This is a genomic window from Arthrobacter sp. YAF34, from assembly GCF_052113245.1.
Lineage (GTDB): Bacteria > Actinomycetota > Actinomycetes > Actinomycetales > Micrococcaceae > Arthrobacter.
The window spans coordinates 115344-171063 of the sequence record NZ_JBFRCV010000013.1; the positions used below are offsets into that span (position 1 = coordinate 115344).

At 68.7% G+C, this 55720-nt stretch carries 54 protein-coding genes, 1 pseudogene and 1 riboswitch (2 of these 56 only partly in view); of the genes and pseudogenes, 35 read left to right on the forward strand and 20 right to left on the reverse strand.

Translation table 11 applies throughout. From position 1 onward, the window contains the following. The 3 genes in view from AB4Y72_RS16160 to rsmD are tightly spaced (at most 39 nt apart) and all read left to right on the forward strand, a layout consistent with a single transcriptional unit that may run on beyond the window. Window positions 1-611, forward strand: partial view of a DAK2 domain-containing protein gene (locus tag AB4Y72_RS16160; protein WP_441427215.1) — the 3' portion only. The gene continues 466 nt to the left of window position 1, outside the view; the window shows 611 of its 1077 coding nt (coding positions 467-1077); the start codon falls outside the window, past its left edge; it ends in the stop codon at window positions 609-611. After that, window positions 601-2850 carry an ATP-dependent DNA helicase RecG gene (locus AB4Y72_RS16165; protein ID WP_441427161.1) on the forward strand — a complete coding sequence of 750 codons (2250 nt, stop codon included), beginning with the start codon at window positions 601-603 and terminating at the stop codon, window positions 2848-2850. Before AB4Y72_RS16160 ends, AB4Y72_RS16165 begins: the two co-directional genes overlap by 11 nt. 39 nt (window positions 2851-2889) lie before the next feature. Next, window positions 2890-3471: a 16S rRNA (guanine(966)-N(2))-methyltransferase RsmD gene (gene rsmD / locus AB4Y72_RS16170; protein ID WP_441427162.1), complete on the forward strand. Its 582-nt coding sequence runs from the start codon at window positions 2890-2892 to the stop codon at window positions 3469-3471. On the opposite strand, the gene AB4Y72_RS16175 is transcribed toward rsmD, so the two are convergent. The 3 genes from AB4Y72_RS16175 to AB4Y72_RS16185 are packed head-to-tail and all read right to left on the reverse strand — an operon-like array spanning window position 3468 to window position 6279. After that, on the reverse strand, window positions 3468-4253 hold the full coding sequence (locus tag AB4Y72_RS16175) for a spermidine synthase (protein ID WP_441427163.1): 786 nt from the start codon (window positions 4251-4253) through the stop codon (window positions 3468-3470). The genes rsmD and AB4Y72_RS16175 overlap by 4 nt on opposite strands. 2 nt (window positions 4254-4255) lie before the next feature. Then, on the reverse strand, window positions 4256-5464 hold the full coding sequence (locus AB4Y72_RS16180; protein WP_441427164.1) for an aminotransferase class I/II-fold pyridoxal phosphate-dependent enzyme: 1209 nt from the start codon (window positions 5462-5464) through the stop codon (window positions 4256-4258). Next, window positions 5461-6279 carry an SDR family NAD(P)-dependent oxidoreductase gene (locus AB4Y72_RS16185; protein ID WP_441427216.1) on the reverse strand — a complete coding sequence of 273 codons (819 nt, stop codon included), beginning with the start codon at window positions 6277-6279 and terminating at the stop codon, window positions 5461-5463. Before AB4Y72_RS16185 ends, AB4Y72_RS16180 begins: the two co-directional genes overlap by 4 nt. A gap of 159 nt (window positions 6280-6438) precedes the next feature. Between AB4Y72_RS16185 and coaD the strand changes: the two genes are divergently transcribed. From coaD to mutM, 5 genes are all read left to right on the forward strand, one after another. After that, complete coding sequence (gene coaD / locus AB4Y72_RS16190; RefSeq protein ID WP_441427165.1) at window positions 6439-6939, forward strand: pantetheine-phosphate adenylyltransferase; 501 nt, start codon at window positions 6439-6441, stop codon at window positions 6937-6939. Window positions 6940-7115: 176 nt separating this feature from the next. Beyond that, window positions 7116-7640, forward strand: coding sequence for a YceD family protein (locus AB4Y72_RS16195; RefSeq protein ID WP_377985057.1), 525 nt, complete (start codon window positions 7116-7118; stop codon window positions 7638-7640). A gap of 36 nt (window positions 7641-7676) precedes the next feature. Beyond that, on the forward strand, window positions 7677-7880 hold the full coding sequence (gene rpmF, locus AB4Y72_RS16200) for a 50S ribosomal protein L32 (protein WP_009356569.1): 204 nt from the start codon (window positions 7677-7679) through the stop codon (window positions 7878-7880). Window positions 7881-7901: 21 nt separating this feature from the next. Next, a complete protein-coding gene (rnc, locus tag AB4Y72_RS16205; RefSeq protein WP_441427166.1) occupies window positions 7902-8624 on the forward strand; it encodes a ribonuclease III in 723 nt (240 codons plus the stop codon). Between the two features lie 9 nt (window positions 8625-8633). Further along, window positions 8634-9623 (forward strand): bifunctional DNA-formamidopyrimidine glycosylase/DNA-(apurinic or apyrimidinic site) lyase, encoded by a 990-nt coding sequence (mutM, locus tag AB4Y72_RS16210; protein WP_441427167.1) that lies wholly within the window; start codon window positions 8634-8636, stop codon window positions 9621-9623. Window positions 9624-9649: 26 nt separating this feature from the next. Here mutM and AB4Y72_RS16215 read toward each other — a convergent pair whose 3' ends face one another. Genes AB4Y72_RS16215 through AB4Y72_RS16225 form a run of 3 tightly spaced genes read right to left on the reverse strand, consistent with a single transcriptional unit; the run spans window position 9650 to window position 14318 of the window. Then, window positions 9650-10639 carry an NAD-dependent epimerase/dehydratase family protein gene (locus tag AB4Y72_RS16215; protein WP_441427168.1) on the reverse strand — a complete coding sequence of 330 codons (990 nt, stop codon included), beginning with the start codon at window positions 10637-10639 and terminating at the stop codon, window positions 9650-9652. After that, window positions 10636-13302: an alpha/beta fold hydrolase gene (locus tag AB4Y72_RS16220; protein ID WP_441427169.1), complete on the reverse strand. Its 2667-nt coding sequence runs from the start codon at window positions 13300-13302 to the stop codon at window positions 10636-10638. The genes AB4Y72_RS16215 and AB4Y72_RS16220 overlap by 4 nt, the downstream gene beginning before the upstream one ends. Further along, window positions 13296-14318 (reverse strand): 3-oxoacyl-ACP synthase III, encoded by a 1023-nt coding sequence (locus tag AB4Y72_RS16225; RefSeq protein WP_441427170.1) that lies wholly within the window; start codon window positions 14316-14318, stop codon window positions 13296-13298. Before AB4Y72_RS16225 ends, AB4Y72_RS16220 begins: the two co-directional genes overlap by 7 nt. A 275-nt stretch (window positions 14319-14593) precedes the next feature. Between AB4Y72_RS16225 and smc the strand changes: the two genes are divergently transcribed. Both smc and ftsY read left to right on the forward strand, forming a co-directional pair. After that, window positions 14594-18238: a chromosome segregation protein SMC gene (gene smc / locus AB4Y72_RS16230; protein WP_441427171.1), complete on the forward strand. Its 3645-nt coding sequence runs from the start codon at window positions 14594-14596 to the stop codon at window positions 18236-18238. Between the two features lie 104 nt (window positions 18239-18342). Beyond that, the gene (gene ftsY / locus AB4Y72_RS16235) at window positions 18343-19551 is read left to right on the forward strand and encodes a signal recognition particle-docking protein FtsY (RefSeq protein WP_441427172.1); all 1209 of its coding nucleotides are present in this window, start codon (window positions 18343-18345) and stop codon (window positions 19549-19551) included. Between the two features lie 86 nt (window positions 19552-19637). Here the strand turns inward: ftsY and AB4Y72_RS16240 are convergent, their stop codons facing one another. Then, the gene (locus AB4Y72_RS16240) at window positions 19638-21239 is read right to left on the reverse strand and encodes a hypothetical protein (RefSeq protein WP_441427173.1); all 1602 of its coding nucleotides are present in this window, start codon (window positions 21237-21239) and stop codon (window positions 19638-19640) included. 150 nt (window positions 21240-21389) lie between these two features. Then, entirely contained in the window at window positions 21390-22538 is a 1149-nt protein-coding gene (locus tag AB4Y72_RS16245) for an MFS transporter (protein ID WP_441427217.1), read from the reverse strand. 353 nt (window positions 22539-22891) lie between these two features. Between AB4Y72_RS16245 and AB4Y72_RS16250 the strand changes: the two genes are divergently transcribed. Both AB4Y72_RS16250 and AB4Y72_RS16255 read left to right on the forward strand, forming a co-directional pair. After that, window positions 22892-24274 (forward strand): ammonium transporter, encoded by a 1383-nt coding sequence (locus AB4Y72_RS16250; protein WP_441427174.1) that lies wholly within the window; start codon window positions 22892-22894, stop codon window positions 24272-24274. Next, the gene (locus AB4Y72_RS16255) at window positions 24271-24609 is read left to right on the forward strand and encodes a P-II family nitrogen regulator (RefSeq protein ID WP_028276847.1); all 339 of its coding nucleotides are present in this window, start codon (window positions 24271-24273) and stop codon (window positions 24607-24609) included. The genes AB4Y72_RS16250 and AB4Y72_RS16255 overlap by 4 nt, the downstream gene beginning before the upstream one ends. Before the next feature lie 288 nt (window positions 24610-24897). Here AB4Y72_RS16255 and AB4Y72_RS16260 read toward each other — a convergent pair. Further along, window positions 24898-26181, reverse strand: a pseudogene (locus tag AB4Y72_RS16260) (glucose-6-phosphate dehydrogenase); the annotation flags it as partial. Between the two features lie 152 nt (window positions 26182-26333). On the opposite strand from AB4Y72_RS16260, the gene ffh reads away from it, so the two are divergent. Further along, on the forward strand, window positions 26334-27920 hold the full coding sequence (ffh, locus tag AB4Y72_RS16265) for a signal recognition particle protein (protein WP_441427175.1): 1587 nt from the start codon (window positions 26334-26336) through the stop codon (window positions 27918-27920). 85 nt (window positions 27921-28005) lie between these two features. Next, window positions 28006-28740 (forward strand): alpha/beta fold hydrolase, encoded by a 735-nt coding sequence (locus AB4Y72_RS16270; protein ID WP_441427176.1) that lies wholly within the window; start codon window positions 28006-28008, stop codon window positions 28738-28740. A gap of 9 nt (window positions 28741-28749) precedes the next feature. Here AB4Y72_RS16270 and thiC read toward each other — a convergent pair whose 3' ends face one another. Beyond that, a complete protein-coding gene (gene thiC, locus AB4Y72_RS16275; RefSeq protein ID WP_441427177.1) occupies window positions 28750-30585 on the reverse strand; it encodes a phosphomethylpyrimidine synthase ThiC in 1836 nt (611 codons plus the stop codon). Next, window positions 30580-30687: riboswitch (TPP riboswitch) on the reverse strand. (Overlaps the previous gene by 6 nt.) Window positions 30688-30761: 74 nt before the next feature. Here thiC and AB4Y72_RS16280 point away from each other — a divergent pair. The 13 genes from AB4Y72_RS16280 to AB4Y72_RS16340 all read left to right on the forward strand — a co-directional run bounded on the left by AB4Y72_RS16280 (window position 30762) and on the right by AB4Y72_RS16340 (window position 40281). Next, window positions 30762-31262: a GNAT family N-acetyltransferase gene (locus tag AB4Y72_RS16280; protein ID WP_441427178.1), complete on the forward strand. Its 501-nt coding sequence runs from the start codon at window positions 30762-30764 to the stop codon at window positions 31260-31262. A 3-nt stretch (window positions 31263-31265) separates the two neighbouring features. Continuing rightward, window positions 31266-32354: an amidohydrolase family protein gene (locus AB4Y72_RS16285; RefSeq protein WP_441427179.1), complete on the forward strand. Its 1089-nt coding sequence runs from the start codon at window positions 31266-31268 to the stop codon at window positions 32352-32354. Between the two features lie 92 nt (window positions 32355-32446). Then, a complete protein-coding gene (locus AB4Y72_RS16290) occupies window positions 32447-33322 on the forward strand; it encodes a VOC family protein (protein WP_441427180.1) in 876 nt (291 codons plus the stop codon). Window positions 33323-33736: 414 nt separating this feature from the next. Continuing rightward, window positions 33737-34174, forward strand: a complete 438-nt coding sequence (locus tag AB4Y72_RS16295; protein WP_441427181.1) for a hypothetical protein — start codon at window positions 33737-33739, stop codon at window positions 34172-34174. Window positions 34175-34408: 234 nt separating this feature from the next. Beyond that, window positions 34409-34834, forward strand: a complete 426-nt coding sequence (gene rpsP, locus AB4Y72_RS16300; protein WP_441427182.1) for a 30S ribosomal protein S16 — start codon at window positions 34409-34411, stop codon at window positions 34832-34834. Window position 34835: 1 nt separating this feature from the next. Next, complete coding sequence (locus AB4Y72_RS16305) at window positions 34836-35078, forward strand: RNA-binding protein (protein ID WP_441427183.1); 243 nt, start codon at window positions 34836-34838, stop codon at window positions 35076-35078. 111 nt (window positions 35079-35189) lie between these two features. Next, entirely contained in the window at window positions 35190-35828 is a 639-nt protein-coding gene (rimM, locus tag AB4Y72_RS16310) for a ribosome maturation factor RimM (RefSeq protein WP_441427184.1), read from the forward strand. Next, window positions 35829-36668, forward strand: coding sequence for a tRNA (guanosine(37)-N1)-methyltransferase TrmD (trmD, locus tag AB4Y72_RS16315; protein WP_441427185.1), 840 nt, complete (start codon window positions 35829-35831; stop codon window positions 36666-36668). 235 nt (window positions 36669-36903) lie between these two features. Next, window positions 36904-37263, forward strand: a complete 360-nt coding sequence (gene rplS / locus AB4Y72_RS16320; protein ID WP_441427186.1) for a 50S ribosomal protein L19 — start codon at window positions 36904-36906, stop codon at window positions 37261-37263. 106 nt (window positions 37264-37369) lie between these two features. Continuing rightward, on the forward strand, window positions 37370-38050 hold the full coding sequence (lepB, locus tag AB4Y72_RS16325; RefSeq protein WP_441427187.1) for a signal peptidase I: 681 nt from the start codon (window positions 37370-37372) through the stop codon (window positions 38048-38050). Next, entirely contained in the window at window positions 38051-39160 is a 1110-nt protein-coding gene (gene lepB, locus AB4Y72_RS16330; protein ID WP_441427188.1) for a signal peptidase I, read from the forward strand. 10 nt (window positions 39161-39170) lie between these two features. Continuing rightward, on the forward strand, window positions 39171-39836 hold the full coding sequence (locus AB4Y72_RS16335) for a ribonuclease HII (RefSeq protein ID WP_441427189.1): 666 nt from the start codon (window positions 39171-39173) through the stop codon (window positions 39834-39836). A 118-nt stretch (window positions 39837-39954) separates the two neighbouring features. Next, window positions 39955-40281, forward strand: a complete 327-nt coding sequence (locus AB4Y72_RS16340; RefSeq protein ID WP_018773443.1) for a DUF2469 domain-containing protein — start codon at window positions 39955-39957, stop codon at window positions 40279-40281. 9 nt (window positions 40282-40290) lie between these two features. Here AB4Y72_RS16340 and AB4Y72_RS16345 read toward each other — a convergent pair whose 3' ends face one another. After that, on the reverse strand, window positions 40291-40719 hold the full coding sequence (locus AB4Y72_RS16345) for an HAD domain-containing protein (RefSeq protein ID WP_441427190.1): 429 nt from the start codon (window positions 40717-40719) through the stop codon (window positions 40291-40293). A gap of 184 nt (window positions 40720-40903) precedes the next feature. Here AB4Y72_RS16345 and AB4Y72_RS16350 point away from each other — a divergent pair, with 184 nt between their 5' ends. From AB4Y72_RS16350 to AB4Y72_RS16365, 4 genes are all read left to right on the forward strand, one after another. Next, window positions 40904-41260, forward strand: a complete 357-nt coding sequence (locus AB4Y72_RS16350; protein WP_441427191.1) for a YraN family protein — start codon at window positions 40904-40906, stop codon at window positions 41258-41260. A 230-nt stretch (window positions 41261-41490) separates the two neighbouring features. After that, entirely contained in the window at window positions 41491-42786 is a 1296-nt protein-coding gene (locus AB4Y72_RS16355) for a hypothetical protein (RefSeq protein WP_441427192.1), read from the forward strand. A gap of 48 nt (window positions 42787-42834) precedes the next feature. After that, entirely contained in the window at window positions 42835-43425 is a 591-nt protein-coding gene (locus tag AB4Y72_RS16360; protein WP_441427193.1) for an HIRAN domain-containing protein, read from the forward strand. 209 nt (window positions 43426-43634) lie between these two features. After that, a complete protein-coding gene (locus AB4Y72_RS16365) occupies window positions 43635-44039 on the forward strand; it encodes an HNH endonuclease (RefSeq protein WP_441427194.1) in 405 nt (134 codons plus the stop codon). A gap of 288 nt (window positions 44040-44327) precedes the next feature. On the opposite strand, the gene AB4Y72_RS16370 is transcribed toward AB4Y72_RS16365, so the two are convergent. From AB4Y72_RS16370 to AB4Y72_RS16410, 9 genes are all read right to left on the reverse strand, one after another. Further along, a complete protein-coding gene (locus AB4Y72_RS16370; RefSeq protein ID WP_441427195.1) occupies window positions 44328-44633 on the reverse strand; it encodes a hypothetical protein in 306 nt (101 codons plus the stop codon). Continuing rightward, window positions 44630-45040 (reverse strand): hypothetical protein, encoded by a 411-nt coding sequence (locus AB4Y72_RS16375; protein WP_441427196.1) that lies wholly within the window; start codon window positions 45038-45040, stop codon window positions 44630-44632. Before AB4Y72_RS16375 ends, AB4Y72_RS16370 begins: the two co-directional genes overlap by 4 nt. A gap of 724 nt (window positions 45041-45764) precedes the next feature. Continuing rightward, window positions 45765-45995, reverse strand: coding sequence for a hypothetical protein (locus AB4Y72_RS16380; protein ID WP_441427197.1), 231 nt, complete (start codon window positions 45993-45995; stop codon window positions 45765-45767). Next, entirely contained in the window at window positions 45988-46158 is a 171-nt protein-coding gene (locus AB4Y72_RS16385; RefSeq protein ID WP_441427198.1) for a hypothetical protein, read from the reverse strand. The genes AB4Y72_RS16380 and AB4Y72_RS16385 overlap by 8 nt, the downstream gene beginning before the upstream one ends. Beyond that, the gene (locus AB4Y72_RS16390) at window positions 46158-46910 is read right to left on the reverse strand and encodes a hypothetical protein (RefSeq protein WP_441427199.1); all 753 of its coding nucleotides are present in this window, start codon (window positions 46908-46910) and stop codon (window positions 46158-46160) included. The genes AB4Y72_RS16385 and AB4Y72_RS16390 overlap by 1 nt, the downstream gene beginning before the upstream one ends. Before the next feature lie 69 nt (window positions 46911-46979). Next, window positions 46980-47789 (reverse strand): hypothetical protein, encoded by an 810-nt coding sequence (locus AB4Y72_RS16395; RefSeq protein WP_441427200.1) that lies wholly within the window; start codon window positions 47787-47789, stop codon window positions 46980-46982. A gap of 297 nt (window positions 47790-48086) precedes the next feature. Continuing rightward, a complete protein-coding gene (locus tag AB4Y72_RS16400; RefSeq protein WP_441427201.1) occupies window positions 48087-48305 on the reverse strand; it encodes a hypothetical protein in 219 nt (72 codons plus the stop codon). Window positions 48306-48638: 333 nt separating this feature from the next. Further along, entirely contained in the window at window positions 48639-49139 is a 501-nt protein-coding gene (locus tag AB4Y72_RS16405) for a hypothetical protein (RefSeq protein ID WP_441427202.1), read from the reverse strand. Between the two features lie 629 nt (window positions 49140-49768). Beyond that, complete coding sequence (locus AB4Y72_RS16410; RefSeq protein ID WP_441427203.1) at window positions 49769-51277, reverse strand: recombinase family protein; 1509 nt, start codon at window positions 51275-51277, stop codon at window positions 49769-49771. Between AB4Y72_RS16410 and AB4Y72_RS16415 the strand changes: the two genes are divergently transcribed. The 4 genes from AB4Y72_RS16415 to AB4Y72_RS16430 form a co-directional block, all read left to right on the forward strand. Then, window positions 51276-52766 carry a YifB family Mg chelatase-like AAA ATPase gene (locus tag AB4Y72_RS16415; RefSeq protein WP_441427218.1) on the forward strand — a complete coding sequence of 497 codons (1491 nt, stop codon included), beginning with the start codon at window positions 51276-51278 and terminating at the stop codon, window positions 52764-52766. The two genes, AB4Y72_RS16410 and AB4Y72_RS16415, sit on opposite strands and share 2 nt — an antisense overlap. Window positions 52767-52813: 47 nt before the next feature. Next, window positions 52814-53998, forward strand: a complete 1185-nt coding sequence (gene dprA / locus AB4Y72_RS16420; RefSeq protein WP_441427204.1) for a DNA-processing protein DprA — start codon at window positions 52814-52816, stop codon at window positions 53996-53998. Between the two features lie 72 nt (window positions 53999-54070). Then, window positions 54071-55039, forward strand: a complete 969-nt coding sequence (locus AB4Y72_RS16425) for a tyrosine recombinase XerC (protein WP_441427205.1) — start codon at window positions 54071-54073, stop codon at window positions 55037-55039. 459 nt (window positions 55040-55498) lie between these two features. Continuing rightward, window positions 55499-55720: the 5' portion of a DUF3145 domain-containing protein gene (locus AB4Y72_RS16430; RefSeq protein ID WP_026266435.1), read on the forward strand. It continues 282 nt past the right edge of the window; only the first 222 of its 504 coding nucleotides appear in the window; its start codon is at window positions 55499-55501; its stop codon lies beyond the right edge, outside the window.

Genomic DNA, 55720 nt, shown 5'->3' on the forward strand with positions numbered 1-55720 from the left:
GCGCCGCGGCCGCCGTGGACTCCGCGCACGACGGCGACGACAGCAACCACACCCTGGGCCTGGCCCTGGATGCCGCCGTCGAGGCCGCCCTGGCCGCCGTGGTGCGCACCGAGGACCAGCTCGACGCCCTGCATGCCGCCCACGTGGTGGACGCCGGCGGCGTGGGCATGCTCCTGATCCTGGACTGCCTGCGTTCCGCCGTGCTGGGCGAGGAACTCCAGAGCGAACTCCTGGACGGACTGCACGGCTACGACGTCCAGGATCCGCACATCCACGCCGACATGCCGCGCGATGACGGCGTCGAACTCATGTGCACCATCTCCCTGTCTCCGCTGGACGCCGCCATGCTGCGGCAGCGGCTCGACGAAATGGGCGACTCGGTGATCATGAGCCAGGTGGGCGGCGCCGCCGACGCCGCCGGAAACTACCGCTGGCGCGTCCACGTCCATGTCCCGGACGCCACACCCGCCGTCGAGCTGATCCGTTCCCTGGGCGAACCCACGGACATATCCGTGAGCGAACTCGCAGTGCCGCGCGATCCGGACGCGGAAGCCGCCGTCGCGCCCGTACTGGCCACCGAAACCCGAACCCCCGACGGACATGCACGCTGAACTTGAACTGGACCTGGACCGCCGCATCGGCAAGCGGTCCGCTGCCGTCATCGAAAAACACCTCGGCATCACCACAGTTGGCGGGCTGCTGAACTACTTTCCCCGCCGCTACCTCAGCCGGGGCGAACTCACGCCCATCAGCGAGGTCCCGCTGGACGAGGAAGTGACCCTGATCGCCCGGGTGGTCTCCAACAGCACCCGGTCCATGCGCGCCCGGCGGGGGTCCATCACCGACGTCGTAATTTCCGACGACGCCGGTGCCGGGTCCGCACGGACCGGCGGCGCCCTCCCGGGCACGCTCAAGGTCAGCTTCTTCAACGGGTTCCGGGCCAAAGCCGAACTCCAGCCGGGCCGGCGCGCCATGTTCTCCGGCAAGGTCACCCGCTACGGCGGCTCGCTGGGCCTGACCAACCCCGACTTCCTGCTGCTCGACGAGGACCCCGATACCCCGGGCCTCGATCCGGAGAAGCTCGCGGCCATGCCCATCCCGGTGTACCCGGCCACGGCGAAGCTCACCAGCTGGTCCATCCAGAAGGTCATCTCGACCCTGCTGGACACCGCCGAGCTGGACTCGCTCGGCGATCCGCTGCCCGCGGAGATCGCGGCGCGGGAGAAATTCCTGCCGGTCGCCGACGCCTACCGGCTGATCCACGCCCCACAGTCCCCGGCGGACTGGCAGCGCGCCCGGGACCGCTTCCGCTACCAGGAAGCCCTGGTGCTCCAGTCGGCCCTGGCCCGCCGCCGCGCCCAGCTGGCCGCCGAAGAGGCGACAGCCCGGCGCCCGGCGCCGGACGGGCTGCTGCCCGCCTTCGACCGCCAGCTGCCGTTCACGCTGACCGCCGGGCAGGCCGCCGTCGGCAAGACCCTCGCCGCGGAGCTCGCGCAGGACTCCCCGATGAACCGGCTGCTGCAGGGCGAGGTGGGCTCCGGCAAGACCATCGTGGCCTTGCGCGCCATGCTGCAGGTGGTGGATGCCGGGGGACAGGCCGCCCTGCTGGCCCCCACCGAAGTCCTCGCCGCCCAGCACTATGAATCCATCCGGCGCACGCTCGGGCCGCTCTCCCGGGACGGGATGCTCGGCGGCTTCGGCGCGGACGCCGTCCAGGTCACTCTGCTCACCGGCTCCATGCCCACCGCCGCGCGGAAGCAGGCCATGCTCGACGCCGCCTCAGGGACGGCGGGAATCGTGATCGGCACCCACGCCCTGCTCAGCGAGAACGTCTCCTTCTACGACCTCGGGCTGATTGTGGTGGACGAACAGCACCGCTTCGGCGTGGAACAGCGCGACGCCCTCCGGGCCAAGGCCAGCAAGCCGCCGCACCTGCTGGTCATGACCGCCACCCCGATTCCCCGGACCGTGGCCATGACCGTGTTCGGGGACCTGGAAACCTCCGTGCTGGACGAGCTCCCCGCGGGCCGCGCCCCGATCTCCACGCACGTGGTGGGCCTCGCGGAGCACCCGGCGTGGGCCAGCCGCATCTGGTCCCGCTCGCGGGAGGAGATCGACGCCGGCCACCAGGTCTACGTCGTGTGCCCGAAGATCGGCGAGGACGACGACGGCGACTTCACGCCGGGCGAGGCGGAACCGTCCGCCGCGGACCTGGAAGGCGACAACGGCTCGCGCGAGCTCGCGTCCGTCACCGGAGTCGTGGAACACCTCCGGGACGAGCCGGCCCTCGCCGGGGTGGCCGTGGCGCCATTGCACGGCCGGCAGGACCCCGCCCTCAAGTCCGGAACCATGGCCGCCTTCACGGCCAACGAGACCAAGCTGTTGGTGTCCACCACCGTGATTGAGGTCGGCGTGGACGTGCACAACGCCACCCTCATGGTGATCCTGGACGCCGACCGCTTCGGCATCTCCCAGCTCCACCAGCTGCGCGGCCGGGTGGGCCGCGGCGGCCTCCCGGGGACCTGCCTGCTGGTCACCACCCTGGAGCCGGGCCATCCGAGCCGCCGCCGGCTCGACGCCGTGGCAGCCACCTCCGACGGCTTCGAGCTCTCCCAGGAGGACCTCAAGCTCCGCCGGGAGGGCGACATCCTGGGCGCATCGCAGTCCGGCGGCCGGTCCACGCTGAAGCTCCTCCGGGTGCTGGAGCACGAGGACATCATTGCCCGCGCCCGGCAGGACGCCCAGCGGATCGTGGCGGCGGATCCCTCCCTGGCGGGCCAGCCCGGCCTCGCCGCCGCGATCGACGAATACCTGAACCCCGAGAAGGAGGCGTTCCTTGAACGCGGCTAGGACCACGAGACAGGCCAACACGTCCGCGGGGGACCGTACATGAGCCGGATCATTGCCGGCGCGGCCGGCGGCACCCCGCTGACGTCCGTCCCCGGCAACCTGACCCGGCCCACGACGGACCGCGTCAAGGAGGCGCTGTTTTCCCGGCTGGACGCGTTCAATGTCATTGCCGGCGCCCGGGTGCTGGACCTCTACGCGGGCTCCGGCTCGCTGGGGGTGGAGAGCGGCAGCCGCGGCGCCCACTCCGTGGACCTGGTCGAATTCGATGCCAAGGCCAGCGCCGTCTGTCAGAAGAACGCGGACCTGGTCAACACCGTGGCGGCCCGCAAGGTGGTGTCCGTGCACCGCTCCAAGGTTGAATCGTTCCTGGACCGGACCGCCGAGGCCGTGCGCTGGGACCTGGTGTTCCTGGACCCGCCCTACCCGCTGGACGAACCGGCTCTTGCGGCCGTGCTGGCCAAGCTGGTGCCGCACCTGGGCGAGGGCGCCGTTGTGGTGGTGGAGCGCTCATCCCGGACCCCCGAGCCGGCCTGGCCCGAGGGCCTGGAACGGTTTGCCGAGAAGAAGTACGGCGAAACCCGGCTGTGGTTCGCCGAGCCCGGCGTCGCGCCTGCGGATTAGCCCGCCAGCACGTCCAGTTCGACGCCGGCGAGCACCTTGGCCGGATGCGGCCCGCGCGCGGTGAGCGCCGCCGTCCAGACCTCCGGCCACGGGCCCTGCGTGCCGGTCAGGATGATGTTCCCGGGGTACCGGCCGGTGAACATGCCGGCCTCCGCGAACGCCGACACGCCCGTCATGGCCCGGCGCAGGGCCGCGACCTGGCTGCGGACCAGGGTCAGCCCGGGCTCGTCGCCCACGTTGACAATCAACACCCCGCGCGGCGTCAGCCGCGCCGCGGCCTCCTGGTAGAACTCCGTGCACGCGATGTGTTCCGGGGCCTCGGGCCCGGAGAAGATGTCCAGGATCACGACGTCGAAGCGCAGGTCCGCCGGCAGCCCGGCGAGGGCGTCGCGGGCATCGCCGATCACCGTGTGCAGCCGCGTCCCCTCCGGCAGGGGCAGCTGCGCCAGCACGAAGTCCAGCAGTTCGCGCTCCAGTTCCACGGCGTACTGGACCGACCCGGGACGGGTGGCCTGGATGTAGCGGGCCAGGGTCAGGGCGCCCGCGCCCAGATGCAGCGCGGTGATTGGCTCGCCCCAGGGGGCGGCCAGGTCCACCACATGCCCGATCCTGCGCAGGTATTCGTAGAAGATGTCCGCGGGATCGGCCAGGTTCACATGGGACTGCTCGGCCCCGCCGATGCTCAGCACGAAGCCGCCCTCGGTAAAAGGATCCGGTTGGATCTCGGCGTGCTGTCCCGTGGTGCGCAGGAAACGCGAGCCGCCGGGCCCCTGCTCGGCCATCTTCACAGCCTGTCGCGCAGGGTCGCCAGCCGCTCGGCGGCCTCCTCAAGAACGTGCAGCTGCTTGCAGAAGGCGAAGCGCAGCAGGCTGCGGGTGCGTTCGGCGCCGTCGGCGTGGCAGAAGACCGGCACCGGGATCGCGGCGACGCCCACGAGGGCGGGCAGCCTGCGGGCCAGTTCCACGGAATCGGTGATGCCGAGCGGGGAGGTGTCCACGTTCACGAAGTAGGTCCCCTGCGGAGTCAGGACGTCGAGGCCGGCCGCGCGGAGCCCCTCGCTGAGGATGTCCCGCTTGTACCGGAGGGTGTCGGCGATGCCGGTGTAGAACTCGTCCGGGAGGCCCAACCCCACCGCGATTGCCGCCTGGAACGGCGTGCCGGAGCTGTAGCTCAGGAACTGCTTGACGGTCCGGGCGGCGGCCACCAGATGCTCCGGTCCCGAAAGCCAGCCGATCTTCCAGCCGGTAAAGGAAAAGGTCTTGCCCGCGGAGGAAATGGTCAGGGTGCGCCCTGCCGCGCCGGGCAGGGTGGCCACCGGAATGTGCTGCACCCCGAAGGTCAGGTGCTCGTAGACTTCGTCGGTGATGATGACGGCGTCGTATTTTTCGGCCAGTTCGACGACGCGCTGAAGCACCTCGCGGGGGAACACCGCACCGGTCGGGTTGTGCGGATTGTTGACCAGCACCACCTTGGTGCGGCTGCTGAACGCGGCTTCAAGCGCGGCGAGGTCCGGCATGAAATCCGGGGCCAGCAGCGGGGCGGTGACGTGCGTGGCACCGGAGAGACCGATGATGGCGCCGTACGAGTCGTAGAACGGCTCGAACGTGAGCACTTCATCGCCCGGGCCCACCAGCGCGAGCAACGAGGCGGCGATGGCCTCGGTGGCGCCGGTGGTGACGATGATCTCGGTCTGGGGGTCGGGAGCCAGCCCGTAGAAGCGCTGCTGGTGGACCGAGATCGCTTCCCGCAGCGGCAGGATGCCCTTGCCGGGCGCGTACTGGTTGGCTCCGGCGGCGATGGCGGCCTGGGCGGCCTCCTTGATCTCCACGGGGCCGTCCTCGTCCGGGAAGCCCTGACCGAGGTTGATGGCGCCCGTGCTGAGGGCCAGGGTGGTCATCTCCTCGAAGATCGTGACGCCGAGGGAACCGTCGGGGGAGAGCAGGTTGGCGCCGGTGGCGGCGCGCTGCCACGGGTACTGCAGGGAGGAATTCATCGGGCGCCCGCCTTCTCGTCCCGGCCGGTGAACTTGTCCATGGTGGAGTAGATCCCAAAGACCTTCCCGCCCACGAAGTCCCAGGCCCGCACAGGCAGGATGCCCTTGAGCACCTTGCCCAGCTTGGCCATCGCAGGGGCGATCAGTTGCGGCTGCCCGGCGGCGGTCGCCCGCCAGGCCCGGTCGACGGCGTCCTCCGGGGTCATCAGCGGGGTCAGCAGCGGGCCGCGGGCTCCCTCGAACATGCCCGTGGAGATGTAGCTGGGGCAGAAGGTGGTGACGGCCAGGTGGCGGTAACCCTGTTGCTCCAGTTCGAGCCGGAGGGAATCGCTCCAGCCGATGACCGCCCACTTGGAGGCCGCGTACACACTCATCCGCGGATTCGAGACAGTGCCGGCGGCGGAGGCGACGTTGAGGATCCGGCGGGGCCGGCCGGCGTCGGCCATCATGGCCGGCAGGAACGCGAGCGAGACATACATCGGGGCCAGCGCGTTGATCTCCATGGTCAAGGCGATGTCCCGCTCCGGGATGTGGTCCCAGAAGTACGCGCCGCGGACGATTCCGGCGTTGTTTACCAGCAGCGCCAGCGGTCCCTCGGCCTGGGCTTCGAGCGCGGCCTCGCTGATGGCGGCACGGTCTGCCAAGTCCACCGTCCGGGTGACAGCGCGGGCGCCGAGGGCGGCAACTTCAGCGGCGGTGCGGGCCAGGGCCTCGGCGTCGACGTCCCAAAGAATCACCACCGCGGCGCCTTCCCTGGCGGCGCGGAGGGCGTAGAGCCGTCCCATGCCCATACCCGCACCCGTCACCAGGACCACGCCTCCGTCCACGGTAAAGGGCTGCGTGGTGGCAGGCCGGGCTGCGACAGGGCGCGCTGTGAAAGGAAGGGCTGTGAACGGCAGGACGCGGCGCTTGTTCGAGGCTGACATGCAGTCATGCTATCCCGGCCCGTGGCGCGAATACGGTAGGTTCGGACCATGAGACGTGCCGTATGCCCTGGCTCCTTTGACCCCATCCACAATGGCCACCTGGAAGTCATTGCGCGTGCCGCGGGCCTCTTCGACGAGGTGATCGTGGCGGTGTCCACCAATTACGCCAAGAAGTACCGCTTCAGCCCGGAGGAGCGGATCGACATGGCCAAAGAAACCTTCGCGTCTTTGCGGGGCATTGTGGTCGAACCCGTGGGGGAGGGGCTGCTGGCCGAGTACTGCCGGCAGAGGGGCGTGTCCGCGATCGTCAAGGGCCTGCGATCCTCCTCTGACTTCGACTACGAACTGCCCATGGCCACCATGAACCGGCAGCTGACCGGCGTCGAAACCGTCTTCCTCCCGGCGGAAAGCCATTACCTGCACCTGTCCTCCACCCTCATCAAAGAGGTCTTCTCCCTAGGCGGGGACGTCTCGGACTTTGTTCCCCGCTCCGTGCTGAAACGGCTGGCGCCGGGCGAGCCGGTTCGGGACCACGCGCGCAAAGTGTAAGCTTGACCGGTACTCGGCGGCCTGCTGCCGGTTGCGCGGCCCGTTCCGGGGCCGGTTCGGCGGCGTCCTGCTGCCGACTACCGCCCGGTTTGAGTCCGTCCGGAAGTTCAGGCTAAGATGGTACGTCGGTCATATGTTCAACAGGAGTTCTCATTAAACGAGATGCTAGTTCGCCCCTGGCGTTCGACGTCAAGGACCTCGGACGCAGTCCGGGAAGCATGCGGACGCTGAAGGAACATGTACCCGCGCCAAGTGACCTTGGCGTGGCGCTCATTGGCGTGCAGGAAGGCTCGGATGTTGAGCTGGATCTGCGGCTTGAGGCCGTACACGAAGGAATTCTGGTATCAGGAACCGCGCTCGTTGAAGTAACTGGCGAATGCGGCCGATGCCTGGATCCCCTTGCGTATGACCAAGAGGTCGATGTGCAAGAACTTTTCTTCTACGAGGACGCTGTGTTCTCCGACGAAGAAGACGAAGAAGAGCAACGTCGAGTCGAGCACGATCTAATCGATCTTGAGCCGGTGTTGCGGGACGCAGTTGTCACCATACTGCCGTTCCAGCCGGTGTGCCGGGAAGACTGCCAGGGCCTTTGCTCCGAATGTGGAGCACGCCTGGAAGACGAGCCGGGGCATCACCACGAGGTCGTAGATCCTCGTTGGGCCGCCCTGGCTGACTTGGCTAAGCCTGACCGGCAAAACTGATTTGTAAGTGTTTTTCTAGAGAGAAATGAGTTAGCCGTGGCTGTCCCGAAGCGGAAAATGTCTCGCTCGAATACCCGCGCCCGCCGCTCCCAGTGGAAGGCAACTGCCCCCCACCTGGTGAAGACTGTCGAGAACGGCCAGGTCACGTACAGCCTGCCGCACCAGGCAAAGGTCGTTACCGACTCGGCTGGCACCGCGCTGTTCCTTGAATACAAGGGCCGCAAGGTCGCAGACGTCTAATCCGCCAACAGGCTGAAAAAGATGTCTTCAACTGAAGAGCTTCTGAAGCGTCTCGGTGTCACTATTGACGCCGGGACGCTTCGTCTTGCGCTCACACACCGTTCCTACGCCTACGAAAACGGCGGCATTCCCACCAACGAACGGCTCGAGTTCCTGGGTGACTCCATCCTGGGCTTCTCCGTTACTGATGCTCTGTACCGCGACAACCCCACCCTTCCGGAAGGGGACCTGGCCAAGCGCCGTTCCGCCGTCGTGAGCACCCGGGCCCTCGCCGGCATCGGGCGCAGCATCGGGCTGGGCGAGTACATCTACCTCGGACAGGGCGAAAAGCTCACCGAGGGCAAGAACAAGGCTTCGATCCTCGCGGACACCATGGAGGCGCTCATCGGCGCCACCTACCTCTCCAACGACATCGAGACGGCCCGGCAATTGGTCATGCGCCTGGTCGGGCCGCTGTTGAAGGATGCCGCGGCCCTGGGCGCCGGAACTGACTGGAAGACTTCCATCCAGGAACTGGCCGCCAGCCGGCAGCTCGGAACCATCAACTATGCGGTTGAAGGCTCGGGGCCGGACCACGCCCGCACGTTCGAGGCCGTGCTGCGGATCGGCGGCACGGACTACGGCACCGGCAGCGGCAATTCCAAGAAGGAAGCCGAACAGGAAGCCGCCGCCGACGCCTGGCGCCGGCTGACCACACCGTCGGTACCCGAGCCGCAGCAGCTGCACCCCCAGACCGGCAGCTAGGCGCCGGCGGTGCCTGAACTGCCCGAAGTCGAGGTGGTCCGCCGCGGCCTGGTGAGCTGGGTGCGCGGCCGGACCATCACGTCAGTCGACGTGCTTGATCCGCGATCCCTCCGACGGCACGCGCTGGGCCCGGAGGACTTCGCCGGCAATCTCGTCGGCGCGCGGGTGCTGGACGTGGTCCGCCGCGGCAAGTTCCTGTGGATGCCGCTGGCGGACACGCCCGCCCCCGCCGACGACGGTGCCCCCTCCGGCGACGCTGCACTGTCCGGCGACGCGGGATCCGGCGTCGCGCTCATGGCCCACCTTGGCATGTCGGGGCAGCTGCTCATGCAGGACCCCGGCGTCCCGGACGAAAAGCACCTGAAGGTCCGGCTGCGGCTCAGCCCGGCCGCGGGCATGCCCGAACAGCTCCGGTTCGTGGACCAGCGCATCTTCGGCGGGTTGTTCCTCACTTCGCTGATCCCCACTGACGACGGCGGCCCGGGCGGCCTCGCCGAAACGCCGCTGCCGCTCATCGCCGAGGAAGCCGCCCACATTGCCCGGGACCCGCTCGACCCCTGTTTTTCCTTCGATACCTTCTACCGGCGCCTGCGGTCGCGCAAAACCGGGCTCAAACGGGCGCTGCTGGACCAGGGCCTGGTCTCCGGGATCGGAAACATCTATGCGGATGAGGCCCTCTGGAAAGCCCGGCTGCACTACGCCCGGCCCACCGAGACCTTGCGCCGCGCTGACGCCCTCCGGGTGCTCGACGCCGCCCGTGAGGTCATGCTGGACGCCCTGGCCGCCGGCGGCACGAGCTTCGATTCGCTCTACGTCAACGTCAACGGAGCTTCCGGGTACTTCGACCGCTCCCTGAACGCCTACGGCCGGGAGGGCCTGGAGTGCAGGCGCTGCGCCGCCGCCGGCCTCGTGAGCCTCATGCGGCGGGAGCAGTTCATGAACCGCTCGTCCTATACCTGCCCCGTCTGCCAGCCGAGACCGCGTAACGGCCGCTGGTAGGTAGGACGCGCGGGCCCGCCGGACCCCTAGGGCCTGGATTCTTTCCCCGGCGTGCCGTAGTGCTCCGCCAGCCTCGCCAGCCCGTCGTCCAGGGATACGGCGGGCGTCCAGTTCAGGAGCTCGCGGGTCTCGCGCTGATCGAACCAGTGGGCCGTCGAAAGCTGTTCGGCGAGGAACCTGGTCATCGGCGGCTCGTCGGCCCTTCCGGAACGGGCCCAGAGCTTCTCAACGACCGATCCTGCCGCCCGCGCGAGCCTGCCCGGCACCCGCCACGACGGTGCGGGAACGCCGCCCGCGGCACAAATGCCCGCCAGCAGTTCGCCGACCGGGCGGGGCTCGCCGTTGCTGATGACCAGCGCCCGGCCGTGAATGTGCTCCACGCGGTGCAGGGCGGCGACGATGGCCGCGGCTGCATTGTCCACGTATGTGGTGTCGATCAGAGCCGCCCCAGCGTCGAGCAGCGGCAGACGGCCGCGGCCGGCACGTTCCAGCACCCGTTCCACCAGTTGCGTGTCGCCCGGGCCCCAGACGATGTGCGGGCGCACCGCCGCGACCCGGAAGTCCGTCGAATCCGCAGCCAGCGCCAGCAGCTCGGCCTCGGCCTTGGTGCGGGAGTAATCGCCGTGCGCGCGGGCCGGGTCCGCCGGCTCGGCGCCCAGTCCGGCGATGGCAGCCCCGGAATTGGCCACCGACGGGGAAGAGACGAACACCAGGTCCCGCACGCCGGCGTCGCGGGCCGCACGGAGCAGACGGCGCGTGCCTTCGACATTCACCTCGTCGAACTCGGCGGCATGCCCGGTGAAGGAGACCTTTGCCGCCAAGTGGATGACGCCCTCGGCCCCGGCAACCGCGCGGCGGACAGCGGCGTCGTCCGTGACGGACCCGCCGAGGTCCGCCGTGCCGTCGACGCCCGAAGGACGGCGCTGGAAGGTGGAGACGGCATGGCCTTGACGCACCAGCAGCCCCGCCACTTCGCGGCCGAGCAGGCCGCTCGCGCCGGTGACCAGGACCTTCATGGCGTGCCCGGACGGCCGCCGGCCAGCACCGCGGAAGCCCAGCGGGCCAGGCGGGTCCTGTCGATCTTGGCGTTGTGGCGGATGTCGGTCGGCTGGGAGGGGACGACGAGCACGGCGGACACGCTGACGCCCGCCTGGCCGGCAGCAGCGCGCACCCGTCCGGCGAGCTGCAGTGCGGCCGGCCCGGCCCGGCGCACGGGCGGAACGGTTTCGACGACGGCGACGACGGCCTGCGTCCCGGGCGGGCCGACTCCGACGACGGCGGCCAGCCCGACGTCATCCAGGCGCTCGATGGCCCACTCGGCCCCGACGGGCGTCACCACAGCACCCGGCGCGGTCACGACGTGCGCGAGGCGGCCTTCCACCCAGAGCCGCCCGGCGGCGTCGAAGTGCCCGACGTCGCCGGTGCGGTGCCAGCCGGCCGTGCGGACGCTCTCGCGCTGCGTCAGCCAGAGCCTGTCGTAGCTTTCCTTCACGTGCGGGGCGCTGACCAGGATCTCGCCGGTCAGTCCCGCCTCCGTGACGGGGCTGTTCCCGGGTGCTGAGCCGTCCGCGGCGAGCGGGATGACTGCCACACGGGCGCCGTGCACCGGCAGGCCCACGCACACGCCGTTGCCGGCCCCCGCCACGGTTCCTGCCGCGGCGTCGGCCTCGGCGGCGCGGATCTGTTCGAGGCTGATGTCCGTGACGGGCAGCGCCTCGGTCATTCCGTACGGGGTGTGCAGCGAGGCCCGGGGCAGCAACAGCTGCACCTCTGCGAGGAGGGCGGCGGGGACAGGCGCGCCAGCGGAGAGCAGCAGCTCCACGCGCCCCAGCGCCGTGTGCCCGGCACCGTCCAGACTGCCCTGGGTCGCGACGACGTTGCGCAGCGCCGCGGGCGACGCGAAGGCCACCGTGGCGTCGATCGCCGCGGCGGCGTCCGCCAGCGCTCGCGCTGTGAGCGTGCGTGGCGCGGTCACGTCCATGGCGGGCGTCACCGACACTGCTCCCAGCGCAGGTCCCAGCAGGGCGAACGGGGCGAATCCCGCCACCAGGCGTGCGCCGGGGCGGATCGACAGCGTCGCGGCCACGGTGTCCCGCATCGCGGCCAGCTGCCGGTGCGTATAGACCACGCCCTTGGCCGGACCGGTGGAGCCGGAGGTGAAGAGTACCGCGGCGGGGGCGTCCGGGCCCGGAGCTTCACCCGGTTCCGGGCCGAGCGTGGCTCCGCGGCGGGCGAGGGCGGCGAGGGACGCCTCGACGGCGAGGACGCGGCGGCGGGCAGCCGGCAGGTCCCGCACACTGATGCGCCGGCCGGGCCAGCGAAGCACCGACGCGGCGGCCAGGGCCTTGTCGATCCCGATGAGGTAATCCGGGGTCGCGCCCTTCACCGCGCGGCTGAGGCCGCGGGTGCCGAGGCCGGCGTCGGCCACCACCACCACGGCGCCGAGCCGCAGGCAGGCGTAAAGGACCACTGTCAGATCGACGCCCGGCGGGACCATCAGGCTCACCCGGCTGCCCTCCCGGACACCGGCTTCCCTCAGACCGACTGCGAGAGCGGTGATATTCCGTTCCAGCTCCTGCCAGCTGAGCGATCGGGCGACGCCGCCGTCGTCGGCCATCTCCGCGACGGCGGTGTCCCCGCCGGCAGGTCCTGCCGCCAGCTCGGTGAGCGGAGCCCACAAGGGTGGCAGCCCTGTGCCGGGTTCCGGCGTCGGGGGTTCCGGTACCGGGTCGTCCACGGGCGCGCTGTCCCGGCCGCGCCCGGCAAGCCACTCGAAGACCGGGGTGGCAATGTCCCGGTCTTCCGCGACCAGGTGGCCGGCGCCCTCGAAGCGGTGGACTTTCGCGTGCGGCAGCCGGCTGATGAGGTCCTTGAGGTACCGGTCGGAGAAGATCGGGTCCCGCGGCCCCCAGAGCATCAGGGCCGGAACTTTCAGCCCGCGCAGCCCTTCGGCGACGCGGCTGAGCGCCGGGAAGCTGGGATGGGACGGGTCGGCAGGAATGTCGGCGACAAAGTTCCCCACGCCGGCGCGGCGGTCGGCACTCCGGTAGGGGGCCACGAAGGCGCTGCGGACATCCGCGGCCAGCGGCGGGCGCGCCAGGGAATGCGTCACACGCAGGAAGGTGTCCGACGTCGTGGTTCCCCAGCGGTGCACGGCAGGGTGCAGCGCCAGCCGCAGGGCAGGAGGAACGGGTGAGCCGGCGGGCTGGTGGACAGCGGTGTTGGTCAGCACCACCCCGGCGAGCTGCTGAGGATGTGCCAAGGCCCAGCCGAGGCTGATCACGCCACCCCAGTCGTGGCCGACGGTTACCACCGGCCCGTCCAGGCCGAGTGCGGCGGTGAGGTCGCCCAGGTCGTTGATCCGGTCCGCCAGGCGCCGGAACGTGCCGGTGCGCTCGGAGAAGCCCATATCCAGCTGGTCCACCGCCACCACACGCCACGGATGCGCGGGGTCCGAACCGGCGGCCAGCAGGGTCCGCCACAGGTACGACCACGTCGGGTTGCCATGCACGCATAGCAGCGTGCCGGCGGGAGTCAGGCCGCGGCGGGCGAGCTGCGCCCCGTTGTCGAGCAGGTGCCAGCGGCGCACGGTCCCGGACTCATCCGCGGCGGAAGTGGACGCCACATCGATGTCGCGCGACCAATCAGGGTCGACGCCGGTCCAGTCGGCGGTTACCAAACGATTTCCAGCATGGCGGTGTTCAGGCCGGAACCGACGCCCATGCACAGCACGCGGTCCCCGGTCCCGAGGGTCTGCGCCTCGGCTGCGAGGGTCATGGGCAGGGAGGCCGGGCCCACATTGCCCCAGCGCGGGAACGTGATCGGCACCTTGGCCGGGTCCAGGTCGATGGCGTCGATGATGGCCTGCGTGTAGGCATTGCTGACCTGGTGCGTCACGTAGCGGTCCATGGAGGCCCAGTCCCACTCCGGCTGGGCCTCCTGCCAGGCGTCGACCACGAGTTGCAGGCCGCCATCGAGCAGGCCCTTGGTGTCGGTGGCCATGCCGTCGATGCCCCCAACGCACAGTTCATGGTGCTCGGTGCCGGCGCGCATCACACCGCCGACGATCCGGTGCGCCCCGGGATGCTGGGCCGCGGGGCCCAGGACGGCCGCAGCGGCTCCGGAGCCCAGGGTGAGCGTGGCGAATTCGCGGTTGAAGTCCTCGCGGGTCGTCTCGGGCCGCTGCAGCCGCGCCAGGGTGGCCTCCTGCGTGGCCTGGGCATCCTCACCGTTGACGATCATCGCGTACTTGATCTGGCCGGAGTCGATCATGCTGGCCGCGAGGGTCATGCCGTTGACGAATCCGAGGCAGGCGTTGGCGAGGTCGAAGTTTATGGCAGACGACGGCAGGCTGAGTGCGTGGTGGATCTTCACCGCGACAGAGGGTTCGAGGTTGCGCCGCGTGACCGAGGTGTTGATCAGCAACCCGACGTCGGCCGCTTCGATGCCGGCCTCGGCGAGGGCCTTCGCACCCGCCTCGATCGCTGCGTCGTCGAATGATGTCCCCGGGGCCCACCAGCGCCGGTGCGTGATGCCGGCGACCCGTTCGAGCAGCCTCGGCGGGAACTTCAGCCGCCGCAGGGTCGAAGCCAGCTTGCGGTCGAAATCCGTGGAACTCACGATCGTCGGAGCCTCGACGCTGCTCACCGAAAGCAAAGCGGTGTTCTCGTGCCGGAATGTTGCATTCCCTACCAATTCAAGCCCCTGTTCGTGTCCGTCCTGCGCCCCGGCCTTTGACAGCACCTTCAAGCACAAGCCCAAGGGCTTAACTATGCCCGGTGCGGGTCAGTTCCTGCACATGCCGCCGATGGCATCTGCGGCGGCTTCGCACGGGGTCTGCGCAAAATTCCCGCGGCTCCGCACTAGATTGTATGTATCCGGGGCCGTCCCCGAACATCCGCGTCTGTCCAAAACCATGCTTTTTCGTCCAACAGCGTGCCCAGTCCGCCGAGCAGGAGATCCGAAATACTTTGCACCTCAAGAGCCTGACCGTCCGGGGATTCAAGTCGTTTGCCTCCGCGACGACGTTCGAATTCGAACCCGGCGTCACCGCCGTGGTGGGCCCCAACGGCTCGGGCAAGTCCAACGTGGTGGACGCGCTGGCCTGGGTCATGGGTGAACAGGGTGCCAAGACGCTCCGCGGCGGCAAGATGGAGGACGTGATCTTCGCGGGCACCTCGGGCCGGCCGCCGCTCGGCCGGGCGCACGTCTCGCTGACCATCGACAACAGCGACGGCGCCCTCCCGATCGAGTACAGCGAGGTCACGATCTCGCGAACCCTCTTCAGGACCGGCGGCTCGGAGTACGCCATCAACGGAGCGGGCTGCCGGCTGCTGGATATCCAGGAACTGCTCTCCGATTCCGGCCTGGGCCGCGAGATGCATGTGATTGTCGGCCAGGGCCAGCTGGACAAGGTCCTGCACGCCACCCCGGAGGACCGGCGCGGCTTCATCGAAGAGGCCGCCGGTATCCTCAAGCACCGCCGCCGCAAGGAAAAGACGGTCCGCAAACTCGAGGCCATGCAGGCCAACCTGTCCCGGCTCAGCGACCTCACCGGCGAGATCCGGCGGCAGCTGACCCCGCTGGGCAAGCAGGCTGAAGTGGCCCGGCGCGCGCAGAGCGTCCAGTTCGAGGTCCGGGACGCGCGCTCACGCCTGCTGGCCGACGACCTCGTCCAGCTGCAGTCCGCCCTGGCCCAGGACGTCGCGGATGAATCGGCGCTCAAGGCCCGCCGCGCCGTCGTCGAACGCGACCTCGACGCCGGACGGCAGCGCCAGGCGAGACTCGAGCAGCTCGCTGCCGAGGCCACGCCCACGCTGAACGCCGCCCGGGAGAACTGGTATTCGCTCTCCACGGGGCGCGAACGGCTCCGTTCCCTGGGCTCCCTTGCCGAAGAACGCCGACGCCTGCTGGGCGCGGCGGACGTCGTTCCGGACACCGGCCGGGACCCGGACCAGCTGGAGCGGCAGGCCGCCCGCGTCCGCGACGAGCAGTCGGGGCTGGAAACCCAGATCCTGGAACGGACAGCGGGGCTTGACACCGCGACGGCCGCCAAACAGGACGCCGAACGCGCCGCCGCCGCCGAGGACCAGCGGCTCGCGGCCCTGCTCCGGGCCGCCGCGGACCGGCGCGAAGGCCTGGCAAAGCTCGCGGGGCAGGTCGGCGCGGCACGGTCCCGCGTCGAGTCTGCCCAGGCCGAGCTCGGACGGCTCCGCGAATCACTCAAGGCCGGCGAGGAGCGCCGCCGGCAGGCACACAGCGAGTTCACGGCCCTCGAATCGCAGGTGGCAGGCGCCGAGGACGGCGAGGAATCGCTCGACGCCGAGTACGAGGCCGCCAGCGCGGCCCTGGACACCGTCCTGGCCGAGATCGACGAGCTGGAAGCGGCAGAGCGCGAGGACGAGCGGGAACGCGGTGCCCTCAAGGCCCGCCGCGATGCCCTGCAGCTCGGCCTGAACCGCAAGGACGGCTCCGAGCACCTGCTCGGCGCGGCCTCCGCAGACCTGGCCGGCGGGGATCTCGGAGCGGGCATTCTGGGGTCCCTGGCGTCCATGATCACTGTCGAGGCCGGATTCGAGCCCGCCGTCGCCGCGGCACTCGGCGCAGCCTCCGACGCCGTGGTGGTCCGGGACCGGGACACCGCCGCCGCTGCCGTGCGGCTGCTGCGCGAGGACGACGCCGGCCGCGCCGCGCTGCTGCTGGCCGATTCTCCCGCTAGCGCGCGGGACGGGTCCGCGCTGCCGCCGGGCGCCGCTTCGGCCGGCGGGACCACGCTCCCCGCGGGCGCGCGCTGGGCCGCGGGCTTGGTTTCCGCCGGGCCGGACGCGGCAGGCCTGCCGCTGGCCGCCCTGCTGGCGGGCATTGCCGTCGTCGACGGCCTGGACGCGGCGGCGGAGCTGGTCACAGCCCATCCCGGGCTCACCGCGGTGACCCGGGCAGGGGACGTCTTCACGGCACTGACCGTCGCCGGGGGGTCCGCGACGGCCCCTTCGCTGCTGGAAGTCCAGGCCGCCGTCGACGACGCCGCCGCAAAGCTTGCCGCCGTCACCGCGGCGCTCGAACGCCACCGCTTCTCCCTCGCCGCCGCCCGGGCCCGGCGCGCCGAAGCCCAGGACCGTGCGGACGCGGCCCTCGCGAAACTCCACGACTCGGACGCGAAACTCGCGGCCGTCGCCGAGCGCCTGGGGCACCTCAACTCCGTACTGCGCAGCGCCGTCGGGGAAAGCGAACGCCTGGCCGCGTCCCTGGCCAGGGCCGAGGCCAACATTGCCAGCGAACAGCTGGCCCTCGAGGCGGTGACGGCGCGCCTCGCCGCGGCCCAGGAAGCGCCCGCGGAGCAGGAACCCTCCCCGGAGCACCGCGACGCGCTTGCCCTGGCCGCCTCGCTGGCCCGCACGGCCGAGATGGAGGCCCGGCTCGCGCTGCGCAGCGCCGAGGAACAGCTCACGGCCACCCGCAACCGGGCCGCGTCGCTGGAACGGGCCGCCGCCACCGAACGCCGCGCCCGTGAGGAAGCCGCGGAACGGGCCCGCCGGCGCCGGCTCCAGGCGGGGCGGGCGGCCGCCGTCGCCGACGCCGTGCAGCACGTGATCGGGTTCATCGACGTGTCCGTGGAGCTGGCCCGCCGCGAGCGGGACGGCGCCGAGGAACACCGGGCGGAAATGGAGCGCGACCTTGCCGCGGTCCGGAGCGGCAACGACGCCCTGGCCCGCGAGCTGGCCGAGCTGACCGACTCCGTGCACCGCGATGAGCTCGCCCGCACGCAGCAGCGGCTGCGGATCGAGGCACTGGAACTCAGGAGCGTGGAAGAGCTCGGGCTGACCGCAGATCAGCTCGTGGCCGACTACGGTCCGGACCGGCCCGTCCCGATACCGGCCGGCGACTCGGGGGACAAGTGGGCCGCCCTGCGCGCACCGGTGGACGAGGACGGGCGCGAGATCCCCGACGGCAAGCCCTTCGTCCGGGAGGAGCAGGAGAAGCGGCTCAAACGCGCCGAACGCGACCTCTCGGCCCTGGGCAAGGTCAACCCGCTGGCGCTCGAGGAGTTCGCCGCGCTCGAGGAGCGCCACCAGTTCCTCAGCACCCAGCTCGAAGACCTCAAGTCCAGCCGCAAGGACCTGCTGGACATCATCAAGGAAGTCGACGAGCGCGTCCAAAAGGTCTTTGCCGAAGCGTTCGAGGACACGTCCCGGCAATTTGTCCGCGTCTTCGCCCGGTTGTTCCCGGGCGGCGAGGGCCGGCTGGTCCTCACCGACCCCTCGGACATGCTCACCACCGGCATCGAGGTGGAAGCCCGGCCGGCCGGCAAGAAAATCAAGCGGCTCTCGCTGCTTTCCGGCGGTGAGCGTTCCCTGACGGCGGTGGCGCTGCTGGTGGCCATCTTCAAGGCCAGGCCCTCCCCGTTCTACGTCATGGACGAGGTCGAGGCGGCGCTCGATGACACCAACCTGGGCCGGCTCATCACCATCTTCGAAGAGCTGCGCGAATCCAGCCAGCTGATCGTCATCACGCACCAGAAGCGCACCATGGAAGTCGCCGACGCCCTCTACGGCGTCACGATGCGCGGCGACGGCGTTTCCACGGTCATCAGCCAGCGGATCGGCGTCGAAAGCTAGGCGGGCAGCAGGGCCACGCCGGGCGGGGGACAGGCGCTGTGCCGGGCCGGACGGAACGAATGCACTGGCCACGGCCCATTTGGGGATTGTGAGAAGCTAGGGGAGTGAACGACATCCTCCCCATTATTCTGCCCATTCTCGCTGTCCTGGTGGTCCTCGGCGCGCTGATTCCGGTGCTCATGAAGACCCGGAAGAACGTCAGGAACTATCCCGGCACGCGTGACGCAAACGACCCCGTGCAGGCCCCGGGAGCCGGAACCCTTGTGGAGGACCGTCCCGCGCAGGCACCGGAGCGGCCTGCACCGGACGCCGGCGGCCTGGCAGGTCCCGAAACGATTGAGGTGCCGGACAACGCCGCCGGCCTGGAAACCGTGCCGGTGGAAACCCCGCTGCCGGTGGCAGGGCGGCTGATCCGGCTGCGCGAGCGGCTGGTCAAGTCCAACAACATCCTGGGCAAGGGCCTGCTGGCCCTGCTTTCGGCGGACAAGATCGACGAAAACGTCTGGGATGAGGTCGAGGAGACCCTCCTGCTGGCCGACCTCGGCACCGAACCGACGATGCAGCTCGTGGATGCGCTCCGCGAACGCGTCAAGGTGATCGGCACGCGGGACCCTGAGCACGTCAAGGCGCTGCTCCGCGAGGAACTCATCAAGCTCGTGGACCCCACCATGGACCGCAGCCTGAACGTCCAGCGCCACGCCGACAAGCCAGCCGTCATGCTGGTGGTCGGTGTCAACGGCGTCGGCAAGACCACCACCGTGGGCAAGCTCGCCCGCGTGCTCGTGGCCGAGGACAAGGACGTGCTGCTGGGCGCGGCCGACACTTTCCGCGCCGCCGCCGCCGAGCAGCTGGCCACGTGGGGTGCGCGTGTGGGCGTGCCCACCGTGAAGTCGGACATCGACGGCGCCGACCCGGCGTCGGTGGCCTACGAGGCCGTCAAGGCCGGCATCGACCAGGAAGTCGACGTCGTCATGATCGACACCGCGGGGCGCCTGCAGAACAAGGTGGGCCTGATGGACGAGCTCAGCAAGGTCAAGCGGGTCATCGAAAAGCTCGCCGAGGTGGACGAGGTGCTGCTGGTCCTGGATGCCACCACCGGCCAGAACGGGCTGAACCAGGCACGGGTGTTCTCCGAGGTGGTGAACATCACCGGAATCGTCCTGACCAAGCTGGACGGCACCGCCAAGGGCGGTATTGTGGTCGCCATCCAGAAGGCCCTCGGTGTTCCGGTCAAGCTGATCGGGCTGGGCGAGGGCGCTGACGACCTCGCCCCCTTCGACGCCGAAGCCTTCGTGGATGCGCTGCTGAATTAGCAGGCACCACCGCAAGAAAAAGTGCCCCGGTCCTGTGTGGACCGGGGCACTTTCGCGTTGCCGCCGGGGGCGGCCGAAACGACGGGTCAGTAGCTGAAGTGGAGCACCGTCGCGGTGCCGGCGGTCAGCTTGAACTTCTGCGTCTCGGAACCGTAGGAGAAGCCCGGCACAGTTGTCCGTTTGGCGGCCGGGACGGGACCGGCCTTGGCCCCGTCGATCACCGTGCTGTCCTGGGCGTCCAGGCGGGGGCCGCTGAGCTGCGTCATGGTTCCGGTCAGGGCACGGCCGGGCAGGCTGAGCGTCACCTCTGTCTGGGCGGCCTTCGCCGGGTCGTTCTCGTTGACGATGACCACGGTGGTGCTTCCGTCCGCGTTCTGCAGCGCGTAGCTGTTGGACGAGCCGCCGCCCTTGCTGTCCAGATTGAGGAACTTGCCGGGCGCCAGGTCGGCGACCATCGCCATGCCGAAGTAGTTCGCACGGGGGACCATCTCGCCATTCGGCTCCAAGTAGGCGCCGCCGCTGCAGATCACGGACATGGGCGGGCCGCCCTTGCAGGTCGCCATTGAGCTATGGAAGCCGAGCCGCGTGATGCCAAGCCGGGCGGCATTCAAGGCGTAGTCGACTGCCCACAGCGCTGTCGCGTGCGTCTTGGTGGTCTCGTTGGAGCCGGGGCATGCGGACATCCCCGTCTCCGCGAGCCAGGTCTCCAGGCCGCCAGCCTTTGCCGCGTCCAGGGCATGCTGCTGGTAGCGGGCCGAGCGCTGGCGAGCTGCATCGCCCAGCAGGTTGGAAATCGTGGGAAAGCCCTCCGAGCTCGTGTCCGAGCAGCTGTAGAGCGGGTAGTTATGGAAGGACAGGACCTTCTTCTGCGGCAGATCGGCGTCGATAAAGGGCTTCCACCACTTCTGGTCATAAACTCCGGGCCCGGAGATGACGACGTTGGGGGCCACCGCGTAGATGGCGTCGGCATAAGCCTTGAGCTCTGCGGCGTACTCGTCAACGCCGTAGTTGGCCGGTCGCAGCTTTGTAAGGACGAACCCGTTCGGTTCGTTCCCGACCGTGAAGCTCAGCAGACGCGGGCCGAAGATGCTGGACGCGTGCTTGATCATGTCCGCAGCCCGGGCAGGGTCGTAGTGTCCAAGGTCCACGGTGAGGCTGATCTTGGCATTCGTCGCGTTCAGAAGGGCGGCCACCCGCTGAAAGTCTTCCGGGGTGACCACTTTGGCCACGCGGGTCGCGTCCCCCTTGTAGTTGGACGGGAGCGCCTCGCCCGTGGACGTCCAGAAGAACCGGCGGTCGACGGCGTTCCCTCCGAACCGCAGTACGGTGTCATCGGAGGCCTTGAGCAGCTTCACCATGGAGGCGTTGTCGGCGCTCAGCGCGGGATCCGCCAGATCGGTCGCTTCCAGCGAAATCCCGACGGTGCCCTTGTTCAGGGAAGTTCCCGCGGCCTCGTTCTTCACCGTCAGTTCCAGCGGATCCACGTGCTCCAACGGGGAACCGCTGGGCGGCGGAATCTGCTTGTAGTAGGTGACGGCCGGAGCCTTGCCCGTCGGGGCAGGCTTCATCGGCGGGTTCTGGACGGTCGCTTGAGCGTTCCCGGCCTGGTTGGAATTCAACGACACCGTGAGCAGGACGGCAATCAGCGCAACGACGGCAACGGCCGCGATGACCCCGATAAGCCGCATCCTGGTGACTCTGCGGGGTGGCCGGGGTCTGGTGGAGCCAGGCTCCCTGTCGAGGGGCGGGTGGTCAGTATCGGGCATGACGGATTCTCCAGCAGTCTTGGTCGGTTTGCCCCTAGCCTAGCCAATTCCTGGTGGCCCGCCTGCTACGACTCAGGCGGGCGGCCGCTTGAAGGTTTCGCGGGCCGGCAACCAGGCCGCCGCGGCGGCCAGCAGCATGCCGCCGGTGATGCCGAAGGCCCAGCCGTAGCCGAGCCGGTCTGCCAGCAGCCCGGCCACCACGGGCCCGACGATCGCGCCGCTGTCGGAGGCCATCTGGAAGACGGCCAGGACCCGGCCGCCGGAGCGTTCATTGCCGATCACATCGGCAATGGCAGCCTGCTGGGCCGGTCCGAGCAGCCCGGAGCCGATCCCGGCGCAGGCGGACGCGAACAGGAACCAGGGCAGCTGGTGTGTGAACCCGATCGCCGCCGTGGCCGTGCCGGTAACCACCAGCCCGGCTAGCAGGAGGGGCTTGCGGCCCAGGTTGTCCGCCAGCCGGCCGGAGAACGTCAGTGCCACCGCGTTTCCGCCCGCAAACACGGCCAGGGCCCAGCCGGCGGACTGCGGCCCGGCGCCGAGGGCCACGACGGCGAACAGCGGCACCGTGGCCATCCTCACCCCGAAGGTCGCCCAGCCGTTGGCGAAGCTGGAAAACAGGCCGGCCCGGTAGGCGCTGTCCCGCAGCGCGTCCTTCAGTTCCATCGCCGGTGCCGTGGCGCCGGATTCCCGCGACGCGGCCGGTACGTGGCTGAGCTGGGTCTGCACCACGAGGGCGGCCAGCAGCAGCGCTGCCGCGTAGGCAAGGAACGGCACCCGCAGGCCGAAGCCGGCGAGCAGGCCGCCGACGATCGGCCCGCAGACGTTGCCAATCAGGAACGCCGACGCGTAGGCCCCGGAGACCCGGCCGCGGCTTTCCGGCGGCGCGAGCCGGACCACGAGTGCCATGGACGCCACGGTGAACATCACCGAACCCGCGCCGCCCAGGCCACGGAAGACCAACAGCTGCCAGTAGTCCTGGGCGAAGGCGCACGCCGCGGTCGACGCCGCCACGATCAGCAGCCCGGCGACGTAGACGGGCCGTTCGCCCAGCTTCACGATCAGCGCGCCGCCGGCCGGGGCGAAGACGAGCCGCATGAAGGCGAAGATGCTCACGATCACGGCCGCCGCCGTCGCGCCGACGTTGAACGTGGTGGCGAACTGGGGCAGCACCGGTGCGACGAGGCCAAATCCGATGGCGATCAGGAAGGCCGCCACCAGCATCACCTTGATGTCCCGGGGCAGTCGCGACCGCCCCGGCGCCAGGGAGGGCGCCTGGGGGACTGCTGCGCCGGCGGGGCGGGAGGTCTTGCTCATGGTGTGTTCGTCCTTGGGGTTGAAGCTTGGTCAGAAGCGGGGCCGTGGCTGCCGGCCCGGAGGGAAAAATCAAGAGGATGAAACATAACCGTAACAAGTGCGAGACGCACCATTTACGTCCGGGAGGTTCTTGTAACAACCCGGCAATGTAAATCCTCCGCCAGCGAAACACAGCCCCGCGAAACTCTTTACTAGAACGCAAACAATGCGTTGGGACCGGCGGACTACTCCGCACCTAATAGCAAGAGAGGACGTAGACCATGGAACTCACCGCAGGTCTCGTTTGGCTCCTGGTCGCGGCAGCACTCGTGCTGTTCATGACCCCGGGCCTGGCATTCTTCTACGGCGGCATGACTCGCGCCAAGTCGGCTTTGAACATGATGATGATGAGCTTCGTCGCCATTGGAACCGTCGGCATCATGTGGGTGCTGTGGGGCGCTTCGATGGCTACGAGCAACAAGGACAACTTCTTCCAGATCTTCGCGAACCCGTTCAGCCACTTCGGCCTCCACGGCTTCACCGAACCCGCTGACCTGCTCAAGGTCGGCTACGCAGCCACCTTCGCGATCATCACGGTGGCCCTGATCTCCGGTGCGGTCGCCGACCGCGCCAAGTTCTCCGCCTGGGTGGTCTTCACGCCCATCTGGGCCACCCTGGTCTACGCGCCGATGGCCTTCATGGTCTGGGGCGGCGGTCTCTTCTCTGCTGATGGCTGGTTCGGCCAGACGTTCGCACCGGTCATCGACTTCGCCGGCGGGACCGTGGTCCACATCAACGCCGGCGTCGCGGGACTGATCCTGGTCCTGATCATCGGCAACCGCAAGGGCTTCGGCAAGGACCCGAACCACCGCCCGCACAACATCCCGTTCGTCATGCTCGGCGCCGCCATCCTGTGGTTCGGCTGGTTCGGCTTCAACGCCGGTGCAGCCGCGACCGTGGAGCAGGCCGGCCTCATCTGGATCAACACCCTGGCCGCCCCGGCCGCCGCAATGCTCGGCTGGCTCGCGGTGGAGCGCTTCCGCGACGGTCACCCGACGTCCCTCGGTGCCGCCTCCGGCGTGGTGGCCGGCCTCGTCGCCATCACCCCGGCCTGCGCCAACGTCTCCCCGCTCGGGGCGATCGCCCTCGGCGTCGTCGCCGGTGTGGCTTCCGCGCTCGCCGTCGGCCTGAAGTTCAAGTTCGGCTACGATGACTCGCTCGACGTCGTCGGCGTGCACCTGGTCTCCGGCGTCATCGGCACGGTGGCAATCGGCTTCCTGGCCACCCCGACCCAGGGCGCCGCGGGCCTGTTCTACGGCGGCGGCACCACGCAGCTGGTCGCCCAGACCCTCGCGGCCCTGTTCGCCATTGCCTTCACCGCCGTGATGACGTTCATCATCGCCTTCCCGATCCACAAGCTCATGGGCTTCCGGGTATCCCAGGAACAGGAAGTCGTCGGCGTGGACCTGAGCCTGCACGCCGAGACCGCCTACGAGTTCGGCGTCGGCGGCCACGGCGGCAGCTTCCAGCCGCTGCACGAACTGATCACCGGCAAGCCCCTGGGCGGCGAGCCGCGCGAGGAGGGCGCTCTCTCCGCACCTGAGGTGGCTGCCTCGTCCAACGGCAAGAAGAACGCAACGGGTAAGGAAAGTGTGGGGGCATGAAACTGATTACGGCAATCGTTCGTCCGGAAAAGCTTGAGGCTATTCGCGAAGGGCTGGAAGCCTACGGTGTGCAGGGCCTCACGGTCAGCGCGGCCAGCGGCTACGGCCGCCAGCGCGGCTACACCGAGGTGTACCGCGGGGCCGAGTACAACGTGGACCTTCTGCCCAAGATCCGGGTGGAAGTCCTGGCCACCGACGAACAGGCGGACGACATCCTCGATGTCATCATCGCCAGTTCCAACACCGGCAGGGCCGGCGACGGCAAAGTCTGGACGATGGACGTGTTCGAAGCTGTCCGGGTCCGCACCGGGGAGCGCGGCTCGGCAGCCATCTAGCTGCTCCCCGGTCCGTACGCCGGAACCGGCCCTTCCACAGCGGTTCTGACACAGCAGTTCTGACACAGCGGTAATGACACAGCGGTACTGACACAGCGGTTCTGACACAGCGGTTCTGACACAGCGGTTCTGACACAGCGGTTCTGACACAGCGGTTCTGACACAGCGGTAATGACATAGCGGTTCTGACACAGCGGTTCTGACACAGCGGTTCTGACACAGCGGTTCTGACACAGCGGTAATGACATAGCGGTACTGACATAGCGGTACTGACAGCGGGCCGGATGCCTCCTCGGCGGTATCGGCACGCACGGACAGCAGGGGATCGCCGGTGAGGACCCCTTCCAGGACTTCGCCGTACGGGAGGAGCTCGGAGGCGCTCAGCTCGGCCTGCAGCGTGGCCCGGTCCAGGCGCAGGACATCACCGGGGCCGTTCACGTCCACGTCGAACTGCAGCGTGTCCGGGCCGAACCCGATCCTGAGCTGGTTGGGAGCGTCCACTCCCGTGAATCCCTTGGGCAGATAGGGCACCGGCCGGAACGTCACCACGGCTTCCTTGCGCATGCCGCCGAGCGCCTTGCCGGAGCGCAGGATGAACGGCACACCCTCCCAGCGCCAGTTGTCGATCTGCACCTCGACCTCCGCCAGGGTCTCCGTGTCGCGGCTGGGATCCACCCCGGCCTCCTTGACGTAGTCGGGGATCTTGCGGCCGTCGATGGAGCCCGCGGTGTACCGGGCGCGCCGCGTGCTCTTCGCGTAGGGCGCCTTGATGCTGCTGGCGCGCAGCACGGTGGCGATCGCATCGCGGAGGTCCCGCTCATCCAGGGACGCCGGCGGCTCGATCGCCATGAGGGCCATGATCTCGAGCAAGTGGCTCTGGATCATGTCGCGGAGGGCCCCGGCGCCGTCGTAATAACGGGCCCGGCCCTCCAGGGCGAGATCCTCGTCGAAGATGATTTCCACCTTTTCGATGGTCGCGCGGTTCCAGACGGGTTCGAGGAACGTGTTGGCGAAGCGCAGGCCCAGAATGTTCAGGACGGTCGCCTTGCCCAGGAAGTGGTCCACCCGATGGATGTGGTCCTCCGGGACGAGCGCGGCCAGCGTCCGGTTCAGGTGGCGTGCGGATTCCACGTCCGAGCCGAACGGCTTCTCCATCACCAGCCGGGTGCCGGCGGGCAGGTCTTTCGGAGCCAAGGCCTCGCACGCCAGCTGGCTGATGTGCGGCGGGAGGGCGAAGTAGACGGCCACCGGGCCCTCCAACTGCGCCAGCAGCCCCGCGAGCTGCCCCTCGGCCGTGACGTCGAGCTGGTGGTAGGTGCTCTCCTCGCGGATCCGTTTCAGCTCCCGCTTGCCGTAGGCATCGGCCTGGGAGTTCTCGTCCGCGAAGGATTCCTCGATCCGGTCGAGCCACTGCCCGGACGTCCAGGGATCTGATCCCGCCCCGGCCAGGGTGAGGCCGTCGGCGCGTCCCCGGGCCACCAGGCGGGCCAGTCCGGGCAGCAGGAGCCTGCCGGTCAGGTCGCCCGAGGCGCCCAGGATGAGTAAGGTTTTTACAGTTGTTTGGCTAGTCACCTACGCCAGCATGCCATCTTGAAGGCGCATATTGGTACCCTAGATAGTCGAGTCCCGTTGTCGAGGCGGTTCGTTCAGGCGAACATCAGCCGCGACGCTGGCGAGCCGGACCGGCCGCCACCTGTAGATCCACTGAAAGAAGTGCACGGCGCGTGTTCAATTCACTCTCTGACCGGTTGACAGCAACCTTCAAGAATCTGCGTGGCAAGGGCCGCCTGACCGAGGCGGACGTTGACGCCACAGTCCGCGAGATCCGGCGTGCCCTCCTGGACGCCGACGTCGCCGTTCCCGTGGTCCGGGAGTTCACCGGCCGCGTGCGCGAGCGTGCGCTCGGCGCCGAGGTCTCCGGCGCGCTGAACCCCAGCCAGCAGATCGTCAAGATCGTCAACGAAGAGCTCGTGGAAATCCTCGGCGGGGAAACCCGCCGGATCCGCCTGGCCAAGACCGGGCCCACCATCATCATGCTGGCCGGCCTCCAGGGTGCCGGTAAGACCACCCTGGCCGGCAAGCTGTCCAAGTGGCTCAAGGCCCAGGGCCACAGCCCCATGCTGGTGGCCTGCGACCTCCAGCGCCCGAACGCCGTCACCCAGCTGCAGGTGGTCGGCCAGCGCGCCGGCGTGCCCGTGTTCGCCCCGCACCCCGGCGCTACGTCCACCGAACTCGACCACCCGGCCGGTGACCCGGTCGCCGTCGCCCGTGCCGGCGTCGAGGAAGCCAAGCGCACCCTGCACGACGTCGTGATCGTGGACACCGCCGGCCGTCTCGGCGTCGACGCCGAGATGATGGAGCAGGCGCGCCAGATCCGCCGCGCGATTGTCCCCAACGAAGTGCTGTTCGTGATCGACTCCATGATCGGCCAGGACGCCGTCAACACGGCCATGGCATTCGATGAGGGCGTCAACTTCACCGGCATCGTGCTGTCCAAGCTCGACGGCGATGCCCGCGGCGGTGCCGCGCTCTCGGTCGCGTCGGTGACCGGCAAGCCCGTCATGTTCGCCTCGACCGGCGAAGGGGTGGACGACTTCGAGCTCTTCCACCCGGACCGCATGGCCTCGCGCATTCTCGACATGGGTGACGTGCTGACCCTGATCGAGCAGGCCGAGAAGTCCTGGGACAAGGACGAGGCCGCCCGGATGGCGAAGAAGTTCGCCGACCAGGAAGACTTCACCCTGGACGACTTCCTCGCCCAGATGCAGCAGATCCGCAACATGGGCTCCATGAAGAAAATGCTCATGATGATGCCCGGCGCGCAGAACATCCGCCAGCAGCTCGAGCAGTTCGACGAGCGCGAGATCGACCGCGTCGAGGCCATTGTCCGGTCCATGACGCCGCACGAGCGCGTCGCGCCGAAGATCATCAACGGCTCCCGCCGCGCACGCATCGCCCGCGGTTCCGGCGTCCACGTCTCCGAGGTCAACGGGCTGCTGGAACGCTTTGCCCAGGCCCAGAAGATGATGAAGAAGATGGCCGCGGGCGGCGGCATGCCGGGAATGCCGGGGATGCCCGGTATGGGCGGCGGCGGTGCTCGAAAGGGAGCCAAATCCGCGCCCAAGAAGAAGGCCCGCTCCGGCAACCCGGCCAAGGCTGCGCAGGAACTGCGCGACGCCGAGGCCCGGCGTGCGGCCGGCCCCAAGGCGCTGCCCACCGGGGCGTCGTTCGGCCAGCAGGGCGGCGACTTCGATCCGTCCCAGCTGAACCTGCCCAAGGGCTTCGACAAGTTCCTCGGCGGCAGCAAGTAACCGCAGTTGCCAGGTGCCGCCGGGACTGTGCCTCCGGGACTGTGTCGCCGGCGGCATCAGCACTGAAGTGCCATAGGGTTAGACCATGTTCAAGCAGCGCGTAGTCTTCGTGCACGGGGATGGCAGCTTTGGCGCCGCCGCGTGGCCCAAGCAGCACGGGATGGCGCTGGACTACGACGCGCTGTTCCTGCGGCGGCACGGGTTTGATGCCGTCGCGGAACCGCTGGAAACCAACTTCTCCGCCGACGCCGCCATCGTCCTCGCGTCGCTGGCAGACGACGGACGCGGCGAGGCCGGCGGCCATGTGGTGGCCCATTCGCAGGGCGCCATCGCCGCCATGATGGCCGCCGTCGAGCGTCCCGACCTTGTCCAGTCGCTGACCCTGGTGGAGCCCGCCTGCCTGTCCCTGACCGCGGAGCTCCCGGCCACCGCCGCGCACCGGGCACTGATGCAGCCGCTCTTCGACGTCCGGCACAACCTCAGCGACGATGACTTCCAGCGGGAGTTCATCCGCCGGGCGTTCTCGGCCGATGCGCCGGGGGCCACCACCCCGGAGGCCCTTCGGGCGGCGCGCCGGCTCCGCTTGCAGGCGCCGCCGTGGGAAGCCCCGCTGCAGATCGTGCCCGGCGTGCCGACGCTGGTCCTGACCGGCGGCTGGGAACCGCTGTATGAGGAAATCGCCGGCTACCTGCGCGAGACCGGCGCCCTGCACCGCACGGCCGCCGGAGGGCACCGGCCCCAGGATTCGTCCGACGGGGACCGGGCCATCCGCTCGTTTATCGCCGAGGTCAGCCGGCTCCAGCACGCCCGCGCGTCCTAGCCGGTACCCCTAGGAAGCTGCGGGGCCTCCCACGGAAGGCTCCGGCAAGTAGACCCTGCCGCCGGCCGCCAGGAACTCATTGCTCTTCTCCCGCATGCCGGCCGCCATCTGCGCCAGGGCCGCCTGCGAATCCGCCGATCCGTATTCGTCCCGGATGTCCTGGCTGATCCGCATCGAGCAAAACTTCGGCCCGCACATCGAACAGAAGTGCGCCGTCTTCGCCGGCTCCGCGGGGAGCGTCTCATCGTGAAAGGCCTCGGCGGTCACCGGATCCAGGGACAGGGCGAACTGGTCCCGCCAGCGGAACTCAAAACGTGCCTTGGACAGGGCATCGTCGCGTTCGTTCGCACCCGGATGCCCCTTGGCGAGGTCGGCAGCGTGGGCCGCGATCTTGTAGGTGATCACGCCCGTCTTCACGTCGTCCTTGTTCGGCAGGCCGAGATGTTCCTTGGGGGTGACGTAGCAGAGCATGGCGGTGCCGTAGCGGGCAATCTCCGTGGCGCCGATCGCCGAAGTGATGTGGTCATAGCCCGGTGCGATGTCGGTGACCAGTGGCCCCAGCGTGTAGAAGGGGGCGCCCTTGCAGAGTTCCTGCTGGCGCTCCACGTTTTCCCGGACCAGGTGGAACGGCACATGCCCCGGGCCCTCCACCATGACCTGGACGTCGAACTCCCAGGCCCGCTGGGTGAGTTCGGCCAGGGTATCCAGTTCGGCAAACTGTGCGGCGTCGTTGGCGTCGGCCGTCGCGCCGGGCCGCAGCCCGTCACCGAGGGAGAACGCGACGTCGTACTTCGCGAAGATTTCGCATAACTCGTCGAAGTGCGTGTAGAGGAAGTTTTCCCGGTGGTGCGCCAGGCACCAGCCGGCCATGATCGAACCGCCGCGGGACACGATGCCGGTGACCCGGTTGGCCGTCAGGGGCACATACCGCAGCAGCACTCCGGCGTGGATGGTCATGTAGTCCACGCCCTGTTCGCACTGTTCGATCACGGTGTCCCGGAAGATCTCCCAGGTCAGGGCGTTTGCCTCACCGTTGACCTTTTCCAGCGCCTGATAGATCGGGACCGTGCCGATCGGGACGGGGGAGTTGCGGATGATCCATTCGCGCGTGGTGTGGATGTCGTCCCCGGTGGAGAGGTCCATCACCGTGTCCGCACCCCATTGGGTGGCCCACTGGAGCTTGTCGACCTCCTCGGCGATCGAGCTGGTCACGGCGGAGTTGCCGATGTTGGCATTGATCTTGACCAGGAACGCCTTGCCGATGATCATCGGCTCCGACTCGGGGTGGTTGACGTTGTTGGGAATGATCGCCCGGCCCGCGGCCACCTCGCTGCGCACGAGTTCAACGTCGCAGTTCTCGCGCAGCGCGACGAACCGCATTTCCTGGGTGATGACGCCGTCCCGGGCGTAGCGCATCTGCGTGACGGTCCTGCCCTCGACGGCGCGGCGCGGCACCGGGCGCCCGCCCCGCCATTCGGCCGACGCCGCACCCCGGCGCACGGCCGACTTGCCGTCGTCGAGCAGCTCCCGTTCCCGGCCGTCGTACGGTTCCGTGTCCGCCCTTGCCTCGATCCAGGGGGCCCGGAACGGCTCCAGCCCGCGGACCGGATCGCTGCCCGGGCCGGCCGTGCGGTAGACCCGGAATGGAGGGTTCCGGACGCCGCCCGGCGAGGGCTCAAGGGCAATCTCGGTCACCGGGACGCGGATGCCATGCTCCGAGTCTGTGTTGAAGGCCAGCGAGTGGGCCTTCAACGACTGCGTGGGTTGCGGAGACTCGGTTTGGCCCGGCCGAATCCCGGTCGGCTGATTTTGGACACGGCTCTGCTGTGGATTTGTGGTGCTCAAGGATTGCTCACTTCCTTCGCCGGCATTACCCGGACAGGTTCAACGGTCGCAGGCTGCGTCAGCCGGATCTCAGCCCCTGCAGGGGCACCCGTGTGGTCGTAGATGAAGCTACCACGTGCCGCCGTGCGGCTGTCCAGTGTGACGGGCCCGTCCCGCCGCGGTGTTACCGTGACATCGTGACTCAGCCCAGGTTCTTGCCCGGCATCAGGACGGCGACGCCGGAGGACCTCGCGGCGCTGCCGGCTCTTGAGGCCGCCGCTGACCGCCTGCTTGAGGCGGCGCTGGGGTGCCAGGCGCTTCCGGCCGCTGAGCCTTCGACGGTGGCTGGGCCGCTCCTGTTCCTGGTTGCCGGAACTCCGCCCGTGGGGTTCGCCCGTGTCGATGAAGTCGACGGGCAGGCCCATCTCGAACAACTCGCGGTCCATCCGGACTTTGCCGGGAAGGGCCTCGGCAGGTCCCTGGTCGAGGCTGCCGTAGATGCGGCCCGGAGCCGCGGTTATGAATCGATGACGCTTTGCACGTTTGCGTTTGTCCCGTTCAATGCACCGTTTTACGCGAGCTGCGGCTTTGAGCCCGTCGCCGACCCGGCCGGGGCCCTGGCCGCCTTGCGGGCCGCCGAGGCGCAAGCGGGGCTGGATGCTCTGGGCCCGCGGATCGCGATGCGGCTTAGGCTTTAAGCCATGACAGGCATCATCGAGTTCAGCGGTCCCGTCCTCACCGGACCGACTCAGGAACGCCGCGGGCTCTGGGCCGTGGACGGCCAGCTGACCTTCCACCGTCCTGCCGCCGCGCCGGAGCAGGTGCTGGACGGCTGGGTCATTCCCGGGCTCGTGGACGCACATTGCCACATCGGCCTCGGTCCCGGCGGGGACGTCTCCGAGGACGCCGCGGAGTCCCAGGCCGTCACGGACCGCGACGCCGGGACGCTCCTGGTCCGCGACGCCGGCGCCGTCCACGACACCCGCTGGCTCCAGCAGCGTACGGACCTGCCCCGGATCATCCGCGCCGGCCGGCACATCGCCCGCACCCGGCGCTACCTGCGCGGCTTGGCCGTCGAGGTGGAACCGGAGGGTCTCGTTGAGGCCGTGCGGAAGCAGGCCCGTGCAGGCGACGGCTGGGTCAAGCTCGTGGGGGACTGGATCGACCGCGACGCCGGTGACCTCGCCGCCAGCTTCCCCGCCCGAACGGTTAAGGATGCCGTCCAGGCGGCCCACGACGAAGGGGCCCGAGTCACCGCCCACTGCTTCGCCGAAGACACGTTGGATGACATGCTCGACGCCGGCATCGACTGTATCGAGCACGGCACCGGGCTGCTGCCGCGGCACGTGCCGCGTTTCGTGGAGCAGGGCGTCCCGATCGTGCCCACCCTGATCAACATCGCCACGTTCCCGGACATCGCCGCCCAGGCGGAGGCCAAATTCCCCCGCTACGCCGCCCACATGCGCTCGCTTTGGGCGCGGCGGGCGGAACGGATCCTCGAGGCCCACGAGGCCGGGGTGGTCATCTATGTGGGAACCGACGCCGGCAGCGTGATTAGGCACGGCCGGATCGTGGACGAGATCCGGGCCCTCCACGCCGCCGGGCTTCCCGCCGCGGCCGCCCTCGACGCGGCAAGCTGGTCCGCGAGAACGTGGCTCGGAGCGGACGGCCTCACCGAATCCGCCAGTGCCGACGTCCTGGTCTGCGCCGAAGACCCCCGGCGAAACCTGGCCACGCTCGCGGAGCTGCGGCACATCGTCTTGCGGGGAAAATTGCTCAGCCAAGAGTAGCCCCGCCTTCGGAATAAATTGAAGCTTCAAGTAATTTACATCTGTGTAGGGTCGCCGAAGGTCGGTGGCCACAGAACCACCGGAGCGTTTCCATGACCGCAGAAGCCAACACCCAGGACCTCCTTCCCGCCGAACTCACCATGGGCACCGTGATGCTCAAGGTCGGCGACATGAAGCTCATGACGGATTATTACCAGCGCGCCCTCGGCCTGGACGTCGTTGCCGAACAGGACGGCGGGCTCTACCTCGGGCGCAAGCACAGCCCGCTGGTCCACCTCGCGCCCGCCCCTGGGCTGAACCTGCCGTCGCGCGGCGAAGCGGGCCTCTTCCACACCGCCCTCCTCTTCGATGACCAGCCCTCCCTGGCCGCCACCGTTGCCACCGCTGCCCAGTACGAGCCGCAGTCCTTCACGGGCAGCGCCGACCACCTCGTCAGCGAGGCCTTCTACTTCAACGACCCCGAAGGCAACGGCATCGAGCTCTACTGGGACCGGCCGCGGGACGCGTGGTCCTGGGAGGGCACGAACGTCGTGATGGACAGCCTGGCCCTGCCGCCGCAGCGCTACCTCGAGCAGCACCTCACCGAAACGTCGCTCGCCGGCCAGCGCGAGGCCGACGCCGGCGTCGGGCATGTCCACCTGCAGGTGGGCGACGTCCAGTCCGCACAGGATTTCTATGTCGGCATTCTCGGCTTCGAGAAAACCGCGGGCTGGCACGGCCAGGCGCTGTTCGTCTCCGCCGGCGGCTACCACCACCACATGGCCATGAACGTGTGGAACAGCCGCGGCGCCGGCCCGCGCCGCGACACGCTGGGTCTGGGCGAGGTCCTCATCGAGGTGCCGTCCGGCGACGACGTCGGAGCCTTGGCCGACCGGCTCAAAGTCGCCGGCCTCACCGCGCACCACACCGGCGCCGAACTGCGCTTCGAGGACCCGTGGCGCAACCGGATCCGCGTCGCCGTTCGCTAAAGTCGCCGTTCGCTGCCGGCTCGCCCGGGGACATGTCCAGTGCTGGCGTCCGGGAGTGGACATAGTGCCCTTATGTCCATTGGTCACGGCCGGGGGAGGGCATGTCCGGTCCGGGTGCGGCCGCGTGAGGGAGCGCGGCCGGGCTCACGGAGAGCATGTCCACTTTTCGCTGACGGGAGCGCGGGACATGTCCAGTGCTGGCGTTCGGGAGTGGACATAGTGCCCTTATGTCCATTGGTCACGGCCGGGGGAGGGCATGTCCGGTCCCGGAGCGGCCGCGTGAGGGAGCGCGGCCGGGCTCACGGAGAGCATGTCCATTTTTCGCTGACGGCACAGGGCGCTGCAGGCACGCTAGGCTGAAGCGACGCCACCAACAGCGGTCCACGCGCCGCCGAACCCTAAAGGATTAGCTGCATGGGATTCACCGAAATCTTTGTGTCCACCCACGAAGACGCCCTCAAGCGCGCCGGCGCCCTCGAGAGTGGAGGGCCGGCCGCCGCCGGGGCCGTCCGCATCCCTGACATCAGCGACTTCGAGGTGGAACGCCTCGGCGATCTCGCCGGAGTGGCAGTGCACGCGGCGGGCGCGGATTACGAACTGGCGATGGTGGACGTGGCCAGCGACTCGCTGCTGGGCGTCCCCGCCGCGATGGTCCGGACGCTCGCGGAACTGCTCAGCTACGAAACCGAGGGGGAGGGCGACGTCCTGGAGGATGTCGCCGCCAACTGGGCTTCCGAGGAGGACATGCCCTTCGGCCTCGACCACGCCCGGGCCTATGTGCGCCGGATCGCCGAACTCGCCGCCGGCGTGGATCCCGCCACGAGGACCGGACTCTACGTCTGGACTTCCTGACTGGACTTCCTGACTGGGCGCCCGGGAGGACGGCCTGACGGGACGCCCAACGGGACGTCCCGAGTGTCAAGTCGAAATCCTGCCGGTGATCTGGCACAATGAACAGGTACTCGATCTGCGTGGCCCCTCTCTCCGCGTCCGGATCTTGTCCTTTAGAACCCCCTAGTACGGCCCGCCCCACGGGTGCAGAACGCCGGGCTCGACCCCGTTTCAGAAACAGGAGTGACCACAAAAGTGGCCGTAAAGATTCGCCTTAAGCGCTTCGGCAAGATGCGCGCACCGTACTACCGCATCGTCGTCATGGACTCACGCTCCAAGCGTGATGGCCGTGCCATCGAAGAGATCGGCAAGTACCACCCGACCGAAGAGCCCTCGTACATCGAGGTCGACACGGACCGTGCCCAGTACTGGCTCGGCGTCGGCGCACAGCCGTCCGAGCAGGTTGCCGCGATCCTCAAGATCACCGGTGACTGGCAGAAGTTCAAGGGTCTCCCCGGCCAGGAGGGAACCTTGAAGACCAAGGCTCCCAAGGCTGCCTTCGTTACCCCGGAAAAGGGTTCCGTGATCATCCCGGAAGCCATCACCAAGAAGGCCAAGAAGGACGACGCTGCCGAGGCTCCCGCCGACGCCGCTGAAGCAGAGACCACCGAGGCAGAGTAAATTGCTGGCAGAAGCGCTCGAACACCTGGTCCGCGGGATTGTTGACAGCCCCGAGGACGTCAAGGTCGCTGCGAAGAACAACCGCCGCGGGGAAACCCTCGAGGTGCGCGTTCATCAGGACGACCTCGGACGGGTGATCGGCCGGCAGGGCCGGACCGCACGCGCATTGCGCACTGTGGTTGCGGCGCTGGCGGACGGCGAGCCGGTCAGGGTCGACGTCGTCGACACGGACCGCCGCCGCTAACGCGTTCAGCACTACTTGTCTTTAGCCCGGCCCCTTCACCAGATAATGGTGGAGGGGCCGGACTGTTTTCCGCGCAAACCCACAAACGACCAACCCCGAACAGAGGAACAGATGCAGCTCCAGGTGGCACGAATCGGCAAACCCCACGGCATCCGCGGCGAAGTGACCGTCCAGGTGCTGACCGATGCGCCCGGCGACCGGTTTGTGCCCGGCACGCAGTTCATTGTGGAACCGGCGTCGTCGGGGCCGCTGACGGTCATCAGCGCCCGCTGGAACAAGGACATCCTGCTGCTGGCGTTCGACGAGATCGAGACCCGCAACGAGGCCGAGACCCTCCGCGGCGCCAAGCTGTTCATCGAGACCGAGGACATCGGTGACGCCGACGATGACGAGGGCTGGTACGAGCACGAGCTTGTGGGCCTGGACGTCCGCGTGGGCGACGACGTGGTGGGCAAGGTTTCCGCCCTGCACACCCTGCCCGTCCAGGATCTGCTGGTGGTCACCACCACCGCGGGCGCCGAGGTGCTGATCCCGTTCGTGGAGCAGATCGTGCCGGAGGTCAACGTGGGCGAAAAGTACGTCCTGGTCACCCCGCCGGCCGGACTCTTCGAGGTCAACACCGATGAGTCCCCCGAGGAGCAGGCAGCGGAGGAACAGGCCGCAGAGGAGCATGCCGCTGACAAGAACGCCCCGGCCGCGGCTTCCGAGGACGCCGGAGCCCGGAACCCCGAAGGGCAGGGCAACGCGTAGATGAGGATCGACGTCGTCAGCATCTTCCCGGAGTACTTGGCACCGCTGGAGCTGTCCCTGATCGGCAAGGCCCGCCAGGACGGCCTGCTGGACCTGCGGGTCCACGACCTGCGCGAGTTCACCACCGACCGGCACCGGACGGTCGATGACACCCCCTACGGCGGGGGCGCCGGCATGGTCATGAAGCCCGAGCCCTGGGCGCAGGCCCTCACGGCCGTCGCGGGCGCCCGGGCCGGGGATGCGGAGAGCGCCGGGGCTGCAGAGAGTGCCGGTGTCCCGGGTTCCGGGAGTAAGCCGGTGCTGATTGTCCCGTCGCCGGCGGGGGAGCGCTTCACCCAGGCCACCGCCCACCAGCTCGCCGAGGAGGACCAGCTGGTCTTCGCCTGCGGCCGGTACGAGGGCATCGATGAGCGGGTCCTGGAATGGGCGGCGGAGCACTTCACGGTGCGCCCGATGAGCCTGGGGGACTACGTCCTCAACGGCGGCGAGGTCGCCGTGCTCGCCATGGTTGAGGCGATCGGACGGCTGCTGCCCGGCGTCGTCGGGAATCCCGAGTCACTCGTCGAAGAGTCCCACTCCGACGGGCTGCTCGAGTACCCGGTCTACACGAAGCCGTCCAGCTGGCGGGACCGCGACGTCCCGGCGGTGCTGCTCAGCGGCAACCACGGAAAGATCGCCCAGTGGCGCCGGCACGAGCAGTACCGGCGCACCGCTGAACGCCGCCCGGACCTGCTCGCCGTGTTCGACGCCGGCAAGCTGCCCCGCGCGGACCGCACGGCGTTCGCCGACCTGGGGTACGACGTCGTCGACGGCCGGCTCACGCGGCGCCCCGACGCTTAACCGCGGGATTGGGCTAACCAGCACCAAATGTGGCAAAATTAGTCCTTGTGCCTGCTGGGTTGCGAACCTGCCACAGGGGGAGCGCTACCAACAGCCCGGCACCCCGGTCCCGTCTATTCCAGACAGGGGCCGGATTGACAAACTTTCGGCGGAAATTTCCGGGCGGCCACGCCACCCGGGCTTGTCCGCCGTAACCCAACGTGAGTGACCTGTGGCGTTCACCAGGAGTGGATCAATGCATATCCTCGATTCCGTAGATGCAGCCTCGCTGCGCACCGATGTTCCCGAGTTCCGCGCGGGTGACACCATCAAGGTTCACGTGAACATCATCGAAGGCAAGAACTCCCGCGTCCAGGTCTTCCAGGGCTTCGTCCTGGGCCGCCAGGGCGATGGCGTCCGCGAAACCTTCACCGTCCGCAAGGTCTCCTTCGGCGTCGGCGTGGAGCGTACCTTCCCGGTGCACTCCCCGATCCTCGACAAGATCGAGCTCGTCTCCAAGGGTGACGTGCGCCGCGCCAAGCTTTACTACATGCGTAACCTGCGTGGTAAGGCCGCGAAGATCAAGGAAAAGCGCGACTTCCAGCCCGCCAAGTAAGTCCTTCCAGACTTCCGCCGCGGGTCCACGGACCGTACCCGGTGCGTCACCGGAGCTATCCGCAACAGCGCACTTTAGTTCACGACAGCGCCAAGGGATACGGATCATGGAACAGCCAAAACGCCAGCCCAGGAAACCGGGCTGGCGTTTTGCGTTGCTGGCGCTGGTCCTCGCGGTGGCCATCAGCGCCGTGGTCCGCTCGCTGTGGCTGGACATCTACTTCATCCCCTCCGCGTCGATGGAACCGCTCCTGCTCACGGGCGACCGGATCCTGGTGGCGCGGACCGGCTTCCAGGCCCCGTCCCTGAACCGGGGCGACGTCGTCGTCTTCGACGGACGCGGCTCCTTCGCCCCGCTGAACAGCGGCAAAGGCCCCGTGGTGGATGCCCTGGCCGAAGCCGGGCGCTGGCTTGGCCTCGCGGGCAGCGACACCACGTATGTCAAGCGCGTCATCGGACTGCCGGGCGACCGCGTGGTGTGCTGCGACGCCCGCGGCCGGCTCACAGTCAACGGCCAGCAAGTTGCGGAACCCTATGTGTACCCGGGGGACGCCCCGAGCACCACGAGGTTCAGTGTGGAAGTGCCGCCCGGCCGGCTGTGGCTCATGGGGGACCACCGCTCGCTCTCGGCCGATTCGCGCAGCCTCCTGGGCGCGCCCGGCGGCGGCATGGTGCCGCTGGAACGCGTGATCGGCAAGCCGGTACAGATAATCTGGCCGCTTGATAGATTTGCAGCAGTAGCGCGGCCCGAACCGGCCGCGACAACGACGACGACGAACGGACAGTAAATGCCCGAGACCGAACCGCGCACTCCTGATCCGCAGGGCCAGGACCTGCCCCGGGTCACCTCCGCGGCGATTCCCGACGGGCGGCAAGCTGAGCCTTCCACCGTCCGGCTGCCGCAGACCCGGGTCGAGGACCCTCACGCCTCCGGTGCGGGGGCTGGTGCGGTTGGTTCAGGAGCCGGGACCGGCGCAGGAGCGGGCGCCGGAACTGGCGCGGCAGCCGGGGGCGGGGTTAGCGCCGGGACTGGCGCGGGAGCCGGGGTTGGCGCCGGCGCGTCGTCGTCGTCGGAGGACGGAGGCGCCGGAGCGCCGTCGTCGTCGGAGGACGGAGGCGCCGGAGCGCCGCGCGGCGGCCGGGACGACAGCGGACGTCCCGCAGGACCCGCCCACGCGGGCCGGTCCTCGCGGCGGGCCAGGAAAGCCAAAGCCCGCGAAGGGCACAGCCCGCTCTTCCTGTGGCTGAAGGAAGTGGCCACGGTGGTCATCGTGGCGATCGTGCTCTCCTTCCTGATCAAGACCTTCCTGTTCCGGGCCTTCTACATCCCATCCGAATCCATGGTCAACACCCTCGACGTGAACGACCGCATCTTCGTGAACCTCCTGGTGCCGCAACCCATCGCGCTCGAACGCGGCGACGTCGTGGTGTTCAAGGACAGCCAGGGCTGGCTCTCGCCCGCGGCCGAGAAGCCGAAGGGGCCGTTCACCTGGGTGCAGGACGGGCTGACGTTCGTCGGCCTGCTTCCGGACAACTCGGAACAGCACCTCGTCAAGCGCGTCATCGGGCTGCCCGGGGACCACGTGGTCTGCTGCGACGCGGGCGGCCAGCTCACCGTCAACGGAGCCCCGCTGAACGAGAAATACATCAACCCCGCAGAGATTCCCCAGGCCAAGGACTTCGACATCGTCGTGCCGGCGGGCAAAGTCTGGGTCATGGGCGACAACCGCAACCACTCTGCGGACTCGCGCGCCCACATGAACACCAACGGCGGGTTCGTCAACGAGTCCGACATCGAAGGCCGGGCAGCCGTCATCGCCTGGCCGCTGAACCGGATCTCGGCACTGGACAACTATCCGGACGTCTTCCGCAGCGTGCCCGCCCCGGCCCGAAAGTAAGCCGCCCGCCATGTCCGAAGCCCCCACCCTCGACTACGAACGCCGCTTCCGCGGCTCCGGTGCCCGGCTGCTCGCGGGCATCGACGAGGTAGGCCGCGGCGCCCTCGCCGGCCCCGTCAGCGTGGGGATCGCCGTCGTGGACCTGCAGCGGCAGACGCTCTTGGCCGACGTCCGGGACAGCAAGCTGCTCAAGGTCGCCGACCGGGAGCGGCTGGTGCCGCTGGTCCGGGACTGGGCCGTCGGCTCCGCCGTGGGGCATGCGTCCGCAAACGAGATCGACGAACTCGGAATCATCGGTGCCTTGCGGCTCGCCGGCAACCGTGCCTGGTTCGCAGTGCTCGCCGCCGGCATTACGCCCGAGGTGGTCCTGCTGGACGGCAGCCACAACTGGCTCTCGCCGGACCTGCAGCCCTCCCTGTTCGACGACGCCCCCGCCGCACCCGGCTGCGACGCTCCGGTACACACCCTGGTGAAAGCGGACATGCAGTGCCTCAGCGTCGCCGCGGCCAGCGTCCTCGCCAAGGTCGAGCGGGACACCATGATGGGCGAACTGCACGCCCAATACCCGGCGTACGGCTGGGACGAGAACAAGGGCTACGGCACCGCCGCGCACAAGGACGCGCTCCGCGCTGCGGGCCCCACGCCCTACCACCGGGTCAGCTGGCAGCTGCTCTAGCCTTCGGCCGCCGCGGCTTGGCGATCCCGGCCGCCGCGGCTTGGCGATCCCGGCCGCCGGATCGGCGCGGGCCGCCCCGGTGGCGCGCGGCCGGCGCCGGATGGTGCAAGATGGAACCATGAGTGCCGAGGACCTTGAAAACTATGAGACCGACATGGAGCTGCAGCTCTACCGCGAATACCGCGACGTCGTCGGGCTGTTCAGCTATGTGGTCGAGACCGAGCGGCGTTTCTATCTTGCCAACCACGTTGACCTGCAGGCCCGCAGCGCCGACGGCGAGGTCTACTTCGACCTGACGCTGCAGGACGCCTGGGTGTGGGACGTGTACCGCTCCGCCCGGTTCGTCAAGAGCGTCCGCGTCATCACGTTCAAGGACGTCAACGTCGAGGAACTGCCCCGCAGCGAGGAGCTCGCCCTGCCCAAGGTCGAAGACCTGGGCAACTGATTCTTCGTTTCACTCCTGGGGTTCCTCCTTGCCGTTTAGATATTCCGTGACCTGCTGCGCAATCTCGTCCGTGATTCCCGTCTGCCAGGCGGTCTTGAACAGGGGCTGATCGGCATAGAAGTCTGAATCATCATCGAGAATGGCATATCGCGTCACTTCCGGATGCTGGTCCAGCCACATCTTCACCTCCTCGCCACGAAAACCTGTGTCTGCTGCCGGAGTGACGTCAAAGGTCTTGTGGACGTGCCGGTCGACTTCTTCAAGGCCGCCTTGGAAATGCCGCCATGTGGATGTGAGAACAACCGCCGCGTCAGTGTCAAGGATGATCTTGCCGACCTTGAACGCAAGGACAGGATCGATGCCCATGAAGCCGCGAAAGTGCTCTCTCGTACCCACGCGGTTGACGACTCCATCGATATCCAGGAATAGTACTTTCATTCCTGTTCCTCCTGCAGTTCTTCTCGTCCTGCCTTGATTATGCGATCAGCAGTGCTGAACACGCTGCGGATCACCAGCTCGGCTGAGTTCCGCGACCCTTCCTCCACCGAGACCGGGCCATGGGTTTTCCACATAGGCAAGGTGCTCCCTGCGTCCGTCCGTGGCGGCGCGGCACGCTGGAGGCATGAGAGCTAAGGACGTCCTGGGCCGGCGCGGGGAGGACCTCGCCGCCGGGTTTCTTGAATCGCTCGGCATGCGGGTGGTGGACCGAAATTGGCGTTGCCGGGACGGCGAGATCGACATTGTCGCGCTCGACGGCGACGCCCTGGTCATCGCCGAGGTGAAAACCCGGAAGTCCCTCGACTACGGTCATCCCTTTGAAGCCGTGGACGCGGAGAAGCTGGCCCGGCTCCACCGCCTCGCGGCGGCGTGGTGCCGGGACCATGAGCTGCGGATGCCCCTGCGCCGCGTGGACGTGATCGCCGTGCTCGACGACGGCATCGGCCAGCCTGCGGTTGAGCACCTCCGGGGGGTGGGCTAGATGGCCCTGGGCCGGACCTACTCCGTTGCCCTGGTGGGGCTCAACGGGTACATCGTGGAGGTCGAGGCCGACATCGGCCAGCCGTTGTCTACCTGACGACACATGACTCTGACCGTCCACATGTTTACTCAGGTGTGCCTTGTGAACGCGGGACTGGGGTGGGCGCGGTTCGCGGTGCTACGTTGTAGCCCAACAACACAATGGCGCGCCCACCGACCGAGGAGTCAACCTTGTCACTCTGGACTGACCTGGGGTTCAGTAGCAACCCTTACGATTCCCGATCTCTGACGGCGAACGCGGAGGGCCTTAAGTTGCTCGTGGGGCGTCGGCGAGAAAAGAGGGCGCTACTCGGTCAGTTGGCAAACTCAAGCCTCCATCCGACCATCGAAGGCGACAACGGCGTCGGGAAGACGAGTTTGGTTCTCGTGGCTGTCTACGAGGCAGTGATGAAGAGAGTTAATGACGAATCGGACCAAACGTTTGTACCCGTCAACACGCTCCTCCAAATCGGATCAGACGCCGAGGATTTCCAGCGCCGGGCGCTGCTTGCGATAGCCCAGGCGCTTATCGAGCACGAATCCCATCTTCGCGACTATGGGCACGATGTGGCGAACCTGTTCGAGTTGAAGCGTTGGATGAATGAGCCAATTGTGACGACAGTTAGCGGGGGCGCCCAAGCCTTCGGCTTCGGAGCGAACATCGACGTAGCAGACGAGGTAAACACTTCTTCGGGTTTCTCCGACTCTGGCTTCGAGAGAACAGTTCGGAAGGCCCTTACCGCAGCCTTCCCGACACCCGAGTCCGGCGCGTTGGTTGCCGTAATCGACAACATGGAGCTCCTCGCGCGGAGCAACGAAGCGCGCCGAGTTTTGGAGCTCATTCGTGACACCTCCCTGAGTCTGCCCGGCGTGCGGTGGGTGCTCTGCGGCGCAAAAGGCATCGTTCGATCCTCTGTCAGTTCGCCTAGGCTTACCGGCAGGATCAGCCGTCCCATTGAGGTGAAGCCTGTCGCCGACGAGACCATTGAAGAGCTAATCGAGGCGCGGTTGCACCATTTCTCAGCGCGGCCGGATGCAAAGGCCCCAGTCGGACCAGTTGAGTTCCGTCACCTGTACGACATCTGCAACGCCAATCTTCGGGACGCGCTTCGTTACGCTCAAGAATTTTGCATCTGGCTGGACCAAGAAGAGGAACTGGGGCGCCCACAATCTGATTTCCTCGAGCTCTTGCAGGTTTGGCTCGCCGATGAAGCTGACCGGATTACGGAGTCCATCAGGCTTCAGCCGAGAACGTGGAAACTGTTCGACGATCTGGCGGTGTCTGGTGGTACGTGCGCTCCGGGCGACTTCGAAACGTTCGGCTTCGCGTCGCCTCAGCACATGCGGACTAATTTTGCTCAACTGGAGAGGGCGGACCTCATTTCTGCGGAGGTTGACGAAGACGACTTGCGCCGGCGAACTGTATCCCTGACATCAAAGGGATGGATTGTCCACTACTCCAGGAATGATTACGTGCTTCAGAACTAGCAGCAAGTTCAAGCCGGGCGCAGATGTCGGCGCTGTTAGGCTACGGCGATGGGGATAATTCAGAAGCTTTCCGCCTTCCTTCGGGGCGCGGAAGTAGAAGCTAAGGCGCCCGAAAAGCAGCATGTGCCGGAGCGACTCGTCGCGGAGCCTGAACCTGTGAAGGTGAGCGCCACCGCGTCATCTGCGGCGCCCGAATCACCGGTGCGTCCTACGACGCCGGGATGGGAGACTGAGCCGAAAGTTGTGGGCGTGAAGAAAGTTGCGCTTCACGAGGCGGGGCTGTCGATCCTCGACCTGCGGGAGCTCCCGTCGAACCGGTTCCGGATTGTCGGATCGGGATTCTGGGTCACTGATTCCGGGCGCTACAAGCATGGCGGGAGCGACTACGTGCTGGTTCGTGAGCCAAAGAACAAATGGGATGCAAACGCGGTGGCGGTGTATGGGAAGGGTCGCAAGGTCGGGTATCTGTCCGAGGCCAAGGCAGCGGCCCTCGCTCCCATCTTCGACCAACTACCGTTCGACGCTTACCGGGTAGGGGGCGCGCCGCCAGCCGACAACTCAATCCGCATGTGGGTGGACGTTCCGGCAGTTCCGAAGCTCAGGGCCTTCGTGAAGACTGTTGTCCAGGAGGGCGACTGATGTTTCGGGAACAACTGATCTGCAAGGGGTGCGGGACGGAGTTTGTGGCTCATACAAGGAGCCGGGTCTACTGCTGCGGGTTATGCTCGGTCTATTTCAGGATGGTATCGAGTTGGCCGTTGATAGGGGCAGACTATGCAATTTGCCCTCACTGTAAAGAGGCCCTCACTCCAGAGGCGTATGAAGCCGGAACGTCACGGGCGGACTTCGTGAAGAATCATGAGGGATGCAGAAAGGCCGCCCTGGACCTCGGCGGGCGGCCCGACGACTGCCTTTGCACGGACTGCAAGAGACGTAAGGGAGTGACGACAGTTCGGTCCGTCCCGCCGTCCGCCCGCAACCGGCAGGGTAGAACGTACGCGAAGCACAAGCTCTTCGTGTTCGAGCGAGACGACTACATCTGCCAGATATGCAGGCTTCCCACCGATCCGGCCGCGCGCCCCTCCGACGACCGCTACCCAACGGTTGACCACATTTTTCCCGTTGCTCTCGGCGGGGACGACGAGGTTGACAACCTCAGAACCGCGCACAGGTGGTGCAATATTGCGGTCACTGACGGTGCCTCGGCTTACGACGACCAGGTACGGGAGCTCGCGCAAAAGAAGTTCGGCTAGTGGGCCTCGATGTCGCTAGGAGCAACGCAAAAAGGCCCCTCTCGCGGCCTAGGAAGTAGTTCCTGGGCTTCGAGAGGGGCCTTTCGTTACAGGGGCGTCTAGGCGTTCGGCGTTAGCCGGCTCAGAGCGGCCTTGGCGCGGGCCGTGTCCCGGCGGGTGCAACGCCGACAACGGCCGCGCCGGGTGACGCCGTCCCGGCGCTTCCGGAACTGATTCACGCGGCGGGGTTCTTCGCACGAGGTGCAGATCTTCGTTTCCATTTGTTCCTCTCGGGGGTGTGTAAACGGGTCAGAATGGCGCCGGGTCGGCGGCTTGGGAGCGGGGGTCTCGGCGCTCCAGGCGGGCGACGACGTCCGCGCGGTGGAGGCCAGGGACGGCGCCGAGGAGGGCGCGGTAGGCGGCCGTGGTGAGGACTCGGGGCGTGTAAACGTCCTCGTGCTCCTCGGCGTAGGCGGTCGCGGCGGCCCACGCCGTCGAAGGGGTCCAGCCGCCAGCCGGGGCGGCCGGGCTCCAGGCGGGGAGCTCGGCGCCCTTGTAGGTCGGCGTCAGGACGACGCGGGCGGCTGGCCGGGCGGGGCCGTCGCGGCGGATCACTTGGCCGCCCTTACGCCGGGGGTCCTGCCGTGGTGACGCTTGGCGGCCAGGGCGGCGCCAGCCTTGGAGGCGGCGGACTGATTCTGGGCGATTCCGAGGGCCTTCAGGGCGGCCATAGCCTGAACGCGGCAGAGGCGGATTTCGCCGAGGAGCGGGTGAGCCGTCGGCTGGCCCTGGGAGCCGGGCACCATAAAGCCGTCGGCGGCGACGGTCTCGGCCATAGCGTCGGCCAAGGCAAAGAGGGAGCACGCCTCATACAACGTCGAGAGGCTCGCGGCGTCGAGGCCGGGGTTTTCCTCGGAGATCTGGACGTAGGTTTCCTTGGCGGACGCGGACCAGGAGGCCGGGAGGCCGTCGTAGCGGTCCTCGGCGGGATCGCCAGGGGCGGGAATGGGGCTAAGGGGCAATTGAGTTGCGTCCTTTCAACTAGCAGGGGTGCAAATAGGGGTTCCGCGCAAACCCGGAGGGCCGTGCGCAGCTTGGGAGCGGCGCTATGCCCCTTCGATCCGGGAGAGAGGGGGTGGGGGGAGGGGGTACCCAGGGGGTAGAGGCCGCCGTCGGGGTGGGCGGCGGCCTCTTGCCGTGCGTGCCTTGCGTTTACACGCTTACTTGCGAGCCTCGGCACACGACGCCGAACAGAAGACGACGCGAGCGCGCGGTGAGTCGACGCCGACGGGCTCGCCACACTCGGAGCAACCGACGAAGTAGCGCGTTGTGATTGGCGCGGGCTCGGGCTCGGTGAGGTCCGGCGCTGGCGCGTGCGCTGGCTGGGTAGAGCGGGGCGGATCATCGCCGACGGCCGGGGCGGGCATAGGTCCGAGCTCGTTGGTGATGATCTCCCGGAGGGCTTGGCGGAGGAGTGAGCCGCGAACGGCGGGGGCGGTGGCTACCCACTCACCGGGGGCCATGCCTGGGCGAAGGGCAGGGGGGCACTTCGCCGGGGAGGTGGTGGCATAGTGCTCGACGTCGGGGAGGAGGAGGGCGACGCGGCGCTTGACTTCCTGGCGGTAGGCATTGCGGGACTTGAAGGGGGACAAGGGTTCTCCTTGGTAGTGCTGGTGCTGGGGGTACGCCGACGGCGCCGAGGAGAGCGTGGACTCCTGGCGCCGTCGAGTGTGGGGCGGGGTGGGATTAGCGGCGTGCGGCTCGGGCGATCGCGTCGGCGTCGAAGGTCTCGCCCGCGTCCTTCTCGGTCTGGGCCAGGATGGCGGCGTAGAGGGCCTCGGGCGTGATGCCCTGGGCCTCTGCCTCACGCCGTAAGCGACGCTGGCTGGCCTCGTCCAGGTCGCCGAAGGACGAGGGAAGGGGTGCGTCCTTCTGGGCCGTCTTGACGAGGTCGCCGATGTTGTAGGAGTTATGCACTAGAGGGGGTCCGTTCTTTGGAGGAGAGCCGCCGGAGGGATTCTTCGGCGGCGGTCTGGATGATTACGCGGGCTTCCAGGGCGCCCGCCCGGTAGGAGAGGGCCTGGGCCGCTGTCATGCCGCTGGCGGCGGCGCGCCGGGCGATAGCTTCGGAGAGGGTCATTAGTTGGCGTTCTCCTCGGCGATATCGCGGCGGCGGTCGCGGGCGCGGGCGGCGGCCTTCATGCTGGCGACGCGCTCGGCCTCGGCCCGCTCGGCGGCGGCCTGGAGCTCGGCCAGGGTCGGCACGGTGCCGCCGTCGGCGAGGGTCTGGACGTCGCCAGCGGGGAACTCGGCGACCTCGCGGGCGAGGAGCTCGTGGCTCTGCCGGATGCGGCCCTGGCGGTGGGCGACGTCGAGCGTGTGCGTGTGGTGCTTCCACTCGGCCGGACGTCCGGCGCCGCCGTAGAACTTCTCACGCCGGGCGAGAGCGTCCTCCAGGGCGGCCAGCGCCGCGACGGCGTCCTCGTGGGCGGCGAGGGCCAGCTTGGCGGCGTCCTGCCGGGCTTCGTCCCGGCGCGGGTTCTCGATCACGGCGAGTAGGTAATCGACGGCGAGCTTGCGGGCGGCGTTCGCGTTGCGGGTCAGCGCCGCGTCGAGGCGGGCGAGCTCGCGGCCGAGCTCGTCGTCGAGGGCCTGATCGTATTCCTTCGCCGGGTGCTTGCCGTCGCGGAGGGCCTTCAGGTCGCGGCGGAGGCGCTGGCGGTCGGCCTTCAGCGGAGCGGCGGCGGCGTTGGCGGCCTCGAAGGCGGCGTATGCCTTGGCGATCGCCGGGGAGAGTGCCCGGATCTCGGCCGAGGGGTGGGTCGCCGTAATGCTGGCGGTGCCTTCGCCGGTGGAGACGTCGCGGGCAACTTCGTTACGGGAGAGGTTCATTGCTGGTGGGTTCCTTTCGGGAGGGACCGGCGCCCGAGTGACGCCGGGGGAATGTGGGGAGCGGGCCGGTTAGGCGGCGGCTCGGGCCGGGCGGTAGACGTAGATGCCTCGGAGGGGCTTGGGGGCGCCCCAACGGGCCTCGGCCAGGGCGCGGAGGTCGTAGTCGCCGAGGTCGCCGGGGCGGTCGGCGTCGTCGTAGCGGACGACGAGCTCGGAGCGCTTCAGGACGTCCAGGGAGTCCAGGGAGGCCAGGAAACCCAGGGCGGCGGCTTCGTCGACGGTGGCCTCCTCCGGGGCGGGCAGGAGGGAGCGGAGGGCCGTCAGGAGGGGCCGCTGGGCGGCGGGGCTGGCCTTGACGTCGCGGGCCGTCCGCCGGAGCGCCTCGGCGTGCTCGTTGAAGCGGTCGCCGAGGAGAGCGGCCTCGCGCTCGGCGACGGTGCCCTCGGGCGATTCCAGGAGGTGCCGGAGGCGGCGGGCCGTCGCGTCGGAGAAGGCGGTCAGAGGGGCGGCCACGGCCTCGGCGAGCTCGTAGTCGTCGCCGAGAGCGGCGTGGGTTTCCATCTGGACGCGGTCGGCGTGGGATTCGAGCTCGTCGGCGGCCTCGGCCCAGGCGTCGCCGAGAAGGCCGGAGTAGGTGAGGGCGTCGGCGGCCATATTCAGGATCAGGGCGGCCGTGCTGGCGACGTCGTAAGGGTCGGCGCTGGCGCCGTGGCAAGTGAAGCCAGGGCCACGCTTGTAGCGGTAGCCGAAGGCGGCGAGCTCGTCGGCGAGTTGCTCCAGGGGCAACAGGCCGACGGGCCAGGAGCCGCCCCGGCGGGTGGCGGCAAGGCTGGGCAGGGCGGCGGCGAGCGCCTCGGGGGCGAGGTTCAGGAGGGACATTAGGCGGGACTTTCCTTTCGGGGAGCGGGCGGAGCCCGGTTTAGCGGTGGATTACCGGGGAGGCTTGGAGTGGATATCTGGCCTCCGGCCAGTCGCACGAGGCGGAGCCTCTCCGGCGTGAATTAAATAGGGACGGGAGATCGGCCGGCGTTTGCACCACTTGCACCACGCTTGCACCACGCAAAGCGGACGTTTCCGCAGGTCAGAGGCTTGGTGGTGCAAGGGTGCAAGTGGTGCAGCTATGTAGAGGAGAAACCCTAAGACCGGAACATAAATGACGTTAGTTCCGTCATTTCGTCATGCCTCGCCGAGGAGGCGCCTTGCTTCTCGCGCAAGCTGGGCGATCAGCGCCGGGTCGGCGCCGGAGGCGAGGGCCTGGGTTTGCTGGGCCAGGAGCTCGCGGGCGCGGTCCAGGCGATCGGCACGGAGGGCGCGGGAGCGGCGCTGGCGGCAACGGTCGGAGCAAGTCGTCCGAGCGCCCTGTAGGGGGTTCTTACGGCATTCGGGGCATAGCATGGGGCCTCCTTTCATAGAGGGGTGTCACGGTGGAAGGGCAAAGAAAAGGCCACTCGCGCGGGGCGAGTGGGGAGGAGGTGGAGGTGGGCGGGCGGAGCTCAACGCGCCAGCAGTTCGCGGAGCTCACGCCCGCCCCGCGCCGGGCCACGCGGAAAGGGGCGCGGGCACGGCGGGAGGGTGGGGAGCCGAGCGTCCCGCCAAGGTACTCGGCTACCCGGTCTGGGCCGCCGCACGGCGCACCATGCGCTAGTGAGGTGCGTGCTGGCGGCGGCGGATCTAGGAGAGGGGCGGCGGGGTCCGGCTAATTCCCTCTACAGGGAAGTATGGATACGTTTAGTCGCGCCGCGAGCGGGAGCGGCGGGCGGCGACCGCTCGCGCTATGCGGGCGCGCCACTCCTCGGGGGTGTGGGCGGCGCGGAGCTCCTCATAGGCGCGGCGGCGCTCCTCTTCCAGGAGGCGGCGCTCGGCCGCGCGGGCTTGCCATTCGGCGCGGGCCAGGAGGGCGCGTATCTGCTCGGCGGTCTCCCAGGCATTCATGGCCTCTATGAGGGCGTCGCCGTGGACGTCGTCATAGGCGCCGCGAGAGGTCGAGAAGCCGTCCGGGTCGTAGTCGTCGTAGCTGTACTCGGTGGCGGCCCAGGATAATGCGTCGCTACGGTCGGCGCGGTGGGCGGCGCGGAAGCGGTCTATGCGCCAGTTGAGGCGGCGCTTGTTGTGGTATTTGCGGGAGCACTCGCCCTCGTGGGCGACTCGGGGGCGGGAGCGGCCCTTCTGGGCCGGGAGCGGGTCGCCGCAGAAGCGGCAAGGGCGGGAAGCGGGATCGGGGAGAGGCAAGGTGGCGGGATCTTTCGCGGGTTGGCGGGACGGCGGGGGCGCCGCTTGGGTGGAAACGTTAGAGGTGCGGGACCGGGCATATGCCGACGACGTCGGCGGCCCTAGCGGGGGCCTACGTATTAAGAGAGCCCGGAGGCTCGTTTTGCTCACTGGAAGGTCGATTATTTTGCCGGATAGGGGTAGGCGGCGGGCGCCGAGGCGCCGGGGTCGGTCCCAGGGGGTCGCGGCATGACGATATGACGCAAGTAGCGTCATTCTGTATCTCTCTCTTAAGAGCTCTCTCTCTTAAGTACGGATATGAAATGACGAAAGAACCGTCATATCGTCATGCGGCTGGCACCTTGGCCGGGCGGGGGCCTCTCGGCGGCCTCCTCCGGCGTGGCCTGACAAAGTAGGAGTCCGCCAGCGGCAAGTGATCTGCTCAGCCAGAGACGAGTAAAGGCCCCGCCGTGTGGCAGGGCCTTTCTCAGTCGTCGGCCGACTGGTCGTTTACACGCTGCTCTTCAGCCTCGACGATCCGCTCGGCGTCTTTCAGGAGCCAGCGCCGGAAGTCGTCGGCGTCGGGGCGGTAGCCGAGCTCAAAGGGCTGGCCGCCGCCGTAGATACGGTCGCGGGCGTGGTTCGGTTTCTCAGGCGTCGTAGTCCTCCTCGTGATAGTCGGGCTCGGTCCAGCGCCACGGAATGCTGAGGCGGGACTCGTCGAGCTTGCGGGAGCCTTTTACGGCCGGGCTGACGACGATGCGGCCGTCGAGCGCCGAGGAGATGAGCTTGCGGCGTCCCGCCGTCTCCCTTGCCTGCCACGCCTCGGCGAACTTCTCGCCGGTCGCTACGGTGTGGGCCGTCGTCACTTCCGGAGCGGCTTCCAGTGCCTCTCGGCGGGCGTGCAACTCCGTCAGGCGGGCGGCCAGGGTGGGAATATCAGCGCCGGAAACGGCCATATCGGCGGCGGTTGAGGCTATGAGTTGCTGGACTTGCGCGAGCTCTCCGGCGTCGCGGGAGGAGGACTCTCGGACCTCGTAGACCTCGAAGCCGCCGAAGACGCGGAGGAACTCCTCCGAGATCCGGGCCTCCAGCATCCCGGCGTGGATGCTCACCTTGCGGGCGCAAGCGCCAGCGGACGCCGAGCAGACGTAGCGGGCCGTTCTGGAGCCGTCCTTCTGTTTGTCGGTGTAGTTGACGCGCATGACGCTTCCGCACGTCGAGCACTCGACGTGGCCGGAGAGGACGCGGCTTGCGCGTTTCCGGCCAGCGCCGGGGGAGAGGTTCCAGTCGGGACGCCGGGATAGAAGCGCTCGCAGTTCGGCGGCCTCGTCGGCGGTGATGATTGCGGGCCATACCTGCTCCGGGAGTCCGTCCTCACCGAGGAGAGGGCGGCTCGTGCGCGTGCTCTCGCCGGGGCGGCGGTGCGTCATGTAGCCGAGGAGGGAGTCGCGCCGGAGAATGTCGGCCACGGTCGCGGCGGTCCACTTCTCAGCCTTGCGGGGGCGTATGCCGTCGGCGTTTAGGCCCTTGGCAACGGCGTAGCCGGTCGCGCCGGAGAGGATCTCGTCGACCATGCGGCGCACTACCTTGGCTTCGTCGGGGTCAATTTCGAGGGCGCGGCCCTTTCCGCTCGGGTGGGGGATCGGCCGGTAGCCGTAGGGCGGGACGCCGGAGTGGCGGCGGGTGAGGCGCTGATAGTCGCGGGCGGCCTTGACTCGGGAGCGGATCAGTTCCCGCTCTGTCCGGCCGAGGGCGGCCATGAGGGCTACCTGAATGTCCCATGCGGGGCTGTTCGAGCGGAGGCCGTCGGCAAGGGCCAGGAACAGCGCCGGAGAGCCGGAAGCGGCGCGTTCGTCGAGAACGTCTTGGAGGTCGGCGACGGCGCGGGCGCCCATGCGGCTCCAGCGGTCGAACTTGTACACCGCGATTACGTCGGCGGCGTTGTCGCGGAGCATCCGGAGGGCCTTCTCGGCGTTAGCGCGGGGCTTGCCGCCGCTGAGGCCGTCGTCGGTGAACGTCTCGACGATCTGCCAGCCTTCCCGCTCGGCGAGGGCCTGAAGCTGTTTGTTCTGGTTGGCGATCGAGACGCTTTCGTCTTTGGCGACGCTTAGCCGGAGATACAATATTGCGCGTTTCTGGGTGACTGATTCGCTCATGTGTCAATTATGCGGCAGCGGCCAGACCCTGCCGGCGTTCGTGATCCTGGGGCTGCCGGATGCCTCGCTGAACGAGGCCAAGGAACGGATCCGCTCCGCGGCCCAGAACTCGGGGATCCCGCTGAGCCGCCGGAAGATTACGGCCAACCTTATCCCGGCGTCCCTGCCCAAACGCGGGTCGGGCTTCGACCTCGCCATCGCCATGGCTGTCCTGCTCGCGGCGAACGATGTCCGGTCCACGGGCCGCGCCGTCTTCATTGCCGAGCTCGGCCTGGACGGCCGGCTGCGGCCCGTGCGGGGCATCCTGCCGGCGGTGATGGCAGCGGTGCGGGCCGGCTACCCCGAGGTCGTCGTGGCGCGAGCCAATGTGGCCGAGGCCGAACTCGTCCCCGGCGCCCACGTCCGGGGCTACACCACGCTCGCCCGGCTCGCCTTCGACTGCGGCGCGGACCCGCAGGACCTGGCCCTCGACTTCGAGCCCGAGGTCGAGGACGCCGACGGGCCGGATCCCGGCACCGGCTCCGCGCTGGCGCCGGACATGTGCGATGTCTCCGGTCAGGCCACGGCTCGCCGGGCCCTCGAAGTGGCGGCCGCCGGCGCCCACCATCTCCTGCTGACCGGTCCGCCGGGCGCCGGGAAGACCATGCTGGCCGAGCGGCTTCCCGGCCTCTTGCCGGACCTGGGCGACACCGAGGCCATGGAGGTGACCGCCATCCACTCCCTGTGTTCGCTGCCGTCCGGCACGGTGCAGCTGCTGCGCCGGCCGCCCTACGAGAACCCGCACCACACCGCGACGGCGGTGGCCATCATCGGCGGCGGGTCCGGCCTGCCGCGGCCCGGGGCAGCATCCCGGGCCCACCGCGGCGTGCTCTTCCTGGACGAAGCCCCGGAATATGACCGCGGCGTCCTGGACGCCCTGCGGCAACCGCTGGAAAGCGGCGAGCTGGTCATCCACCGCTCGGCCGGGTCCGCAGCCTATCCCGCCCGGTTCCAGCTGGTCCTCGCAGCCAACCCGTGTCCCTGCGGCAAGGCAACCGGGAAGGGGGTCGACTGCATCTGTACCCCCACCATGCGCCGCCGCTATCAGGCCCGGATGTCCGGGCCGCTGCTGGACAGGGTCGATATCCAGCTCGAAGTCGAGCGGGTCTCCCTCGCGGATTTTGGCCAGCCGGCGGCGGAAGAGGGAACCGCCACCATCGCTGAACGCGTCCGTGCGGCCCGGAACCGTCAGCTGGACAGGCTGCTGCCGTTCGGGCTGGAGACCAATGCGCAGGTGCCGGGGCGGCTCCTGCGCGGAGTCCTGCGGCTCGATGCGCCCACCACCCGCATCCTGGACTACGCCCTGGAGCGCGGCTCGCTGACCGCCCGCGGCTACGACCGCGTGCTGCGCTTGGCGTGGACTCTTGCGGACCTGTCCCGGCGTGATGTGCCGGACACGGACGACGTCGGACAGGCACTGGGGCTCCGCCAGGCCGCGGCCTCCCTGTGAGTGGGCCGGCACGAATCCGCACCCGCAGCCACGTGAAAGGACCCGCCATGATCGATGACGAACGAACAGCCAGGGCTGCCCTGTCCCGCCTGTTCGAGCCGCAGGACGCGGCGGCACTGGCACTCGTGCAGGCCGCGGGAGCGCAGGACGCCCTGCGGATTGCCAGCGGCCGGCTCGCCGCCGGTCCGGAGCTCGAGCGGGAGATCACCGGAATCCTGGCCGGCGAAGGCTCCAGCAGCTGGTCGGGACTGACCGAGGCGCTGAGACGGTGGGCCCCGCGCGTGCCCGACCTCGCCCCGGAACGGGACCTGGCCACCATGCGGCGGCTCGGCGGCCGGATCATCATTCCCACCGATGAGCTGTGGCCGCTGCAACTGGCGGACCTCGGTCTGCAGGAGCCCCTGTGCCTATGGTGGCGCGGCGTGGAACAGGAGCTGCCCCCGGCGGCCCGGGCGATCGCCCTGGTGGGCTCCCGGGACAGCACCAGCTACGGAGCGTCGGTGACGGGTGACCTAGCGTACTCGCTGGCTCAGCGCGGCTTCACGATCGTTTCCGGGGGTGCCTATGGGATTGACGCCCACGCCCACAGGGCTGCGCTGGCCGGCAGCGCGGGCGGCGTGCCCACCATTGCCGTCATGGCCGGGGGAGTGGACCGCTTCTACCCCGCGGGCAACGAGGACTTGCTCCGGGCGGTGGCGGACCACGGCGCAGTGTTGGCCGAGGTCCCGCCCGGGTCAGCGCCCACCCGTTACAGGTTTTTGCAACGGAACCGACTTATCGCGGCACTGGCCGCCGTCACGGTGGTGGTCGAGGCCAGGTGGCGCTCGGGCGCCCTCAACACGGCCCACCATGCCGAAAGCCTGGGCAGGGCCGTGGGCGCCGTGCCCGGATCCGTCCACAGCGCCAACTCCGCCGGCTGCCACCGGCTCCTGCGGGAAGGCGGGGCCGTGTGCGTCACGGATGCCGGGGAAATCGCCGAACTCGCCTCCCCGAGCGGCGAGGCGATGCCCCCGGACAAGGCCGGCAGGGCGGAGCCCCACGACGGGCTGACCCTGGAAGACCTCATCCTGCTCGATGCCCTGCCGTTGCGGACCGCCACCTCGGTCGAGAAACTGGCCACCGTGGCCGGACTGAGCCCGGACTCGGTCCGCGCCGGGCTCGGCAGGCTGGGGCTGCTGGGGCTGGCCGAATCCCGGCACGGCGGCTGGAAACGATCCGGGGCAGCGGGCTGACATGACGAGCGCGGCTGAGAGGACACGCCCCGCCCGGCCGGGATACGGCGGCTCGCCCGTCCTGCTCCTTGCATGCTGGCGGAATACTGCAAGAGTGGGAGCGTGTCTACCCAGGATCTCCCCGCCGCGCTGCCTGCCTCCCTGCAAGTCGCCGCCGCCCGCTTCGGCCGCTACCTGGAAGCCGAGCGGGGACGGTCCGCCCATACGGTGCGGGCGTATCTCTCCGACGTCGACAGCCTGCTCGTGCACGCCGCGACCGAGGGGGTTCAGGACCTGGCGGGGCTGGAGCTTGGCACCCTGCGGCGCTGGCTTGGCGCGCAGAGCGAGGCAGGCAAGTCCCGCGCCACCCTGGCCCGCCGCGCCGCGACCGCACGGGCCTTCACCGCCTGGGCCGTCCGCGAGGAACTGATCGACGCCGACCCCGCCCTGCGGCTGAAGGCCCCGAAGCGGGAGAAAACCCTGCCCGGCGTCCTGCACCAGCAACAGGTCCAGCGGCTGGTGACCGACGCGGAAACCGCCTCCGCCGACGGCGGACCGCTCGCGTTGCGCAACCGGGCCATGCTGGAACTGCTCTACGCCACGGGTGTCCGGGTCGGCGAGCTCGCGGGTTTGGACGTGGACGACCTGGACCCGGACCGCCGGACCATGCGGGTGCTGGGCAAAGGCAACAAGGAACGCACCGTGCCCTACGGGCTGCCGGCGGCGATCGCCGTCGACGACTGGCTACGCCGGGGCAGGCCGGGCGTCGCCACCGGGACCAGCGGCCCGGCGCTGTTCCTGGGCGCGCGAGGCGGGCGCGTGGACCAGCGCCAGGTCCGCAGTGTGGTCAAGGACATGCTGGAGCGGCTGGGGGACACGGCCGCCACCGGGCCGCATGCCCTGCGGCACTCGGCTGCCACGCATCTGCTCGACGGCGGGGCGGACCTGCGGGCCGTGCAGGAAATCCTCGGCCACAGCAGCCTTGCCACCACCCAGATCTACACCCACGTCTCCGTAGAGCGGCTTCGGCAGAGCTACCAGCAGGCGCATCCCCGGGCCTGAGGACCGCCCGCACCCGGCTCCGATTGGGCCGGAAACCCGCCCGCACCCCGGCTCCGATTGGGCCGGAAACCCGTCTGCATTCCGGCCCGGCATTCCGGCCCGGCACCCTGCCGGAACCGGTCCGGAGCCCTCCCGGAAACCTGCCGGAACCGTGCTGGATCTCTGTCAGCCGGGAGCAGCCGTCCAGCTCAGGGGCGATCCCCGCAAACCGGCGCGGCGCGCCGGGAAAGACGCGCCGAATCCTACTGGCGTAATTAGGAGGGGTAGGGCAGAATAAAACTCACGCCCGGGAAGTTTCAAGTTGAGCTTGAAGCTGGAATGCTTCACGTCCCAGCTTGGAACCCGGTTGTACATTAGTAGTCTGGCAGGGACCGCCGGCACAATTTCGGATCCGCGCAACAGACAGACATTCAGGCACAGGTCGTTGGGGAAGACGTACCTACAGCTATGGAGGATGGAATGTCTGTTGCACTGACCCGCGGTGTGTTGTTTGTTCACTCGGCCCCGACTGCCTTGTGTCCCCACGTCGAGTGGGCCATAGGGTCTGTCGTGGACAAGCGGACGGACTTGGAGTGGACCGCTCAGCCTGCCGCGCCCGGAATGTTCCGGGCCGAGCTGTCGTGGACCGGAACGCCGGGCACGGGGGCTCAATTGGCGTCGGCTCTGCGTGGCTGGGCGCAC

What these genes read in the sequence shown, in the direction of transcription:
- AB4Y72_RS16165 (WP_441427161.1), top strand. Translation starts at nt 601, where the DNA reads ATGCACGCTGAACTTGAACTGGACCTGGACCGCCGCATCGGCAAGCGG.
- rsmD (WP_441427162.1), top strand. Translation starts at nt 2,890, where the DNA reads ATGAGCCGGATCATTGCCGGCGCGGCCGGCGGCACCCCGCTGACGTCC.
- AB4Y72_RS16175 (WP_441427163.1), bottom strand. Translation starts at nt 4,253, where the DNA reads ATGGCCGAGCAGGGGCCCGGCGGCTCGCGTTTCCTGCGCACCACGGGA.
- AB4Y72_RS16180 (WP_441427164.1), bottom strand. Translation starts at nt 5,464, where the DNA reads ATGAATTCCTCCCTGCAGTACCCGTGGCAGCGCGCCGCCACCGGCGCC.
- coaD (WP_441427165.1), top strand. Translation starts at nt 6,439, where the DNA reads ATGAGACGTGCCGTATGCCCTGGCTCCTTTGACCCCATCCACAATGGC.
- rnc (WP_441427166.1), top strand. Translation starts at nt 7,902, where the DNA reads ATGTCTTCAACTGAAGAGCTTCTGAAGCGTCTCGGTGTCACTATTGAC.
- AB4Y72_RS16215 (WP_441427168.1), bottom strand. Translation starts at nt 10,639, where the DNA reads ATGAAGGTCCTGGTCACCGGCGCGAGCGGCCTGCTCGGCCGCGAAGTG.
- AB4Y72_RS16240 (WP_441427173.1), bottom strand. Translation starts at nt 21,239, where the DNA reads ATGCGGCTTATCGGGGTCATCGCGGCCGTTGCCGTCGTTGCGCTGATT.
- AB4Y72_RS16245 (WP_441427217.1), bottom strand. Translation starts at nt 22,538, where the DNA reads ATGCTGGTGGCGGCCTTCCTGATCGCCATCGGATTTGGCCTCGTCGCA.
- AB4Y72_RS16250 (WP_441427174.1), top strand. Translation starts at nt 22,892, where the DNA reads ATGGAACTCACCGCAGGTCTCGTTTGGCTCCTGGTCGCGGCAGCACTC.
- AB4Y72_RS16255 (WP_028276847.1), top strand. Translation starts at nt 24,271, where the DNA reads ATGAAACTGATTACGGCAATCGTTCGTCCGGAAAAGCTTGAGGCTATT.
- AB4Y72_RS16270 (WP_441427176.1), top strand. Translation starts at nt 28,006, where the DNA reads ATGTTCAAGCAGCGCGTAGTCTTCGTGCACGGGGATGGCAGCTTTGGC.
- AB4Y72_RS16285 (WP_441427179.1), top strand. Translation starts at nt 31,266, where the DNA reads ATGACAGGCATCATCGAGTTCAGCGGTCCCGTCCTCACCGGACCGACT.
- AB4Y72_RS16290 (WP_441427180.1), top strand. Translation starts at nt 32,447, where the DNA reads ATGACCGCAGAAGCCAACACCCAGGACCTCCTTCCCGCCGAACTCACC.
- AB4Y72_RS16295 (WP_441427181.1), top strand. Translation starts at nt 33,737, where the DNA reads ATGGGATTCACCGAAATCTTTGTGTCCACCCACGAAGACGCCCTCAAG.
- rimM (WP_441427184.1), top strand. Translation starts at nt 35,190, where the DNA reads ATGCAGCTCCAGGTGGCACGAATCGGCAAACCCCACGGCATCCGCGGC.
- trmD (WP_441427185.1), top strand. Translation starts at nt 35,829, where the DNA reads ATGAGGATCGACGTCGTCAGCATCTTCCCGGAGTACTTGGCACCGCTG.
- rplS (WP_441427186.1), top strand. Translation starts at nt 36,904, where the DNA reads ATGCATATCCTCGATTCCGTAGATGCAGCCTCGCTGCGCACCGATGTT.
- lepB (WP_441427187.1), top strand. Translation starts at nt 37,370, where the DNA reads ATGGAACAGCCAAAACGCCAGCCCAGGAAACCGGGCTGGCGTTTTGCG.
- lepB (WP_441427188.1), top strand. Translation starts at nt 38,051, where the DNA reads ATGCCCGAGACCGAACCGCGCACTCCTGATCCGCAGGGCCAGGACCTG.
- AB4Y72_RS16335 (WP_441427189.1), top strand. Translation starts at nt 39,171, where the DNA reads ATGTCCGAAGCCCCCACCCTCGACTACGAACGCCGCTTCCGCGGCTCC.
- AB4Y72_RS16340 (WP_018773443.1), top strand. Translation starts at nt 39,955, where the DNA reads ATGAGTGCCGAGGACCTTGAAAACTATGAGACCGACATGGAGCTGCAG.
- AB4Y72_RS16345 (WP_441427190.1), bottom strand. Translation starts at nt 40,719, where the DNA reads ATGAAAGTACTATTCCTGGATATCGATGGAGTCGTCAACCGCGTGGGT.
- AB4Y72_RS16350 (WP_441427191.1), top strand. Translation starts at nt 40,904, where the DNA reads ATGAGAGCTAAGGACGTCCTGGGCCGGCGCGGGGAGGACCTCGCCGCC.
- AB4Y72_RS16360 (WP_441427193.1), top strand. Translation starts at nt 42,835, where the DNA reads ATGGGGATAATTCAGAAGCTTTCCGCCTTCCTTCGGGGCGCGGAAGTA.
- AB4Y72_RS16385 (WP_441427198.1), bottom strand. Translation starts at nt 46,158, where the DNA reads ATGACCCTCTCCGAAGCTATCGCCCGGCGCGCCGCCGCCAGCGGCATG.
- AB4Y72_RS16390 (WP_441427199.1), bottom strand. Translation starts at nt 46,910, where the DNA reads ATGAACCTCTCCCGTAACGAAGTTGCCCGCGACGTCTCCACCGGCGAA.
- AB4Y72_RS16395 (WP_441427200.1), bottom strand. Translation starts at nt 47,789, where the DNA reads ATGTCCCTCCTGAACCTCGCCCCCGAGGCGCTCGCCGCCGCCCTGCCC.
- AB4Y72_RS16400 (WP_441427201.1), bottom strand. Translation starts at nt 48,305, where the DNA reads ATGCTATGCCCCGAATGCCGTAAGAACCCCCTACAGGGCGCTCGGACG.
- AB4Y72_RS16415 (WP_441427218.1), top strand. Translation starts at nt 51,276, where the DNA reads ATGTGTCAATTATGCGGCAGCGGCCAGACCCTGCCGGCGTTCGTGATC.
- AB4Y72_RS16410 (WP_441427203.1), bottom strand. Translation starts at nt 51,277, where the DNA reads ATGAGCGAATCAGTCACCCAGAAACGCGCAATATTGTATCTCCGGCTA.
- dprA (WP_441427204.1), top strand. Translation starts at nt 52,814, where the DNA reads ATGATCGATGACGAACGAACAGCCAGGGCTGCCCTGTCCCGCCTGTTC.
- AB4Y72_RS16425 (WP_441427205.1), top strand. Translation starts at nt 54,071, where the DNA reads ATGCTGGCGGAATACTGCAAGAGTGGGAGCGTGTCTACCCAGGATCTC.